Annotated in this window: 56 protein-coding genes, 4 tRNA genes and 1 pseudogene (1 of these 61 only partly in view); 23 read left to right on the top strand and 38 right to left on the bottom strand. The window is 65.7% G+C overall.

The genetic code is table 11. From position 1 onward, the window contains the following. Positions 1-768: the 3' portion of a cutinase family protein gene (locus tag ACFVJ5_RS00305; RefSeq protein ID WP_379217614.1), read on the top strand. 606 nt of this gene lie to the left of the window's left edge; the window shows 768 of its 1374 coding nt (coding positions 607-1374); its start codon lies off the left edge, out of view; its stop codon occupies positions 766-768. 63 nt (positions 769-831) lie between these two features. Here the strand turns inward: ACFVJ5_RS00305 and ACFVJ5_RS00300 are convergent, their stop codons facing one another. From ACFVJ5_RS00300 to ACFVJ5_RS00260, 9 genes and pseudogenes are all read right to left on the bottom strand, one after another. Beyond that, complete coding sequence (locus ACFVJ5_RS00300; protein ID WP_378988841.1) at positions 832-1044, bottom strand: helix-turn-helix domain-containing protein; 213 nt, start codon at positions 1042-1044, stop codon at positions 832-834. A 200-nt stretch (positions 1045-1244) separates the two neighbouring features. Beyond that, a complete protein-coding gene (locus ACFVJ5_RS00295; RefSeq protein WP_379217612.1) occupies positions 1245-2219 on the bottom strand; it encodes a helix-turn-helix domain-containing protein in 975 nt (324 codons plus the stop codon). A 159-nt stretch (positions 2220-2378) separates the two neighbouring features. Further along, positions 2379-3011 carry a GNAT family N-acetyltransferase gene (locus tag ACFVJ5_RS00290; RefSeq protein ID WP_379217610.1) on the bottom strand — a complete coding sequence of 211 codons (633 nt, stop codon included), beginning with the start codon at positions 3009-3011 and terminating at the stop codon, positions 2379-2381. Further along, a complete protein-coding gene (locus ACFVJ5_RS00285) occupies positions 3008-4186 on the bottom strand; it encodes a ThiF family adenylyltransferase (protein WP_379217608.1) in 1179 nt (392 codons plus the stop codon). The genes ACFVJ5_RS00290 and ACFVJ5_RS00285 overlap by 4 nt, the downstream gene beginning before the upstream one ends. A gap of 261 nt (positions 4187-4447) precedes the next feature. Then, a complete protein-coding gene (locus ACFVJ5_RS00280) occupies positions 4448-4801 on the bottom strand; it encodes a MerR family transcriptional regulator (protein ID WP_379217606.1) in 354 nt (117 codons plus the stop codon). Between the two features lie 1279 nt (positions 4802-6080). Next, on the bottom strand, positions 6081-6434 hold the full coding sequence (locus tag ACFVJ5_RS00275; RefSeq protein ID WP_379219733.1) for a RidA family protein: 354 nt from the start codon (positions 6432-6434) through the stop codon (positions 6081-6083). A 253-nt stretch (positions 6435-6687) separates the two neighbouring features. Continuing rightward, complete coding sequence (locus ACFVJ5_RS00270; RefSeq protein WP_379217604.1) at positions 6688-7125, bottom strand: DUF2871 domain-containing protein; 438 nt, start codon at positions 7123-7125, stop codon at positions 6688-6690. Positions 7126-7168: 43 nt separating this feature from the next. Next, positions 7169-7423, bottom strand: a complete 255-nt coding sequence (locus tag ACFVJ5_RS00265) for a DUF4267 domain-containing protein (RefSeq protein WP_379217602.1) — start codon at positions 7421-7423, stop codon at positions 7169-7171. A 761-nt stretch (positions 7424-8184) separates the two neighbouring features. Continuing rightward, positions 8185-8582, bottom strand: a pseudogene (locus ACFVJ5_RS00260) (4-hydroxyacetophenone monooxygenase); the annotation flags it as partial. Positions 8583-8749: 167 nt separating this feature from the next. On the opposite strand from ACFVJ5_RS00260, the gene ACFVJ5_RS00255 reads away from it, so the two are divergent. Both ACFVJ5_RS00255 and ACFVJ5_RS00250 read left to right on the top strand, forming a co-directional pair. After that, positions 8750-10954, top strand: coding sequence for a serine/threonine-protein kinase (locus ACFVJ5_RS00255; protein WP_379217601.1), 2205 nt, complete (start codon positions 8750-8752; stop codon positions 10952-10954). Between the two features lie 642 nt (positions 10955-11596). Beyond that, complete coding sequence (locus ACFVJ5_RS00250; protein ID WP_379217599.1) at positions 11597-12061, top strand: hypothetical protein; 465 nt, start codon at positions 11597-11599, stop codon at positions 12059-12061. 645 nt (positions 12062-12706) lie between these two features. On the opposite strand, the gene xerC is transcribed toward ACFVJ5_RS00250, so the two are convergent. From xerC to ACFVJ5_RS00190, 12 genes are all read right to left on the bottom strand, one after another. Further along, positions 12707-13540 carry a tyrosine recombinase XerC gene (xerC, locus tag ACFVJ5_RS00245; RefSeq protein WP_379217597.1) on the bottom strand — a complete coding sequence of 278 codons (834 nt, stop codon included), beginning with the start codon at positions 13538-13540 and terminating at the stop codon, positions 12707-12709. A 287-nt stretch (positions 13541-13827) separates the two neighbouring features. Next, the gene (locus ACFVJ5_RS00240; protein ID WP_379217595.1) at positions 13828-14052 is read right to left on the bottom strand and encodes a helix-turn-helix domain-containing protein; all 225 of its coding nucleotides are present in this window, start codon (positions 14050-14052) and stop codon (positions 13828-13830) included. A gap of 13 nt (positions 14053-14065) precedes the next feature. Continuing rightward, complete coding sequence (locus ACFVJ5_RS00235) at positions 14066-15733, bottom strand: replication initiator (RefSeq protein ID WP_379217593.1); 1668 nt, start codon at positions 15731-15733, stop codon at positions 14066-14068. 144 nt (positions 15734-15877) lie between these two features. Continuing rightward, the gene (locus ACFVJ5_RS00230) at positions 15878-16525 is read right to left on the bottom strand and encodes a hypothetical protein (RefSeq protein WP_379217591.1); all 648 of its coding nucleotides are present in this window, start codon (positions 16523-16525) and stop codon (positions 15878-15880) included. A 169-nt stretch (positions 16526-16694) separates the two neighbouring features. Further along, positions 16695-17372: a DNA methylase gene (locus tag ACFVJ5_RS00225; protein ID WP_301906256.1), complete on the bottom strand. Its 678-nt coding sequence runs from the start codon at positions 17370-17372 to the stop codon at positions 16695-16697. Continuing rightward, positions 17369-17563 (bottom strand): hypothetical protein, encoded by a 195-nt coding sequence (locus ACFVJ5_RS00220; protein WP_379217589.1) that lies wholly within the window; start codon positions 17561-17563, stop codon positions 17369-17371. The genes ACFVJ5_RS00225 and ACFVJ5_RS00220 overlap by 4 nt, the downstream gene beginning before the upstream one ends. A gap of 1 nt (position 17564) precedes the next feature. Continuing rightward, positions 17565-17885 carry a hypothetical protein gene (locus tag ACFVJ5_RS00215; RefSeq protein WP_379217587.1) on the bottom strand — a complete coding sequence of 107 codons (321 nt, stop codon included), beginning with the start codon at positions 17883-17885 and terminating at the stop codon, positions 17565-17567. Continuing rightward, a complete protein-coding gene (locus ACFVJ5_RS00210; protein ID WP_379217585.1) occupies positions 17882-19189 on the bottom strand; it encodes an FtsK/SpoIIIE domain-containing protein in 1308 nt (435 codons plus the stop codon). The genes ACFVJ5_RS00215 and ACFVJ5_RS00210 overlap by 4 nt, the downstream gene beginning before the upstream one ends. Continuing rightward, positions 19189-19365, bottom strand: coding sequence for a hypothetical protein (locus tag ACFVJ5_RS00205; RefSeq protein ID WP_379217583.1), 177 nt, complete (start codon positions 19363-19365; stop codon positions 19189-19191). Before ACFVJ5_RS00205 ends, ACFVJ5_RS00210 begins: the two co-directional genes overlap by 1 nt. 28 nt (positions 19366-19393) lie before the next feature. Beyond that, positions 19394-19999, bottom strand: a complete 606-nt coding sequence (locus ACFVJ5_RS00200) for a DUF2637 domain-containing protein (protein WP_379217581.1) — start codon at positions 19997-19999, stop codon at positions 19394-19396. A gap of 2 nt (positions 20000-20001) precedes the next feature. Further along, entirely contained in the window at positions 20002-20277 is a 276-nt protein-coding gene (locus ACFVJ5_RS00195; RefSeq protein ID WP_379217579.1) for a hypothetical protein, read from the bottom strand. Beyond that, the gene (locus ACFVJ5_RS00190) at positions 20274-20714 is read right to left on the bottom strand and encodes a hypothetical protein (RefSeq protein WP_379217577.1); all 441 of its coding nucleotides are present in this window, start codon (positions 20712-20714) and stop codon (positions 20274-20276) included. Before ACFVJ5_RS00190 ends, ACFVJ5_RS00195 begins: the two co-directional genes overlap by 4 nt. A 209-nt stretch (positions 20715-20923) precedes the next feature. On the opposite strand from ACFVJ5_RS00190, the gene ACFVJ5_RS00185 reads away from it, so the two are divergent. The 3 genes from ACFVJ5_RS00185 (at position 20924) to ACFVJ5_RS00175 (ending at position 23206) form a co-directional block, all read left to right on the top strand. Then, entirely contained in the window at positions 20924-21694 is a 771-nt protein-coding gene (locus ACFVJ5_RS00185; protein WP_379217575.1) for a GntR family transcriptional regulator, read from the top strand. Positions 21695-21706: 12 nt separating this feature from the next. Next, positions 21707-22375 carry a YdcF family protein gene (locus ACFVJ5_RS00180; protein WP_379217573.1) on the top strand — a complete coding sequence of 223 codons (669 nt, stop codon included), beginning with the start codon at positions 21707-21709 and terminating at the stop codon, positions 22373-22375. Positions 22376-22444: 69 nt separating this feature from the next. Continuing rightward, entirely contained in the window at positions 22445-23206 is a 762-nt protein-coding gene (locus ACFVJ5_RS00175; RefSeq protein ID WP_379217571.1) for a GntR family transcriptional regulator, read from the top strand. Between the two features lie 345 nt (positions 23207-23551). Here the strand turns inward: ACFVJ5_RS00175 and ACFVJ5_RS00170 are convergent, their stop codons facing one another. Further along, positions 23552-23731 (bottom strand): hypothetical protein, encoded by a 180-nt coding sequence (locus tag ACFVJ5_RS00170; protein ID WP_379217569.1) that lies wholly within the window; start codon positions 23729-23731, stop codon positions 23552-23554. A gap of 298 nt (positions 23732-24029) precedes the next feature. On the opposite strand from ACFVJ5_RS00170, the gene ACFVJ5_RS00165 reads away from it, so the two are divergent. Further along, positions 24030-24197 carry a hypothetical protein gene (locus ACFVJ5_RS00165; RefSeq protein WP_379217567.1) on the top strand — a complete coding sequence of 56 codons (168 nt, stop codon included), beginning with the start codon at positions 24030-24032 and terminating at the stop codon, positions 24195-24197. Positions 24198-24566: 369 nt separating this feature from the next. Continuing rightward, complete coding sequence (locus ACFVJ5_RS00160) at positions 24567-26042, top strand: Fic family protein (RefSeq protein ID WP_379217565.1); 1476 nt, start codon at positions 24567-24569, stop codon at positions 26040-26042. A gap of 549 nt (positions 26043-26591) precedes the next feature. Here ACFVJ5_RS00160 and ACFVJ5_RS00155 read toward each other — a convergent pair. Further along, positions 26592-26663: transfer RNA gene (locus ACFVJ5_RS00155), tRNA-Val, on the bottom strand. Between the two features lie 415 nt (positions 26664-27078). On the opposite strand from ACFVJ5_RS00155, the gene ACFVJ5_RS00150 reads away from it, so the two are divergent. From ACFVJ5_RS00150 to ACFVJ5_RS00130, 5 genes are all read left to right on the top strand, one after another. Further along, a tRNA-Gly gene (locus tag ACFVJ5_RS00150) sits at positions 27079-27150 on the top strand. A 40-nt stretch (positions 27151-27190) separates the two neighbouring features. Beyond that, a tRNA-Cys gene (locus tag ACFVJ5_RS00145) sits at positions 27191-27261 on the top strand. Between the two features lies 1 nt (position 27262). Then, positions 27263-27337 (top strand) — tRNA-Val (locus ACFVJ5_RS00140). 179 nt (positions 27338-27516) lie between these two features. Beyond that, on the top strand, positions 27517-28590 hold the full coding sequence (mraY, locus tag ACFVJ5_RS00135) for a phospho-N-acetylmuramoyl-pentapeptide-transferase (RefSeq protein ID WP_378658313.1): 1074 nt from the start codon (positions 27517-27519) through the stop codon (positions 28588-28590). A 52-nt stretch (positions 28591-28642) separates the two neighbouring features. Beyond that, positions 28643-29836, top strand: a complete 1194-nt coding sequence (locus ACFVJ5_RS00130; RefSeq protein ID WP_379217564.1) for a hypothetical protein — start codon at positions 28643-28645, stop codon at positions 29834-29836. Here the strand turns inward: ACFVJ5_RS00130 and ACFVJ5_RS00125 are convergent. Further along, positions 29802-30755 (bottom strand): hypothetical protein, encoded by a 954-nt coding sequence (locus ACFVJ5_RS00125; RefSeq protein ID WP_379217563.1) that lies wholly within the window; start codon positions 30753-30755, stop codon positions 29802-29804. The two genes, ACFVJ5_RS00130 and ACFVJ5_RS00125, sit on opposite strands and share 35 nt — an antisense overlap. A 374-nt stretch (positions 30756-31129) precedes the next feature. Between ACFVJ5_RS00125 and ACFVJ5_RS00120 the strand changes: the two genes are divergently transcribed. Then, positions 31130-33172 carry a hypothetical protein gene (locus ACFVJ5_RS00120; RefSeq protein ID WP_379217561.1) on the top strand — a complete coding sequence of 681 codons (2043 nt, stop codon included), beginning with the start codon at positions 31130-31132 and terminating at the stop codon, positions 33170-33172. Between the two features lie 18 nt (positions 33173-33190). On the opposite strand, the gene ACFVJ5_RS00115 is transcribed toward ACFVJ5_RS00120, so the two are convergent. Then, positions 33191-34135 carry a LysR family transcriptional regulator gene (locus ACFVJ5_RS00115; RefSeq protein ID WP_379217559.1) on the bottom strand — a complete coding sequence of 315 codons (945 nt, stop codon included), beginning with the start codon at positions 34133-34135 and terminating at the stop codon, positions 33191-33193. Positions 34136-34198: 63 nt separating this feature from the next. Continuing rightward, positions 34199-35707, bottom strand: a complete 1509-nt coding sequence (locus tag ACFVJ5_RS00110; protein WP_379217557.1) for a flavin-containing monooxygenase — start codon at positions 35705-35707, stop codon at positions 34199-34201. A gap of 152 nt (positions 35708-35859) precedes the next feature. Between ACFVJ5_RS00110 and ACFVJ5_RS00105 the strand changes: the two genes are divergently transcribed. Continuing rightward, the gene (locus ACFVJ5_RS00105) at positions 35860-36399 is read left to right on the top strand and encodes a GNAT family N-acetyltransferase (RefSeq protein WP_379217555.1); all 540 of its coding nucleotides are present in this window, start codon (positions 35860-35862) and stop codon (positions 36397-36399) included. 12 nt (positions 36400-36411) lie between these two features. Here the strand turns inward: ACFVJ5_RS00105 and zapE are convergent, their stop codons facing one another. Next, positions 36412-37431, bottom strand: a complete 1020-nt coding sequence (gene zapE, locus ACFVJ5_RS00100) for a cell division protein ZapE (RefSeq protein ID WP_379217554.1) — start codon at positions 37429-37431, stop codon at positions 36412-36414. 35 nt (positions 37432-37466) lie between these two features. On the opposite strand from zapE, the gene ACFVJ5_RS00095 reads away from it, so the two are divergent. The 4 genes from ACFVJ5_RS00095 to msrB all read left to right on the top strand — a co-directional run bounded on the left by ACFVJ5_RS00095 (position 37467) and on the right by msrB (position 41719). Then, positions 37467-38228: a pyrimidine reductase family protein gene (locus tag ACFVJ5_RS00095; protein WP_379217552.1), complete on the top strand. Its 762-nt coding sequence runs from the start codon at positions 37467-37469 to the stop codon at positions 38226-38228. 32 nt (positions 38229-38260) lie between these two features. Continuing rightward, positions 38261-39814 carry an alpha/beta hydrolase gene (locus ACFVJ5_RS00090; protein ID WP_379217551.1) on the top strand — a complete coding sequence of 518 codons (1554 nt, stop codon included), beginning with the start codon at positions 38261-38263 and terminating at the stop codon, positions 39812-39814. Positions 39815-39898: 84 nt separating this feature from the next. Beyond that, the gene (locus tag ACFVJ5_RS00085; protein ID WP_379217549.1) at positions 39899-41230 is read left to right on the top strand and encodes a glycosyltransferase family 87 protein; all 1332 of its coding nucleotides are present in this window, start codon (positions 39899-39901) and stop codon (positions 41228-41230) included. A gap of 60 nt (positions 41231-41290) precedes the next feature. Beyond that, complete coding sequence (gene msrB / locus ACFVJ5_RS00080) at positions 41291-41719, top strand: peptide-methionine (R)-S-oxide reductase MsrB (RefSeq protein WP_379217547.1); 429 nt, start codon at positions 41291-41293, stop codon at positions 41717-41719. A 3-nt stretch (positions 41720-41722) separates the two neighbouring features. On the opposite strand, the gene ACFVJ5_RS00075 is transcribed toward msrB, so the two are convergent. The 4 genes from ACFVJ5_RS00075 to ACFVJ5_RS00060 form a co-directional block, all read right to left on the bottom strand. After that, positions 41723-43540 carry a glycosyl transferase gene (locus tag ACFVJ5_RS00075; RefSeq protein ID WP_379217545.1) on the bottom strand — a complete coding sequence of 606 codons (1818 nt, stop codon included), beginning with the start codon at positions 43538-43540 and terminating at the stop codon, positions 41723-41725. Positions 43541-43720: 180 nt separating this feature from the next. Next, positions 43721-44416, bottom strand: coding sequence for a hydrogen peroxide-dependent heme synthase (gene hemQ, locus ACFVJ5_RS00070; RefSeq protein WP_379217543.1), 696 nt, complete (start codon positions 44414-44416; stop codon positions 43721-43723). A gap of 43 nt (positions 44417-44459) precedes the next feature. Next, on the bottom strand, positions 44460-44618 hold the full coding sequence (locus tag ACFVJ5_RS00065; RefSeq protein WP_379217542.1) for a hypothetical protein: 159 nt from the start codon (positions 44616-44618) through the stop codon (positions 44460-44462). A 53-nt stretch (positions 44619-44671) separates the two neighbouring features. After that, a complete protein-coding gene (locus ACFVJ5_RS00060; RefSeq protein WP_379217540.1) occupies positions 44672-45634 on the bottom strand; it encodes an oxidoreductase in 963 nt (320 codons plus the stop codon). A 55-nt stretch (positions 45635-45689) separates the two neighbouring features. Between ACFVJ5_RS00060 and ACFVJ5_RS00055 the strand changes: the two genes are divergently transcribed. Continuing rightward, positions 45690-46097, top strand: a complete 408-nt coding sequence (locus ACFVJ5_RS00055) for a MerR family transcriptional regulator (protein ID WP_379217538.1) — start codon at positions 45690-45692, stop codon at positions 46095-46097. A 9-nt stretch (positions 46098-46106) separates the two neighbouring features. Here ACFVJ5_RS00055 and ACFVJ5_RS00050 read toward each other — a convergent pair whose 3' ends face one another. The 3 genes from ACFVJ5_RS00050 to hemE all read right to left on the bottom strand — a co-directional run bounded on the left by ACFVJ5_RS00050 (position 46107) and on the right by hemE (position 48897). Beyond that, complete coding sequence (locus ACFVJ5_RS00050) at positions 46107-46280, bottom strand: HAD-IA family hydrolase (RefSeq protein WP_379217536.1); 174 nt, start codon at positions 46278-46280, stop codon at positions 46107-46109. A gap of 176 nt (positions 46281-46456) precedes the next feature. After that, a complete protein-coding gene (locus tag ACFVJ5_RS00045; protein WP_379217535.1) occupies positions 46457-47818 on the bottom strand; it encodes a protoporphyrinogen oxidase in 1362 nt (453 codons plus the stop codon). 23 nt (positions 47819-47841) lie between these two features. Further along, the gene (gene hemE, locus ACFVJ5_RS00040; protein WP_379217533.1) at positions 47842-48897 is read right to left on the bottom strand and encodes a uroporphyrinogen decarboxylase; all 1056 of its coding nucleotides are present in this window, start codon (positions 48895-48897) and stop codon (positions 47842-47844) included. Positions 48898-49214: 317 nt separating this feature from the next. Between hemE and ACFVJ5_RS00035 the strand changes: the two genes are divergently transcribed. Both ACFVJ5_RS00035 and ACFVJ5_RS00030 read left to right on the top strand, forming a co-directional pair. Continuing rightward, positions 49215-49766 carry a DUF3000 domain-containing protein gene (locus tag ACFVJ5_RS00035; protein ID WP_379219732.1) on the top strand — a complete coding sequence of 184 codons (552 nt, stop codon included), beginning with the start codon at positions 49215-49217 and terminating at the stop codon, positions 49764-49766. Between the two features lie 22 nt (positions 49767-49788). After that, on the top strand, positions 49789-51039 hold the full coding sequence (locus tag ACFVJ5_RS00030; RefSeq protein ID WP_379217531.1) for an HRDC domain-containing protein: 1251 nt from the start codon (positions 49789-49791) through the stop codon (positions 51037-51039). Positions 51040-51196: 157 nt separating this feature from the next. Here the strand turns inward: ACFVJ5_RS00030 and ACFVJ5_RS00025 are convergent, their stop codons facing one another. The 4 genes from ACFVJ5_RS00025 to ACFVJ5_RS00010 are packed head-to-tail and all read right to left on the bottom strand — an operon-like array spanning position 51197 to position 55932. Then, positions 51197-51613 (bottom strand): hypothetical protein, encoded by a 417-nt coding sequence (locus ACFVJ5_RS00025; RefSeq protein ID WP_379217529.1) that lies wholly within the window; start codon positions 51611-51613, stop codon positions 51197-51199. Between the two features lie 29 nt (positions 51614-51642). After that, complete coding sequence (locus ACFVJ5_RS00020; protein ID WP_379217527.1) at positions 51643-52113, bottom strand: hypothetical protein; 471 nt, start codon at positions 52111-52113, stop codon at positions 51643-51645. Positions 52114-52165: 52 nt separating this feature from the next. After that, positions 52166-52510, bottom strand: coding sequence for a hypothetical protein (locus ACFVJ5_RS00015; RefSeq protein WP_379217525.1), 345 nt, complete (start codon positions 52508-52510; stop codon positions 52166-52168). Beyond that, complete coding sequence (locus tag ACFVJ5_RS00010; protein WP_379219731.1) at positions 52504-55932, bottom strand: RHS repeat-associated core domain-containing protein; 3429 nt, start codon at positions 55930-55932, stop codon at positions 52504-52506. The genes ACFVJ5_RS00015 and ACFVJ5_RS00010 overlap by 7 nt, the downstream gene beginning before the upstream one ends. Between ACFVJ5_RS00010 and ACFVJ5_RS00005 the strand changes: the two genes are divergently transcribed. Further along, positions 55898-56328, top strand: a 431-nt coding sequence (locus ACFVJ5_RS00005) for a hypothetical protein (protein WP_379219815.1), incomplete at its 3' end; no start/stop codon positions are given. The two genes, ACFVJ5_RS00010 and ACFVJ5_RS00005, sit on opposite strands and share 35 nt — an antisense overlap.

Here is a 56328-nt window from a genome sequence, read left to right as displayed (position 1 = left end):
GACCTGTACTGCTCCCTCGATGCCGCCACCTCCCCGTTCCTCGCCGTGTTGGGCCGGGTCCTGAGCGGTGATCCCGAACCGATCGCGAACGTCCTGCCCGCCACGGTCGATCCCAGCAGCCTGATCGCCCAAGCCGTCACCATGGGCGCCGGCTGGACCGCCACCGCGGCGAACCTGCCCACTATTCTCGACAACCTCACCCGCCTCTCGGAGTCCATCGCGGCGGGTGACATTCGCGGTGCGCACCGGACCGCGAATGCCCTGAATGTTGCCCTGTCCCCGTTGGTCCAGGCCGCCGCGGGGGTAGACCGAGTCCTGGTCGCCCAGGTCATCCGCGCGGCTGCCGCCGTCGACCCCTCTGGTTGGACCGCAGCCGTCAGCGTCATCGCCGACGCCCTCGCCCCCATCGATTTTCTGAGCATCGCCGACAAGGTCGGCCGAATTCAGGAGATCCTGTGGCGTGCGGTCGAATCCCTCGATCGCAACGACCCCCTCGCCGCCGCCACCGACCTGGCGACCTTGGCCGCCACCGGCGCCGACCTCACCGGTTCCGTGCTCGGCCCCGTCGCCGCCGGCATCCGAGCAGACCTCACCGCGACCACCCGAACCCTGCTCAGCATCGCCGACCCGGCCACCCTCGACGAGCTCGCCCAACTGGCCCGCCAAGGCGTGGACATGGCCAACTTCTACGCCTCCGAAGCCCACATCGACTACGGCGACGACGTCCAGATCCTCCTGAGTTACCTGAGTTCCCAGGTCGTTTCGTAGCTTCGGAAACACTCGCTGTTGCGTCGGCTCGATCAGGATCGAGCCGACGCAACGGCATTCAGATCAGCACGTCACCGCATCTCCGACGGAGTTGTCGAGACGCACCCCCAGAACTCTCGACAACTCGCCGACATTGTCGGCACTGGGTGTCACCACATCGCGTTCCCACCGGCTGATCTGGTTTCCGTCCGCGATTCCGATCCAGTCGGCCAACTCCGCCTGGGTGAATCCGGAGGCCATCCTTGCCGCCCGAATCGCTTTGCCGATCGTGGACATGGTCTCCCCTTTCTCTCGATGCCCTCGGCGCGGACCGCATCGACGCGGGTGCCCGTCGGCGAACCCACGTACTCCTGATGCCGTCTCGCGCAGCCACATTCGAAAGATATCGGCGAATCGGCCTCGGAAGGAGGCTGTGACTGCACGGCAACTGACTGTGCACGCACAAACGTGCGTGCATCCGGGGCGCGGAACCCCGGCTACTTCGGTGGGTTGCCCACATCGGTGGCGCTGCGGCGCCAGTCACGTGGCGTCATGCCGAACGCTTCGCGGAATCGCCGGGCGAAGTGGGCGGCGTCGCGGAAGCCCACGGCACCGGCCACCGACGCGATGGACCGGTGCGCGTAGCCTCTGTCGATCAGCATGTCGCGGGCCCGGACCAGGCGTTGTTCGATGATCCACTGCTCGAGGCTGATACCCGACTGTGCGCATACCTTGTACAGGTGCCGCACGGAGATGTTGTTGCCGGCGGCGATATCGGGGATCTTCAAATCCGAATCGGACAGGTTGGTCCGCACATACCCGAGGATCTGCTCGATCAGCAGTTGCTCCGGGATGGCGGCGCCGTCACCCGGCCCGCGCCCGGCCGCCGAGATCAGTAGCGCCCGAACCATTTCCAGGCACGACTCACCCACGGAGGCAGCGGCCGGGTCGGCTTCGAGCTGGTCGGCGATCCCGACGAGATGCTGGATCTGCGCCGTGACCATCGGGTACAACGGCGACGCCGCCAGTCGCCCGTGCGCCGCGACGACCGTTTCCGCGGAAATGCCGAGGCGCTCCCTGGACAGCTGCAGGCACAGTGTTCCGCCGAGACCGTGCCAGCCGGAGGCGAACGTCGTGGCCAGGTCGATCACTTCGCAGGCGCCGGGCTCGATCAGGGTTTGCGCACCGAACTGTTCGTGTCTGCGGACCTGTCCGTTCTGCACGGTCACCGTCAAGGTGTCGCTGGGCGTGGTTCGCTCATGCCGACTGGTTCGACAGACCTGGTGACCGGATACCTCCGAGCGGGTGAGCGCGATCGGACCCAGCATCCAGGCCTGGTGACGGCTGACCACTTCGGCAGGCGAATCCCACATCTGCAGGGTGGCCCCGATATCGGCTTCCTGCAGGATTGCGGTGACCGCCTCCCGCCGGTCCGCCGGCGTGAAGTAGTCGGAGTCGATCAGCACTGCCATTTTGTGATCTCTACTTCGGATTCTCGTCGGCGGTGGTGTCCCTCCCATCGCCGACCGCTGCGCGTATTCGGGTGGTGGCGATTCGGGGTCCTGTAGTCGGCGATGCTATCGCGCCGTGGCGCGCCCGGAGCCCGATTCGGCAGGGTTTCCGCACCGACTTCACCGACCCGCGGTGACGTGTTCCCTTGCCGCGGTAGGCCGTAACGCCAGGATTCGACGTTCGGCGGGTGTCGCCGTCGCAGCCCACTCCGGTCGCAGAGCCGCATAGATGCATACGTCGCGCCACCGGCCCTGGGTTCGGTACAGCTGCCGCAGCCGCGCCTCCGGCGTCAAGCCCACTCCCGACATCACCGTGTCCATCACCGGATGATCGTGCCGATGCCCCGCCCATACCCGGTGAATCCCGAGCGGCCCGAAAGCGAATGCCGCCAGCAGCCGCCCCGCCTCGATACCACCCGCACGCAGCGCCCCTTCCGGAACCACGACCAGACCGCCGATCATCGCGTTGCTGCCGAAATCCTCCACCAGCAGACCGATGGTGCCGACCATGGTGTCCTCACCCGGCGCCGTGATCGCCAGTGTGTACTTGCGCCGCGGAGTCTCGCCGCGGGAGCGCAGGGCGGCGTCGAACGACGTCGCGGCCGCCCGGACGCCCATGCTGTCGGTGCCCATGTATCGGGTCAGGTGCGGGTCGGTGAAGATCCGCTGATACACGCCGAGATCACCGGCGCGGAGATCACGCAACCGCAGCCGCGGGCCGACCAGTTCCACGTTGCGCAGGTCGATGGTCAACGGACTACCTCCATCGCCCGCACGAACGCCGGAGCGATCTGCGGACCCACCGCGGGTATGAGCTCGTCGAGGTCGATATAGGTTCGCCCCGACGGGATCAGCTCGCCGAGCAGGATCCGGCGAGCCGTGTCCGCCACCAGGGCGCCGCCGAGCATCACCCCGGAGGCGAGTTGAGGCCAGCTGGACAGACTCCGGCCGACCTCGCCGAGCGCGTCGCGCATCGCCGGACTCAGCCGCGGCTCATCGACCACTGCCAGCAGAAACGACAGCAGCTCGCTCCGGTTCATCCTCGCGATATCGGACGAGGTCGATCCGTCGGTGCGGCCGTGGAACAGCGGGCGATGGGGTTCGAGATCGAAACGCTCCACATCCAGCAAGCCGCGATCGTTGGCGTCCATCAGTACCGGGATCCCTCGGTCACGCGCGTACTCACGGGCAGCGACCTTCGCCCACACTGTGTCGCATTCCTCCACCAGCAGATCCAGCGGCCGGGTGCCGTCCACTCCGTCGAAGAACGGCCCGATCGACTCCTCGGTCAACCCGCCCTGGAACACCTCGATGTCGAGATAGGGGTCGATCTCGAACATCTGACGGGCCGACAGCACAGCTTTGGAGACCCCGAGATCGCCCACCCCGGCCCGCAGCCGGTTCAGATTCGACAGCCCGACGGTGTCGAAGTCGGCCAATCGGAACGATCCGCCGACCCCTTCCATCGCCAGCGTCACAGCCGCGCTGTTGCCCACCGACAGCCCGATCACACCGATCCGCCGCTCGCGCAGGGTTCGCTGCTGCACCCGGTCGATCTTGTTGCGATTCCGATCGGACCGCACCCGCTGGAAACCCTCGCGCGGCAGCACATGCACCAAGCGGCCGTTCCACGGATAGAACACCCACGTTCCCCACCGCCACAACGGAGTCCCGTCACAGATCCGACGACGAGACGCTGCCAGCGAGCTCGTCGAATGCGCGACAGCGGGGTCCTCGCAGCGAGTCAGTTCGTCGAGCTGATCGTCGATCGTGTCGTGCACTGCGCTGACAGAGCCCGACGCTGCCAGCGCTTCGAGGTCACGCAGCCCTTCCGGGCTCGATGGATCGAGCAGCTCGGGACGGAAATGCGATGTCGCGGCGCCGGGCGTGAGTACCACCGGACGCGGAACCGAGCGATGCCAAACCATGTGTGCACAAACCTCCGACCCTCATGAGGCGAACGGCCACCCGCTCGTCTCTGTCGACCAGGACGCGCAAAGGATACACACAGCACACTTTCAGCTAACCGACCTTCGGTCCACCGGCATGGCGCTGCCAAACATCGGCCAAACTGGGGCTACAACCAATAGATTCGGCGTGACAGGCGACCGATTCCGTCACCCATTCGCAGCCTCGCAATAATCCCGCAAGCATCGATTCCGGGGCTGTCGATGCCCGCAAACCCGTGGTCAGCCGTCGGCTCGGGTGTCGAGTTCGCGCTGAAGGTCGGCGTTGATGCGCTGCGCCTCGGCGAGCTGGTCTTCGAGGATCACGATCCGGCACGACGACTCGAGTGCGTTGCCCGCATCGACGAGTTCGCGTACGCGCGCGGCGATGCGCAGTTGGTAGCGCGAGTAGCGGCGGTGCCCGCCCGCCGAGCGCTGCGGGGTCAGGAGTCGCGCGGCGTCGAGGCCGCGCAAGAACGCCTGGGTGACGCCGAGAATCTCCGCGGCGCGTCCCATGCTGTAGGCGGGGTAGGTGTCGTCGTCGAGCTTGTCCGCGGCGCTGGGACCGTCGGCGGGATGGGTGTTCGGGTGCTGCACGAGGCCTCTCGGATTCAATGCCGGAAGGCCCCGGCGCGCTGGGCGCCGGGGCCGTGATTTACGACTGGGGGATTGATTTCACTTGCCTTGACCGGCCGGAGGGGCCGATCTGAGACACCGCATCCGACAACTCCCGGAATGCGGGACATCTAAATGGCTGATCAGTGGCCACCACCTCCTGAATCGTCGGTTCTACCTGCGGTACTTCACTTGCCTTGCTTCTTCGCCCCCGGCGGTCCAGCCGACTGCACCGGATTCTCTTCTCCGCCTGAGGGGACGGTCGAACTTGTCGTCCCGGGCAGTTCACCTGCCCGGCCATCTGATTTCTTAGCAGGAACGAGAGCGACTATATACCCCCGAAACCGAGAATGTCTACACCCGACACAACAGATTTTTTTCACCAGGGGGGTTCGTTGCCGAAGGGCGGAGGTAAGCGTCGCGAGCCAAGGTGAGCTGCGCCCGAACGCCACAACGCCAAAGGACGCGCGATCCGAGGAGAGGAGGCCATAGAAGCCGGTGAGCTGGGCAGCGCTTCTACACGAGTGTCTGCGTCCAACAGCGATCCGCTGGTGGACGGGGCGGTAACCGTGCACCAGGTGAGATGAGCCCTTCATGCGCGCCGCTGACGGGCTCGGGTGTCGTCGAGATCATCGCGGCGCGGCGGTGTCAAACCCGCCCTTGGTGCGGCCGGAAAGCCCTTGAACCTGCTGGTGGCCAACACGATTGATGTTATGGCGCCCCGGATTGCCCCGTGAGCTGTCGGCACACCTGGTGAGCAAACCAGCAAGTGTGTGGTTCCAGCGCGCCCGCCGGGCGCAAAACCTTCGGGCGGGCGACGACGACGATCATCGTGACGGCGATGCTGACGCAGGATCTGAAACACCTACTCGGACAAGGTTTACGGTACGGCGAACGCCCCACGATCGGTGGAGCGTGGGGCGTTCGTGAGTGGGTAATCGGCCGTGCAGACAGGCTTGATGCAAGCTGTTCGGTTGGCGGGTCTGAACTTACGGGGCGGTTGCGGTCGGCGGTTGGGTGACGTGCCAGCGTCGCGAAGGATGGGACTACCTCTTCGCCAGCGGACCCGACCTCGCCGAAAACCTGCGCAACACCATCGAATTGCGCGCCATTTTGACCGACCCTTCCGTCGGCTCGGAGGCGCATTGCCACACGGAGAACCCGACCTCGACACCACAGCCCGACGCCTTTCGACAGGAGTCACACGGCAACACTGCAAACCGATCCAATCCGACTGTGACAATATCGAGACGAGGCGATATCACTCGACCGCGGTTGCCTCGAGCTCGACCAGCTGGCCGGGGATCGCGAGCCGGGTGACTCCGAGCATCGTGGTGGCCGGTGCTACCCCAGCGGCACCCAATCGCGAGGCGAGTACGCCGTAGTGTTCGAAGAGCAGGTCGACGTCGGTGGTATAGACGTTGAGCCGGACAAGGTTCGCCAGGGACATGCCGGCTTCTGTGAGGACGGCTTCCACGTTCTCCACGCTCAGCGCCAGTTGTGCGGCCATATCACCGGAGTGCTGAGGCTTGCCGTCGCTGCTCATTGCGGTCTGCCCGGAGCAATACAGGGTCCGGGTGTGCCCGAGGACGAGCTCTCCCTGGTTGAATCCCATCTCCACTGACCAGGTCACCGGGTTGATTGCCGTTCGTTGCGTTACCACATCAGTTCCATTCGATTCGTAGATATGTCTGCTTCCACTGACTACTGGCCACTGGAGTCGGACGGGGGTCGTCAAAGCTGCAACGTCTTTGGACGCCGCTATGGGCGCGCGCACGCACCGGACGAGCTTTCGGGACGAGCGTGTTGGCGCGCCCCAGGTCGAGTACGCCGATGGCGAGTAACGCGCAGGCACGGATCGGCGTCTTTCACGCGGCAAGACTTTCGGATCGGATCGGTGCGGGGGTTTCACGGACGCGTTTGCCCAGTGTGATGAAGAACAGAACCAGACCAACGGTGAGAAAGATGTGGCCGCCTCCTGCGAGATGAGCTGCGATTTCGCTTGTTTCGTGGCCGAGGACCGTGCGGGTGCCACGCACGGTCATCACAATGACGGTCAGTGCTAAGCCTGCGTTGTAGGTCCAGAAGAACGGGTTGAACAGCTTTTCCGCCGTGAGCGTGAACAGCTTCTCCAGCGCCAGGACGATCAGGAAGAACAGCATCCCAAGGGCCAGCAGGTGGGTGTGGACAAGCCCGAGTTGGGAGTCGCCGGTGAAGTCGTTGAGTTTGGTGATTTCGCGGTAGTAGAGGCCGGAGACAAGGCCGACGATCATGTAGATGTGCGCCGCGTTGACGATCTTTTTCACGACATTCCTCGGATTCAGGCGATGAAGAGTAGAGCGGCACTGATCAGTACAACCACTGCGGTGGCGAAATGGATGCCGAACGCGGTGGCCTTTGTTCCCCTGTCAACGCCAGGCCGATGACGCCGGAGGTGAAGTCACGCAATCCTTTGACGGTCAGGTAGGCCGCGTCTCCGTCTGGTTTCGCGGGTACGCCGAAGCCGTCGGCGGCGGATTCCGGGGTCAGCAGGAACCGTGCTCCGATGAAAAGGACGAAGACGATGAGGAAGATGGCGAGGCCATAGGCGAGGGGGGTGAGCATGATCCAACTCTCAGGACGAGACAGTGCGATCTTCGGCCGGTGAATTGCTGGCGGCCGCTACCTCCAGGTCAAAACCGACCTCTTTGAATATTTTCCCGTAGGAAGTTCAATGATCGAGCGTTCGCCGACCGTGATCAACGACAAATCACCCAAGGGTCGTTAACCAGCGGGCAATGATCGCAGGCGCACAGGTAGAGCGGCACGAGATCGAGGCGTTTCCGACGCTGTGCGAGGAGCTGCACTTCGGTCGGACCGCCGAACAACTTCGAGTGTGACGGCACACGTCAGCAAGACGATCGAACGCCAGGTCGGGGTGGCGTTGTTCCACCGGATGAGTCGCAAGGTCGCCCTCACCCCACCCGAAGCAGTCGACCATCGCAGGAATCGCGTTCGGCCTGATCGGTGGCATCGGCAACCTCGCCGGGACCGCATATGCGGCAGGCGCGTTCGGGCTGGCCTTGGCCGGTGGCTTCACGGTCCTACTCGCACGGCTGATCGCGAAGGATCGCGCTGTCGCCGCTGCAGAGGTCGCGGCTCGTGCTGACGCTCAGCACGAGGCGAACATTGCCGATGACGATTTCGGGCTTTACGGGACTCGGGACAGGCCGCAGTTGTCATGACAGCGCTCCCCCGGACGGTGAGCATCGCGAGCAAGTTTCAAATCCCTCAGATGTCAGACGGCATCGACGGTCGCGCTGATCGCCCCGTTTCCAGTCGTGCCGGCGCCACGGACCTTGGCCATGGCCGCGTGAACTTTGTTCGATTTGGTTGGCGTGGAAGCCGGTGGCGTAGCCGATGATGTCGGCGTGGTGTCGGCGGCCGTTTTCGGTGACCACGGCGTCGGGTTCGATGTGGTGGACCCCGTCCCGGATGAGCTCGACGTTGTCTCGGCGCAATGTGCGCAACCAGCTCCCGTTGTTCTGCAGGGTGCGTCGCCGGTGGCTGGATAGTCGGGAAGGACCTTGTCCAGCAGGGCGGTGTCATCGCCGACCTGACTGGTTATCCAGTGCGTGAACATCAGCCGGGCACCGCCGTTGATCTCGCTCACCGCGACGGCGGGGTCGCCGTTGTAATCGGGGTCGACGAGGGCTGCTTCGCGGCCTTTTTCGCAGCCTGGCCAGAACAGCAGGAACCGGTACCAGCGGCCGTAGAACGGCACCACCGAAATCCCCAGTAGCCGCGGCCAGGACGCATCCTCGACCACTACTCGAATCGGAGCGATACCCTTGAGCAAGGGAGTCTTGATGGAAGGAGCTGACGTGGGGCAACTAGGCCGCATCGCGTGTAGCCGCTCTGTGATCGCCCGAGGCTGATCTCGAGCTACCGATGTCCGAGCCGATCGACCTGGTCGATTCAGCCGAACGAACCCGCACCACGCTCGCCAGTGCCGTGGCGCTGCTCTCGCAGGCTTGGACGTCCGGTTCTCCACCCGACCTCTCGGCGTTGCTACCCGCGGAACCGGCGGCGCGGCGCACCGTCCTGATCGAACTGATCAAGATCGACCTCGAATACCGCTGGCTTCGGTATCACTTTCCCAAACGACTGATCGAATACCGCGCGGAATTCGCCGAGCTGCGCGACGGTCCGCTGCCCGCCGAGCTCGTCTACGAAGAATTCCATGCCGTGCGCCGCGGATCGGGGGCAACCGATGCGGCTCCCACCGCCGATGCGATGACCGCGGCGGCGACCGGCCCCGAGCCCACGAGCGACTACCACAGCACGATCATCGCTCGTCCCGGCGCGCAGGTTCTACTCGACGCCATCGATGTGGGCGACCACGTCGACGACTTCGACCTCCTGATGAGGATCGGCGCCGGCGCCTTCGCCCAGGTCTATCTCGCTCGGCAACAATCGATGCAGCGACTCGTCGCGGTCAAGATCTCCCACAACCACGGCATCGAGCCGCAGACTCTCGCCCAGCTGGACCACGAATACATCGTGCGCATCTTCGACCAGCGGCTCATCGCCGATGGCCAGCTGAAGCTGCTCTACATGCAGTACCTGCCGGGCGGGACGCTGCTCGACGTGCTGCGGTTGCTGCGCTCGACGCCGTCGGAACGCCACAGTGGGCAACTGCTGCTCGACGCCGTCGACGAGGTACTCGCCGAGAAGGGTGAGGTCCGGCCTACCGAATCGGCGATCCGGACCAGGACCGCGGCACTGACCTGGCCGGAGACCGTCGCCTGGCTGGGTCGCCGACTCGCGGACGCGCTGCAGCACGCGTCCGATCGAGAGGTGCTGCATCGAGATATCAAGCCCGCGAATGTGCTGCTGAGCGCCGAGGGAGTGCCGAAGTTGGCCGACTTCAACGTCAGCTTCAGCCAACGCGTCAAGGGCACCAGCCCCCTGGCCTACTTCGGCGGATCCCTGGCGTACATGTCGCCCGAACAGCTCGAAGCCTGCCATCCGGACCTGCCCGCGACCGCTTTCGATCTCGATACTCGCAGCGACATCTTCGCGCTGGCCGTGATGCTGTGGGAATTGCTCACGGGGCGGCGGCCCTTCCCCGACGAGACGTCCGCGGGCGAGTCCGAGACGTCGCTGGCCCGCATGCTCGAATTGCGGCGCCGGCCGGTAGAGGCGGCATTCTTGTCGGAGCTTCCGTCGGATTGCCCCATGGCGCTGCGCCGCGTGCTCCTGAAATGCCTGTCGCCCGACCGCGAGGACCGCTATTCGTCCGGTTCGGAATTGGCCCAGCAGTTCGACCTGTGCCTCGAGAAGAGGGCCCGCGACCTCGTCGATCCGCCGCCGGACAGTTGGCGAACGCGACTGTCGCGATGGCCCACCCTCGTCCTCTGGCTGTCGTCGATGGTCGGTGTCGGCCTGGCTACGGTGTACCTGGCTGTGCACGCCCAGGAACTGATCAGGGAGCGCCTCCCCGCTGCCACGAACGCGCAGATCAACAGGGGCGTGATGGTGTGCATCCTCTGTGGCTTTCTGCTGGCCGTCGTCCTGTACGTCTACATTTCACGTGATCAGCTGGCGGTTCTTCGCGGCTTGCGCAAGGGCAGACGCTACGAAGAGGCAAGGCTCGCGCGGGTGCGGTCTCGGACACTACTGTGGGGCGACCTCTGTGCGCTCAACACCCTGCTGTCCGCGCTTCTCGCCACCGTGACGGCCGTGCTGCTGCTGCGCTGGTTCACCGACCTTCCAGTGCGGCTGCAGGTCCATGCGGCGATGACTGTTCTGGTTGCGGGCACCATCTCGGTCGCCTACACCTTCTTCCTTTCCACGTTCTATCTCGTCCGCTGCGTCTACCCCCGCTACCTGCGCCACGGGCGCACGACGGAGCGCGACTCCGCCGACTTGCGCTGGCTGCGCCGGAGAACCACGGTCTACCTCGCGGTGACGGCGTCAGTACCGGTGGTCGGGGTGCTGGCCGGATTCAGCTTTCTCGAACCCGAGGAGCTGTGGCTCGTGCGCGATTCGGTGCTGGGGCTGTGCGCGGCCGCCGGGCTCGCCTTCGTCGCCGTGTATTGGTTGTTCCGGAAGCTGGACGCGGACCTGCGCGCGCTCAGCCGGGTGGTCTAGCGATCAACCCATGGCGACCTGGATCCGTCTGTCCGGCCGGTCCGTCGGTCGACTTCGAGCTTCGAAACACTCCATAGAGGTGTCGCGCACCGTCGAACAGGTAGTCCGCGTCGTTCGGTGCCCGCCGCATGAGGCGGCGGTGCGCGGCAGAGCTCCAGGGCCACACCGTCGGCAGGCCGCGACGTCGCGGTACCAGCTCTGGCAGCCGGTCGCCCAGACGGTCGGGGCGAAGGCGTCGTCGATCCGGTCGTTGAACCGCTCGGCGGCGGCCTCGGTCGGCTCGACCGTGGTGAATTCACCACGACGCCATCGCTGTCATCTGTCGGCTTGCCTAGTGCAGGTCCCGGCTACTGTCGACTATCGGACACGTACCCACGAAATCCCCTGCTCGCGGGCAGTTTTCGTGTCCAAATGAGTGTGGCGACCGGGGGAAACGGTCGGTGCCACCGCTACGCTCGCCGAAACCGCAGCTCAGCCAACCATTCAGGGGAACGACTATGACCGAACCGTACCGGACCAGCCCGCATCGGTGCCGCTGTTCAGCGCCGAACGTCCCAGTGACACCACGACGGCGCACCCGAACCCGTTCGCCGCCAACCAAATCCCGGTTTTCCTGGCCGTCGATCGCGCCGCAGCTCCCGAGTGAGCGAGCGAGAGCTCATGGCCTGCCGCACCACGGCGGTGGAGGGCAAGTACCGCGACCGGCGCGCGATCGCCCGCAGGTGCGAGCTGATCGTGCATTTCCTCGACTTCCTCAGAGTCCCGTTGGACCAGCGGGCCGGACACGGCAGGTGGACCACACTGGCGCCCGCCACCCGCGCCGACCTCGGTACCCACGCGCTGGCCACCCTCGACACCGTGCTGACCGACCTCGCCGCGGTCCGCGCCCACCTGGCCGCCACCGTCACGGTGGCGACCGAGCACATCGGTCCAGGCGCACCCCTCCCGGGTCTCGAGCATGGCGGGGCGGGCTGGGCGGTGGCGCGGGCGTTCGACCGGTTCGTCGTACCTACACGGTTCATCTCGATCCCGCTTACCCGGAGCTCAGAGCCTCCGACCCGCGCGCGCAAGGAAGATTCCGGGGTCGCAGCAACTCAGGTGCCATGACTGCAATCACATACCGTGCGGTTCCATATCTCCTACCAAATTCTGGACACCACGGGTCCGCGGGCAGCGATCCTTCTCGTTTTGCACGAAAACGGTTGCCCGCCACGAAAAACATGCCCGACCAGCCATGATCCGTGGTCCCAGCTGGTTTCAAGCCAACAGACCCCAGGAAGGCCTGCGACCAGCACGTTGAGTCGGCGTGCCGTCGCTCGACGGAGGGTTCCGAGAAGCAGATCCGGATAGAAATCGAAGACATCAACGCAGCGATGTGGCAAATCCGCCGGAATACGTTGGGATACAACGTATTCCGCCACGCGATTGGGCTGATTTGCACCAGTTCGTCGGCTGAAGTTGCCGAGCTTGATCCACCGCGCGGAGCGGGCAGGCGAGAGCGATTGTGACGGGTACCACACCTCGGTGGGTTTATCGACCGCGTTCGGTTACCCTGTCCGTCAGCGTCGAAGCCCCGGACACTGAACGCTATTGCACGTATATTGCACGGCCATCACCGAAAATGCTCTGACCTGCACCTTCTGGTGGTCCCAGCTGGTTTCGAACCAGCGACCTTCCGCGTGTGAGGCGGGCACAGAGTCGCAGGTCAGAGGGCGCGTTCACGGTTTCGCGCCCCCGGCGTGCCCTACGAGCTCAGTGCTTGACGACGATCGTTCGAGGCAATTGCACGGCGTTTCCCCTAGCCGCGAGCCTGCTCAGTTCCGCGGCAACTTCTTCGTCGCGCCCGTCCACGGCGTGCATGTATCTGTTCGCCGCGGCGGTGGAGGCGTGTCCAAGTCGCTTCTTCAGGTCGGCCAGTGTCGCGCCGGTACTGGCCGCCAACGTCTGCCCGGTGTGGCGTAGATCGTGAAAGCTGATCGCCACTCCGACGCGCTTTCTGGCCCGCACGAAAGCCTGATAGATGGCGTTGCCCCGCATCCTTTCCCCGTCCTGGCCGACGAACAACCACTTCTCACCGGCCCACTTGCCGAGGTGCACGACGAGGTACGGCCGCAGATGAGGCGGGATGGATACGGACCGTTTCCCGGCATCGGTCTTGGGGTCCTTGTCGAACGCCTCATTGGACTCCAGCAGCTCTACGCGATTGCGCCGGATCCACACCTTGTTGTCCTCGAGATCCAGATCTTCCACCGCGAGACCGGTAATCTCGCCGCGACGAAGACCGCACCATGCCGCCAGGAGTACCGCCGCCCGATACCGGGGAGTGATGTTGTCCACCAGGTCGGCTACTTGCACCGGCGAGGCGACGCCGCGTTCCTTCGCCCGGTCCGATCCGGCGCCCTTGACCGAGCACGGGTTCACCGCGATAGCTCCGTCCGCTTTCGCGCAGTTCATCACCGTCCGCAGGAACCGGTAGGACTGAGCGATCGAAGTCCGACCACCGTTGCCCGCCAGCGCTTTTGCGTGCCAGCTACGCACCACCGGCGGAGTGATCGCGATCAGCGGTTTTTCCAACAGGTCCGTCATGTGCAGCCGCATATTGCGCCGACAAGTCTCTTCCCACCGCCTACCGACATCCGGGTTGTCTCGCAGGTAATCCGAGGCGTAGTCCTCGAACCGTTGCAGCCCGAGTTGTTCATCGAGCCAAGTCCCCCGGCTGATATCTGCCTCCACCTTGACCAACCAACGATCTGCATCGGTCTTGGTACGAAAGGTGTTCGGCGCGTTGTTCCGCATTCCGTTCGGGCCGATGAACGACGCCTGAAATCGACCCGATGACAACTTGCGCACCTTGCCGAACCGTCTGCGCGACATCAAGCCACCGCCTTTCCGCCACTCCAACGCACCACGACCGGATCGACACGGCCGGCCTGCGCAAAGGCTTCCAGGTCCGAGCGCTTGAATCGCACGTAGTTCCCGACCTTGTAGAACACCACCCGCCGCTCCCCCACGATCCGACGAATGAACCGAACCCCTGTGCCGAGGTATTCGGCGGCCTGTTCGACCGTCAGATACTCCCCGTCACTGTCGGATGTCATCACTATTTCCTCCCTATGCTGCGGATTGCTGAATGGCTGAAAGCTGTTGTTGTTCAACGGGTTCACGTGAACTGCCTGGTGGTCCCTCGTCTTGCGCGAGACGGGCCATCACGTACTGAGCGCGTTCGTTCATCCGGCGCGTGACCAGGTTCATGACCAGTTGCGCGCGAGGAGGCGCGTCCTTGTCACCCGGACGTACCGGAGTGATCCGCAGGTGCGAGGTATCGGCCATGACGATGCCCACGGCCGCGAGGTACTGGCGCACGAATTCGAGCCGTTCGGCCTTGTGGTCAGGCAGGGTCTTGCCCGTCCAGTTCCTCGAGACCAAGCAACGCTGACCAGGCAGACCCAGGGTGTCGCGCCGGTGGGCTTTCTTGTTGCACTTGCCCGGTTGGGTGTTCTCGGTCGCGCCGCGGGGAACGACGCCGTAGATCAGCCACACCCCGCATTTTTCCGAGCACGGAGTCACGCTCAGTTCGGCGTGAAGACGGTCGTAATGCTCGGCCACCCGACGCGAACCAGGGGTGAGCAGTTCGCCCAGGCCCTTGGTCAGGTACTTGGTCAGATACCGGACGCTGTATTCCATGCTGTCGGTATTGGCCAGGATCTGAACAGGCTTGGACTGCGCTCCGAACTTGAGCGTGTGCGCGGGATCGAGGTCGTCCACCTCGTCCATCACCGCCAACGCGTCATCCCAGTACGTCAGCGGTCGACCGGTGCGGGGGTCGGTGAAAGTGCCGGCGTCGTAGTCCCACACCGGCATCCGACCTTCGTCATAGACAGGCTTGTCGAAGTGGGGCCACCAGATGGTGCGGTAGGTCGCCGCTGTGACCTGAGTCAGCAGCTTCTTGGAGAACGAGCCACGCAACGCCACGTGCAGGTGCGGAGCGGCCCGGCGCTGCGGCTCGACCGTGGCGAAGTACTGGACATTCCAGCCGACCGCCCGGCGAAGGTTCTCGATCCACGTGGAGAACAGCTTGGACGTGTGGATGGTGTCGCGGGCTTGGCGGGCGTAGTCGTAGGACTCCGGGTCACGCGGGGAGCCGTCGGAGACCATGGCGCCCTTGCCGTCTTTGCCCGCCTTGGAGTCCCACACCTGGTTGATCCGACCGAACGAGTCCAGGGTGAGCGTGAAGAACGTCGAAGGGCGGTGCTTGCCGTCGGCGTATGCCTGCCCGATCGTGAGGGACTTGTCGACCTTCAGACGCGGCAGGTCCGGCAGATCGTCACGACGGCGGGTGGACTTGGCTTTGCGGCGGGGCCTGGCGTCCAGAGCGGGGAGACGGCCACGTACACCGAGTTCACGCAGCTCGGTGTCGAGGTCGGCCACCAGAGCCCGAATCGAGTCGGCGAGTTCGCCGTCTCCTTCACGGCGAGCGTCTTTGTAGTCGTTGAACAGTGTCGCGCGAGCAGCCAACACGTCCTGCTGCGCTTGGGTGACGACGGGTTGCTCGTCGACGGGTTCGTGTTCAGCGCACCAGCCTTCGCGCAGCTGGGTCACGCGCAGGTACTTGTTCGTCTTGGCACAGGCCGGGCAGGTACTCGCCACGGTCGCCTTGCACGGAGCACCGACGTAGGAGGTCCGCGAGGTGATCGGGTCGAACGCCCGCATCGGCACGACGCGAGCACACACCCCCTCCTTCTCGGCCGCGTGCTGGGCGATGTCGGTGATATCAGGCATCGCACGCCGGTCGGCAGCGGTTTCCCGCTGAGGGGAAAGCCCGACGATCGGGGCTGTGGAGCGCTGTGGACGGCCGAGAGAAGCCGTTCCGGTGGTGTTGTCAGACATGGTGCGGCCTCTCTCGATCGTGGTGGTGGGTGTGGGTCATGCGGCTTTGCGGGTGGACGGGATGGTGTTGAATCCGGCCATCGATTCGAACGGCACCACGACCGGGTCAGCGAGGGAATCGGTGCGGCGGAAGGTGATCTCGACCAGGCCCGGACCGACCAGGGCGACTTTGGCCTTTTGGGCGCCGAAGCCATGGGCGAAGTGGTCGGCGCGGTGAATCCAGGTATCGGGGCAGTGACCGGGCAACATCCGGGCACGGACCCTGTCGAGAGATTCACCGATCTCGACGGAGACAAGCCGCGGGATCAACGTCCGATCGCCGTCACGGGTGGACAGGCCGCAGGCGGTGGTCATGGTGGTCCAGCGGCGGCCGTAGCGGAACCAGGTCAGGAATCGGGATCGGATGCGACCGGTGAGCCAGCGCTCGAAGGTCTGCGGGCTCGATACTCGCCACAGCACCATCCCCGCGACTGCCCCACCGGCCACCCCGACCCCACACGGCCAGCCGTAGAACCAACCAACCGCGGCAGAGAGGCCGGCGGGCACTGAGACCATCGGGAACAGGATTGCCCACCAAGCCAGGGTGAACACCGACAGCAGCAGTCGACCGGCGCCGGTGAGTACAGCGTCGAGAACTTCGCCCGCCGGGTCATGCGTGGTGGTCGTGGTGGTGGTTGTGTTCATCGGTTGGCCTCCGGATCGAGGTCGGATACGGGGAAAAGCGGAAGTTGTCCCGGCGTGGGATCGGTCGGCAAGGTGACGATCCTCTTGCGTCGCTTGCGGGTCCTGGCCGCAGCGGCTCGTACAACCGGGTTCGGTTGTCTACGAACAGGTTTGGGAGTGTCGCCGGTGTTCATGCCGCCTCCAGGCCGGTGGTGTTGTCGAGGTGGTCGAGCAAGTGCAGGCCCAGGTGATGGGTGTAGGCGGGCGGGATCGCTTGGGCCAGTTCGGAACCGGTCATCCAGTCGATGCCCATACACGCCGGACCCAGCCAGGAACCGACATCGCCGGTGATCGAGATATTCATGCCGGCGTCGAAGTCGCGGCGACGCTTCTTGGTCGAAGTGCGGGCGGTATGGGCCGGATGCCACGGCACCGCGGGCAACCACGGGATCCGGGTATCAATGGCGAACTTGCGGTGCCGGTAGGTCCGTAGCCCGAACATCGACCCACACAGCACCGCGTCAGCGCGCATATCCGCACCCATCACGTTCTCCACCACCCACGGCACCGGCTGAGCGGCGAGCAGGTCCAAGGTCGCGCCGAGCAACCACCCCGAACCGTTGACCCCGGCACGAGAAGACAACGGGGTGTGATCGTGGCAGGGCGGAGACGCGGCGATGGCGTCGAACTCGTGGCCGTGAGCGGTCAAGAATTCCAGCGCGTCGCCCTGAACGAAGGTGAACGGATACCGCGGCTGCGGCTCGATATCGACACCGGTCACATCGAAGCCTGCGCGGTGGTAGCCCATGGAAGCGCCACCGGCCTTGCAATACAGGTCCAGCAGGCGGGGACGAGATGAGCTGTTCATGCCGCGTCATCCCAACCGGCGAGATCGTCGTAGTCGTCCCATGCCGGGGCGGTGCCGGTCTCGGCGAGCATCGTCACCGCCACGGCGATTGAGTCGAGGCCGCGGGCTTCCGAGCGGCAACGGCTGCGGGCTTGGAAGTCGATGACGTCGGCGAGACCGTTGTCGGTGCGGGCGGTGTTCTTGCGGGCCATGTCAGTTCTCCAGTTCAGGAATGTCGGATTCGAGGAGCCCGCACATCGAGCAGACGTAGGGGCCGGTGACCAGTTCTGCCCAGGTACCGTCGAGGACCAGTTCGTGTCCGTGGACGCGGCAGTGTTGCGCGGCGGCGCAGTCGTCGCAGCGGACGGTGTCGCCGTCGTAGTCCCACCCGGCAGCGGTATCGGCGGCGATGAACTCGATCGCTTCGTTGGTCGTCATGAAGCAGATCGGGCTACCGGAGGAGGGGTTGAAAACGTCTCCGCAGCAGTCGCAGTAGATGACGACGTGGGATTCGGTGACCAGTCCGCGTTTCATGCCGCCCACCCCTGCCCGTCGTCCTCACCGGGGATGTGGTCGGGGTCGAAAGTGGTCGGGTCGAAATCGTCATCCACGGGAGCCGGAGGGGCCATCGGGACCGGGGAGTAGGCATCGACGATCGCGTCGACCTGCTCGTCGGAGATCCAGAACGCGCGGACCCGGACGAACTCGGTGGTGCCGTCTTCGCCGACGTAGCCGACACCGGGTGTGGTGTCGGGGATCTCGTGGCACAGCGCCCCGCGGTCTTTCGCGCCTTGGCCGTGGACCATCGCGGTCTGTGTCGGCTCGTCCAGACGCAGACCCACCCGAACCGGGAACAGTTGCCGGTTGGGCATCGTCTCTTTCGACGGGTCCTGCAACGCCGCGATCACTGAGACACCGACCGCACGACCCTTCGACAACAACAGGCCGGTGAACTGGCGGAACTGTTCCTGCTGCTCACGAGTCGCGTACGACGACAGCGCCGCGGCCTCATCGATGACGATCAGGATCAGCGGTTCATCGGTGGAGGGATACCACTTGCGGACACCGGCACTACGCAGGCGATCCGAGCGCTCATCCATGACCCGGACGGCTTCGGTGAGCATCGCCAGGATCCCGTCAGCGGACCATTCGAACCGCACCCACATTCGGGCGCCGCGACCGAATTCCATGCCGCCCTTGGGATCTGCCATCCACACATCCACGAACCCGGCTTTGATCGCTGGTCCGACGCCGTTGATGATCGACCAGAGCACCGAGCCCTTACCCGAACCGGTCGCCCCGGCGAGCAGGATGTGGGCGTAGAGCACACGCAACAGCCAGGTTCGCCCGTCCTCACGCACCCCGACCGCGACCGCTTCCAGATCGACACCGGTCGAGGCCACACCGGGCGCGGTGATCGAGGCGGCGAGGGTGTCGAAGGTGCGCAGTTCCACCCGCAGGAAACCCGGCGAAGTCTGGGACACCAGGACTTTCGGGACGCCGAGGTACTGAGCGAGTGCGTCGGTGGTCTCGTCGTTGGTCCAATCGGTGAGCTTCTGCCCGCCGACCATCTGCACGTCGATCACGGCGCCGGACTCGATCAGTTCCGCCGACAACACGTTCGGCCAGTTCCCGTCCGAGCCCAGACCGAGCACCGGCCACATCAACGACAACTGTCGGGCGTCGGTGAGGATCAGCGCGGCGGTACGCAATTCGGCCGGCACCCCGGCGAGGGGATCAGCCTCGCGGCCGGGAAGGATGACGCCGTCGAGGTGACGCCACCACAGCAGCACACCGGCCGCGAGGACCGTCGAGAGCGCGACAATGGTCGTGACCATCACGCCACCGCCCGCAACGTCGAGGCGTACACATCGAGCGCGGCCAGAAGCTTCTCCGCGACGACAGCGGCATCGGCCGGGGTCAAGAACAGCTGGCCCCGACCAATCTCAACGGTGACGAGGCCGATGCACTCCCGGTAGGCCACCTCCACCGTGTTGTCGTAGGTCGAAGCCATGACGGACATGAACGAGTTGTCAGACATTTCAGTTGCCCCCTGTAGGGATCGGGACCGCGACAGGCAGCAACGGAGCAACCGTGCGCGGAGGAGAGTGGAAGGTGCGCACCGGCGCAGAAGCCGGGGCGGGAGTCGAAGCTGCGACCATCGACGCCAGGTTCGACGCGTCGGCGTCAGCGGTGCTGGTGGGTGCCGTCTCGACCACGACCGCGGGCACCGAATCGTGTTGTGCCGCACGTCGAAGCAGGACCAGCCCGTGAGTGTCGATCAGCAGAGCCAGCGGAGGAATCGCTGCCAACAGGGCACCGCCCCAGCTGTGGCCGGTCAGGTAGGCGTGTACCGAGTTGCTCGTAACCGAGACCGCGGCCCCGCCGACCAGAATCCATGAGAACCATGTGTGCTCAGCCGATTTCGGTGGCAGGGCGATCACGGCCATGGTGGCTTGGATGATGGTGCCGTCCACGATCACCGGGAACAGCCACGCCAAACCGCGGGGGGTGCCGCCCATGATCGCGAGGTCTTGCAACGCCGCGAACGACAACACGAACGCGGCAGCACCGATGCCGATGAGGACGAGGACGGCGGACCAGCGAGCCCACCGCATTCCCGAGGACTGCTGATCCGCCGTGTCCATCGCTACGCCGCCTCAGCCTTGGCTTTGGCCTGCGCCTTGGTGAACTGCTCCTCGGCGTCGTGGGTCATGACCAGGTCCGGCAGCGACTCGGCCAGCTGACGAACGAGGTCCATATCGAGGAACACGGTCGCGGTCGGTGACCCGTCACTGTCGCGCAGGCTCAGACGGACACTGGCGGGAACCACGCGGACGACCTCATGCGGTGTCGCCGGAACGTAGTCGGCCTGGACAGTGGCGATCTCGCCGGAGTTCATGTTGATGTAGGACATGGCGATCACGCGGCCTTGTCTGCGGCGCGGTTGTTGACCCTGGCACCGGAGTTGTCGCCCTTGATCCCGGTAGCGCGGATGTAGAAGCCGATCGACTTGAACTGGCCGTTACCGACCACACGGGGCTTGATCAACAGCCCATCCAGCTCGATCGGGCGCAGGCCCTCCATGACCTCGTCCTCCGAAGGGACCGGCATCACGTCAGCGACGAAGGTGATGTCGAAACCGGCCTGGTTCGCCCGGCCGCCGGCCCGATCCATGATCGTGGCCTTCCACAGCCGTTTACCCGAGCCGTTGCCGTCACGGTCGAAGTCCAGGGACTGACGCTTCGGCGCGCTGCGATCCTCACTGAACTCGGTCTGCGCCTCGATGTCGCCGAGCAGCAACACGCCCTTCGGGAAGACGGAACGGAAATCGGTCGGAATCCACATGTCCTTGAGTGCCATTGGAATCAACTCCTGTGTCGGTAGGCCGGGGGCGAGCGGTGCGCCCGGCGGTAGGTGGTCGTATCTGTGATTAGAACCACCTCTATTGGACATCAGCAGACACTAGCTGTCAATAGAACCACTTCTATTGCGTGTCGGACCCTGCCTGCACACTTATGGCTACTCTTAATTGACGAGCCGACTACACAGTCGAGGAGAAGGGACGGCCCATGGGCACGACCGGATATCGGGAGCTCGCGGCGACGCTGCGGGACGCGATCAAGGCAGGCGAGTATCAGCCAGGATCCAACCTGCCGAAGCAGGGCGAACTGGCAGAGCAGTACGGCGTGAACGTGAAGACGGTCCGCCAGGCTGTCGGGCTACTCGAGAGCGAAGGCTTGGTTACACCGATCCGGCGCCGGGGCACCGTGGTCCGTGAGCATCCCCCGATGCGACGTCTCGGTACCGAGCGTTACGCCAAGAGGAAGTGGAAGTTCGGCGACACGGTCGCCTTCGTTGCGGATCGTGAGGCGTCTGGCCGACCGTGGAAACTGACGGACCAGACGAACACCGTCCAGTTGATCGAGGCTGATGCCGACGTCGCCGAGGCATATGGAATCCCGGCGGGTACCAACGTGTACGAACGTGCCCGCACGGTGAGCGATGCAGGCCGACCAACGCACACACTCACCAGCTACTACCTCCCCGAGCATGTCGAGGGAACGCCGCTCGTCGACCCGGCCGCAGGTCCCGCTGGACGGGGCGGCGGGTTCGCGGTCCTCACCCTGCAGGGATACGAGCCCGACCACATGACCGAGACGATCTCTGCGCGCATGCCGACGCCCGAAGAGACCAAAAAGTTGGAATTGCCGTCCGGCGAACCGGTGATGATCCTTGTTCGACAGACCTATACCGCCGAGGATGTTCTGATCGAGTTCGCTCGCGGCGTCCACGCGGCTTCCAGGTTCTCGTGGACGTACGACTTCAAGCTGCCCGACTGAGAGGTGCCGCCGATGCCGACAACCGCCTATCCCGCCGCGGTTCGGCCCGATGTCGAAACGCTGTGGCAGTACAACCAACTCCACCATGACATTCGACCGACCGACGTCGGCATCGGCCTCGGCAGCCATGATTTGGGCGTTGCCACCCACGCAGCAGACCTGTTCCGATCCGGCATGTTCCCGCGCATTGTCTTCACCGGGGCGAACGCGCCTACGACTGTTGCACGGTTTCCGCGAGGGGAAGCCGTGCACTACAGGGAACATGCCATCGAACGGGGTGTGCCCGCCGAGGCAATCATCCTCGAGCCGCGAGCAACGAATACCACCGAGAACATCCAGTTCACCCGAAACGTGCTGGAGAGCCAGGGCTTAGCCGACGCGATCCGATCTGTAACCGTGATCTCTCGGCCCTATCAACAGCGCCGCAGCTACGCGATTCTGCGCAAGCAGTGGCCGGAGGTCGACGTCATCTGTTCGTCGTTGCCCCTCGCCCTGGACGACTACATCGCCTCCATCGGTGACGCAGAACGCGTGATCGACATGCTGGTCGGCGACACGCAGCGAATCTGGAAGTATCCCGAGCAGGGGTGGGCGATCGAGCAAGATATACCCGACGACGTCATGGAGTCGTTCACCCGACTTGTCCACGCCGGGTACACATCTCGGCTACTTCCCGCTTGAGCTCCACACACGCCCGATGCACTTGTAGGCGTGGCACACTCAGCTGACACAGCCATCCGAGGAGGCCGCGTGTCCAACCCTGATTCCCCGCCCGACCTAGCACACACCCGCATTGCTCGGGCGATCAAGGGCGACATCGACAGTGGAACCCTCCGCGATGGACAGCTATTGCCGACCACTCGCGAACTCTCAGCGCATTGGCGAGCTAGCCCACGCACAGTCACCGAGGCCATGCAGGTACTGATCGCCGACGGCTACGTCCATGCACGCAGCCGATCACACCGGATCGTCACAGCTCCGCGCACCGCAACCATTGATCCTGCGCCTGTCGAACAGATCCACGAGGACGGAGCTGCACGCAAGCCTGCCTATGAACGCATCGCTGATGAATACACGCGGCAGATTCACGAAGGCTTACTGAACCCCAGCTCGCCGCTACCCAGTCAGGCTGAAATGGCTCAGCGCCACGACGTTTCCAACATCGTCATCCGCGATGCAGTTCGCCTACTGAAGTCGAGGGGGCTCGTCCGAACCGTGCGAAGGCGGGGAGCCTTTGTTGCCGAACAGCTTCCGGACGACAACCACACAGGCATGCCCGAAGGGGCGATCGGCGAGACCGAACGAATCCGCGCAATCGCCGACCCAATTCGCCGTGCCCAACTCGCAACCGAGCTGAGCACTCAGTATCAGATCCGTCTAGCTGAGCTGTCCAGCATCCGTCAGGCTGCCATCGAAGACGCCTACAGAGCCGGTGTCACCGCCACCGAGATTGCTCAGCGCCTCGGCCTGACCAAGGGCAGGATCAGCCAAATCCGACACCCGAAGGTCTGAACCAGCCACCTTCACGGAGTTGTTGCTGAAATTCGCTATATAGAGTCAAGACGCCTGCGGCGGCGCGTGCGCGCCGCCGCCGCGCTACGACGCGCAACGGGCTTGCTCGTACCTCACCGCCCGGCGCGTCGGCACGTCGGCGACGAGCACACGCTGTCAACAGGCGTTGGAACTCCTGAAGCTCTCCACAGCATCGACCCCGGCAGTGGACGAGGCCGACGAGAGCCAGGTCGCGGATTGCTGAACGGAATTCCCGAGCCGATTCGGCCGGCATATGCCCAGATCGACGGCCACCAGCCTGCCGACTCCCCTACGGTGCTGCCGCACGAGCTTCGCTCGATTGCCTCATAAGACCCAGCCTGCCGAACCTGTGTGGACGGTCATCGAGCCGTCACCAGTCCACCCGAAATCCGCGGCATGGGTCCCGATCACCAAGCCGCTCACCAGGTGCGACGAATTGCTGAACGGAATCCGCGGTAGCAGGTGACCGGTGTAGGTGTAGGTGCGCTTCTGCCACTCGGTCACTTCCGGTGGGTGGCGGGGTCGGTGCACTCGCGACGATGCCGCAGATCGTGCCGGGGGTGATGGTCGAGGTCCTTCCGTGTCGGCAGAATCTGCCGATGGCGTACCAGACCACACCCACCCCGGCAAGGACCAAGCGGTGTCACCGCCCGAGGGGGTCACCCGCGGCGACGTGATTTCAGAGTTTCATCTCACCAGGGCGGTTTGCCGGGTGACCCCCTCGGGCGGTGAGCCCTTGCCGGAGCGGGTGCGGCCTGGTCCGGGCGAGCCCAGATCCCACCGACACGGAAGGCCCCCGACCATGAACATCACCCCCGCCACGATCTGCGACATCCGCGACTGCACCGACCCCGCCACCCACCTCGCCGAGTCCGAGTGGCAGAACCGCACCGACACCTACACCTACTGCCCCGCCCACTACCGCGCCTTCCTCACCACCGAACGTTCCCTCGCCGCCCTCGACTGCTGACCGGGAGGGGGCTTCGGCCCCCTTTTCTCACCGCCTGGCGCCGTCAACGAAGCCGGTAGCGGGTCGCCAACGACGTCGACCCCAGGTCCAGCACTCCTGGCCGGCGAATTGCTGAACGGAATCCGCGGTGAGGTCGGGGGTATCGCGACCGGTGGCCGCGTGGCCCTGTTCTGGGTTGGCCTGCATTGTGATCCCGCGCCCCTCACACCTCAAGGGCGCCGATGGCGTCAGCTGCGCTGATGGACAAGTCCACCCTTGACCTGTGAGCCTCTGCGCGTGACAGGCAGGCCGTATCGGGCAGGCGGTGAGCCAGCCCCTGTGTGTGCAACCCAACCCAGAACAGGGCCAATGCCACCTAGACTGCGCATCATGGTGTCCGATACCGATGCGTACCAGCCGATTGCACCTTTTAGCGATTGGCTGGAGACGAGCTTCAACGATGTCCAGTTGACGATTGCGCATAGGCAGTTCAAAGAACAATTCGATGATGCGACGCCCGAAATCAGAGAGGCTCTGATTCGTCAAGTGCAACGCGAATCTGCTGCCGAGTCGGGTGCGCTGGAGAACCTATATGTGCTTCGGCCGGGCGAGAGTCGCACGGTGGCAATTGAGGCTGACGGCTGGGAAGAAGTCTTCGATGAGCAGGACGGCGGTACGACCGTACGCCAAGCATTTGAAGACGTGGTGGCAGCACTGGAGTACGCGGAGGAAGCGGTTCTGGAAGGGCGCCCAATTACGTTGTCGATAATCCGCGATATCCATAACATCGCGTGCAAGTCGCAAGCCGAATTGGACAGCGTGATTCAAATTGGCGGCCAGGAAAGGCGCGTCAAGAGACCATTTCTGCATGGTGAATTCAAATCAAACGAGAACTACGTCCGAACGCGGTCGGGCAAGGTGCATAGGTATTGCCCACCGGACATGGTTATCGCCGAAATCGTTCGCCTCTGCGAGCAAATCGAGCTAGCCGAATTCAAAGATGCTCCCGCCGTTCTGCAGGCAGCTTATGTGCATTTCTCGCTGGCTCAGATACATCCGTTCGACGATGGCAATGGGAGGGTGTGTCGCGTGCTGGCGTCACTCTTTCTGCTGAGGGGTTACCAGGTTCCCCTCGTCGTCTATGCAGATCGAAAGCATGTCTACCTGCAAGGGTTAGAAGCTGTCCACGACGGGGACTTGGGTCCGTTCGTTCAGGATACTGTCGACAGGGTGTCTGCCACATTGTCCGAGCTGGCTCAGATCATTTCAGCGCGGAGCCGGCCGCAACCTGAGCAGAGGCTCGGAGAGCTTTTGGGACTGATCGGCCGCCACGACGCCGTGGAATTCGCCGATGCGAGCCAAATTTTAGTCTCACTGAAGCGGGCCTTCTTCGAAAAGGTCGACAAGAGCCTGGACAAGCTTGTTTCGGCTAGCGAGGGATCTCTGTCATATCGCACAGCGGGCGGCACGGGCAATTATATTAGCACCGGATATACTTCGAGTGATGTTGAAGGTGGGCTGCCCCATAGTTTCGCCAATACCTCCGAAGGGCGTGAGCTTCTACTCGTTGTCGAAGGTCATCTAATGGACCTGTCTGCGGTTACTATCATTGGTGCGGGCCTGTCCAGCGCTAGCGAAGAGAGGTTTCCGTTCGCGATAGTTGCCACTACTGACATGTATCCATCTACGACGAGCATTATCGGCTCGGTGATTAAGCTTCGATACGAGGATTGCTTTCCGACCATTTCAACGTCGTCGATTTCTCGTATGGAGACCCTTGCTGACGCTGTGTGCTCAGATATGCTGGAGCGCCTTCAGCAATCGGTTAGCGTGCGGCTGCGCGAGACTGGGCGATATCTCGACTAGTCTTCACGGACCCGGAAGGGCTGTTTCGCCGACGCGGATTCGGATTCTGAACAACCATTTCCGGACAGAAGGACCGGAGCAACGTTCGAGAGAAAGAGGCCGGCTACTTGCCGGTCGACTGGCTACCGAGGACTGGGCCGAGGCCGGATCGGATCTGCCGAGAGGTCGGTGGATAATCGAACGTATGTGCGAATCGAGCCGGCTCTACCTGCGCAACGGGCGCTGGACGGAACCGGCTCCCCGCTACTGCCCGAACGGTCACCGGCTCGGTCCAGGCCAGGTGCTCGTCGGTGCGGTGCCTTGCCTCCGGAGCGGTGGTCACCACCGAACACACACGTGCCGAGTCTGCGCCACGACGACCTACACCCCACCTCTGCACACCGACTGCGATCACTACTCGTAACCGTGAAACTTAAAGGGAGCCCGTGCCCCACGCGTGCCCCTAGCCCCGGATCGCGGCGGCCAACAGTGGTCAATCACGGTGACATGCACCCCGGGGGTATCACACGAAAAATCCCCCCGACCAGGTGTTATGTCGAGGGGATTCGGTGGTCCCAGCTGGTTTCGAACCAGCGACCTTCCGCGTGTGAGGCGGACGCTCTCCCGCTGAGCTATGGGACCGAACACTGTGTCGGGCGGGTTTTGAGCCGCTCGAACGAGATGGAACATTAGCACGGGGGGCCGGGATGACACCAAATCGCCTTGTGAAGCGGGGTTTCGGCGAGGGAACCCAGCCGGGGTCGATGCTCGCGCTCGCGCGCGTGTACGCGCGTGCGGGCGATCGATGGTCCACACCCTCGACACCCGAGAGATACCATGGCTGGATGCGCATATCTATGTTTCAAAATGTGGATGATAGGGATCACTGGGCGGCGGATCGGTTCAACTAGATGTGGGCGACATGCGTGTAATTCATATTTAGGGCGGTTTACCAGGCGATTTGTAGTCTGCGTCGAACGTCGGCTAATGTTCTCCTCGCACCGCAGAGAGCAGCAGAGCCGCCAGGCCGAGCCGCTCCCCTAAGTGTGAAGTAAATGCGGATGTGGCGCAGTGGTAGCGCATCACCTTGCCAAGGTGAGGGTCGCGAGTTCGAATCTCGTCATCCGCTCGAGAGGTAGGTAAGGCACTAGCCCCATCCTCCTTTGTACGGTGGAGTGGCCGAGTGGTGAGGCAACGGCCTGCAAAGCCGTGCACACGGGTTCGATTCCCGTCTCCACCTCGCGCGATTAGCTCAGCGGGAGAGCGCTTCCCTGACACGGAAGAGGTCACTGGTTCAATCCCAGTATCGCGCACCACCGTACCAAGTCAGGCCCCCTTTCGAGGGGGCCTGACTTGTTTGCGTGACCGGTTCAGTGAGCCGAGTCTGTAACCCAGATCACTCTCGGCACGGTTTCCCGGTGAGCTCCCCTAGTATCGGCACACGGCATCGCCGGGCGGGTCCGGTGCGGGACCGGCGGCATGGAGGGGCAATCGAGTGAGGCAGATCCTGTTATCGGCGGGGATCGCTCTTGTCGTCACCATCACGCTCACGCCGGGGCTGATCCGGGTTTTCGCGCGGCGAGGGTTCGGGCAGGAGATCCGGATCGACGGGCCCGCCAGTCATCAGGCCAAACGCGGAACGCCCACGATGGGCGGGCTGGCGATCGGGGCCGGGGTGTGGGCCGGGTATCTCGGGTCGCATCTGATCGGGTTGCTGTGGGACGCACCGGGGCCGAGCGCGTCGGGGGTGCTGGTACTGCTGCTGGCGTCGGCGCTGGGTGTGGTGGGTTTCCTCGACGACTCCATCAAGCTGCGCAAGCACCGCAATCTCGGATTGACCGCGGCGGGCAAATACATCGGGCAGATCGGTGCGGCGGTGGTGTTCGCCGTGCTCGTGCTGCGCTTCCCCGGCGCCACCGGGCTCACGCCCGCCGGTCGCAACCTGTCCTATGTCCGTGACATCAACACCATCACCTTCGCGTCGCTGTTCTTCGTGGCATTCATCGTGTTGCTGGTGGTCGCGTGGTCGAACGCGGTGAACATCACCGACGGGCTCGACGGGCTGGCGGCCGGTTCGATGAGCCTCACGCTCGGCGCGTACGTGGTGATCACGCTGTGGCAGTACGACAACTCGTGCGAGATCAGCCCCGGACGCGCCTGCTACACGGTGCGCGATCCGCTCGACCTGGCGATGGTCAGCGCCGCGGGCGCGGCGGCGTGCATCGGTTTCCTGTGGTGGAACGCTGCGCCGGCCAAGATCTTCATGGGCGACACCGGCTCGCTCGGCCTCGGCGGCCTGCTGGCCGGGCTGTCGATCACCAGCCGCACCGAGCTGCTGGCAGTGGTGATCGGGGCGCTGTTCGTCGCCGAGATCATGTCGGTGGTGCTGCAGATCGTGGTGTTCCGCACGACCCATACCCGGCTGTTCCGGATGGCGCCGTTCCATCATCACTTCGAACTCAACAACTGGCCCGAGACCGCGGTGATCATCCGGTTCTGGGTGCTGGCCGGGATCGCGTCGGCGACGGGGCTGTGTCTGTTCTACAGCGAGTATCTGACCTCGCTCTAGTTGTCGGGGCCTGCGGCTACGCTGACTCGACCGAGCGAGGGAGGTCGCCGCTGTGAGTGCCGAGATCGTCAGGCCACCGGGTCACGATATCGCCGCCGACGTCTCGTTCGAGCTCGAGGAGCTCGACGATCTGGTCGGCGAACTGCTCACCGACCATGCCGAACGCGCCGCCCGCGACGCGCGGATCGTCGCGTTGCGCCTCGGGATCGGGGGGCAGCGCCCGGAGACCCTCACCCGGATCGGCGCCCGCTACGACCTGGCCCGCGACAGGGTCCGCCAGCTCTACGCCAAAGCGATCGGGCGGATCGTGCGCGAAGCCGCCCGCGCGGGACACCGGTCGGCGCAAGTTTTCGCGCACCGCTATCCGGTCGAGGCGGGTGATCTGCGTCTGGTGCGCATGCTGCTGGCCGAGACCTATGCGACCGACACCGACCTGGTGGCCATGGAGTGGTCCTACCTCAAGCTCCGGCTGGCCGGACACGAACCGGGCGATGCCAAGCGGGTGGCCGGGTATGTGATGCAGCGAATCCTGGGCTGGCAGAAGAAGACTGCCAGCATCCTGGCCAAGCTGCAGGTGCCGGCGGACGGCGCCGACGATCTGCGGGCGCTGCTGGCCGACGTCGAGTGGGCGACGGGGTCCGCCGCCCCACTGCCCACCGAGTCGGCGCGCGTGGCCGACGGTGACGACGACGGCCGCGGACGGTTCTACTTGGCGAAGGCAGGTCGCGACGTCGCCTACGACTCGGCCATGGCGGCCCGACTGCTGCGAACCCTCGACGCCGACCCGGCGGTGGCGGCGTTCCAGGAAGAACCGGCCGCACTGACCTACCGCTTCGCCGGCGAGGACCAGGTGCACTATCCGGCCGTGGCCGCCCAGCTCACCGACGGCCGCACCGTGCTCGTCGACGTGGTCCCGCTGGGCCGCACAGCCTTCCACCACAACCGGATCCAGAGCGAACTCGGCCGCACCTACGCGCGCGAGCACGGCTGGGGCTGGCTCGTCTGGACCGGCAGCGCGATCGGTACACCCCAGCTCGAAGCCCGACCGGTCGACGCCTCGATCGAGCAACGCGTGGCCACCGACCTGGAACAGGGCCCCTACGATCGACAGGCGCTGGCCACGGTCAGCACGGAAACCGGCCTCGATCTGCTCGACCTGGCCGGTCTCGTGCTCCGCAACGACTGGCAGTGGGACCGGTTGCCGATGCGGCTCAGCGCATCACCATCGCGCCGACCATCACGGTGAGGACCAGCAGCATCGCGCAGCAGGTGAGCCACTGCCACTGATTCAGGGTGCGATCCATCCGCCCGATGCTCGCGCGCAGGCTCGCCGCGACGCGCTGCTGGGCGACGAGTTCGCTGCGCAGTCCAGCCATGGTGATGGCTTCGGCGTCGGCGTTCACCCCGGCTCGATCGATCCGGTTGTGCAGACGGCCGACCAGCCGCTGCTTGTCGCGCACGGCCTGGCGCGAGACCGCCAGCTCCACCCGCTGATCGCGCAACTCGGTGCGCTGGTGCTCGATCATCGCGGCCTGTGCCGCGGTATGCCGTTCCCAGGTGCCCACGTCGGACCACCCTCCTGTCGTGAGATCCGCGTGCCCCCAGTGCATTTCGCCGGACACCCAGCCTTCGAGAAAATCGCGCAACTCGGTGCTGCCGCCGGCGGGGGCGGCGAACCCGGTCTTGCCCGCGGAGAGCATGCCCTGGTCGATGCGGTAGTCGGCGGCCGCGGGCGCGAAATCGGCGATGCCGACCGCGGGAACCAGCGGCACCCAGAAACCCTGCGGGCACACCCACAGCACATCGTCGATTCCGGCCGCCTGCAAGCGTTTCCGGTGTGCGCGGGCCGCGGTGATGTCGAGTGGGCCGCTGCGCACCTCGACCACACAGCGCCGGTCGCCGCGGCGCCAGTAGATATCGACGGGAATATCGCCGATCTGTGCGTCGACCTCGGCCTCGTCGGCGCCCGCCGCCGTGAGCCTGCCGCAGATCCAGTGCTCGAGTCGCTGCGTATTCCACTGGGCCGCAGCACATTCGGGGCAACCACAGCCATATCCGGTGCGTTCGGTGACGGCGCGGCGGCTGCCCTCGGAAATCCCCAGTTCGTCGAGCAGCGCTCGACGTCCACACGCCACCTGGGTCTCGCTCAGCCGCTTCGTCCTCACACCATCACTCCCTCACCAAGGGACCCGTCGTAGGCTCACGCGCACGTCCTGGACATCAGGTTCCCGCAGCCACCGAAAAGGCGCCAGCCCCCTTGACCCGCGTTCGGGTGCGTCATCGCCCGGTGATTGAGGTCACAAATGCGACTCTGCTTGTATATCAAGCCATTTCATTGTGCCAACGTCGCACGAAGACGCCTAGATCTTGATCATTTCGATACACAGACCCGGCCTGTTGCATGTCCGTTTCATCCTGATTGCGAATCAGTTCGGCGCGTCGCGTAGGCGGTCACGACAACACGTGCTGTTGCTCCGGTGGATATGATCGCTGCGGCCGAGGCGGGCACGCTCGGGCGACCACGGGAAGTAGGGTGTGCATGAACCACGCTGAGCACGACGAGTCCATCGGGTCGATGCTGGCGAGTATCGCCACGGCGCTGCGCGAAGTCAGCGACAAGCTCGATATCGTCGCCGCGCGGGTCCAGCTCGATGTGCCCACCTTCCCGGCCGACGAGGATCTGCCCGACCACACCCGGATCAGGCGGCTGGAATCCTGGGCATTTCGTGCGTCACAGGACATTTCACGCCTGAGCTCCCGGCTCGACGCCCTCGACAACGACGGTGAGTCCGATTCCGGCCGGCCGGCGCGGGGCACGCGCAGCCGCCGCGAGGTTCGCGAAGCCGCGGAGGCCGCCGAACGCGCGTCCGACGGACTCGACGACCAGCAATCGGCCCCCGAGTCGTTACCGCCGCACCGGGACCGCGATATCGACGGCTCCCGGCCCCCGCTCGAACGCCGCAGCTCTCCTATCCGGCCGACCACCGATCACCTCGGCGACCCCACCGCGCTGGCCGCGACGCCGATCCCGCGCACGGTGCAGGCGGAGGCGGCGGCCGCGCCCCTGGGTCAACCGGCGTCGTTCGACACCGATTCGATCGTCGCGGTCGGCGGCAACGCCGCCGCCGGCGAACCGCCGAGTCGCAGGCCCGCGCCCGCGCGGCTCAGCAGTACCGGCAACGGGTCCGGCGAGCGGGTCTCGAACGGGACGTCGACGAACGGGACCAACGGCACCACGAAGGGCGTGGCCGGCGACATCGCGTCCACCCGAAACGGCACACCGGTGCCCGCGGTGATCGGCACGGTGCTGACGGCACCTGTTGTCGACCACGCGCCGGGAACGAGTGCGTCGACAGCCACGAGGCCCACCGCGACGGTGCTCTCCGAGGATCGCCCGGCCACGTCCGAGGTCGACAACAGCACGCCGTCGTCCGCTACCGGCGGACCACTGCCCGGGAGCGCGGAGGTGAGCGCTGTCGTGCGGGAGAACGGCTCCAACGGGTTCGGGCTCGGTTCCGGTGCGATGAAGCATGTTCCGAGCTCACCGGACGAAGCCCAGTCGGCGCGGCCCGCGCCCGGCGATCCGCTGACGGCGGAAATCAGCCCCGATGCCGTGATCGAGCGGGCTCGCCCGGTGAAGAAGCCGACGGAGAGCTCGGCGACGGGAGACGGCAGACTGCGCGTTCCGTCGCCGGAGGAGCTGTCCCCCAACGGGAATGGTGTCGCACGGCCCGCGCCGACGGAACCCGTCCATGCCGCCGACGACCAGCTGTCGTCGGGATTCACCGGTGCGCGATCCGCGACTCCCCCGAACGGCAAGCCGGTCAACGGATTCGAGTCCCACTCCCCGCTCGCGGGTGAAATCCGCCCGGACACGTCGGTGGATGCACAACCCGTAGGCAACACCGCCAACGGCATCCACTGGTCCTTCACGGATGATCCGGCGCCCACATCGCCGACCCAGGACCGAAACGGGCACGCCCGCAACGGCTTCACCACCGACTCCGCGCGCCGTGCCGAATCCCTCTTCGACGATTTCACCCCGCGCGACCGCATGACCACCGGTGAATCACCCGAGCCACCGGCCGTCTCCGGGCCGCCCCCACGCCTCACCCCACCGGCAGAACTCACCACGCAGCAGAACCAGGTCCCGGTGGATCCGGCGCGCACCCCCGGTTCATCGCACGTCAACGGCGTCGGCGACAGCACCGCCTTCCCGAGCGCCGACCGACCGGCGAACACCGACGCCCTGCCCGACCAGGCGCCGCGCAACAATCACGCGACGCTCACCAACCACGATCGCCCGTCCGCGGACTTCGATCCACCGACTCTCGGCCTGCCGACCGGTCGCGAGGGGTCGATGAGCGGCCCCGATCCCCTCGAACGCCCTGCCTCCGACCCGGTTCCGCCCACCGCCACCGACTCGGCCGGCATCACCGTCACCGGCACCTACCGCGCCTTCGACATCGAACGCGCCCACGTCGACAAGCTGCAGGCCATGCTCGACGAGCTGAAACGCTCGGCCGGTCTCCCGCCGGGCCGCCGCGACGTGTTCGGCCCACCGACCCCGGACGTCGGTTAGGCGTACTTTCGCCTCCGGTCAGGCAGGCGTCGCCAGCGAGACGAGACCCGGGTCGGCCTCCGGCTTCGGAGGCTCTTGCAGGACGGTGCCGATGAGGTCGCGTAGCGCGCGATGACCGGCGTCGGCGGTGTTGCGCGGGTGCCACGCCATGGCGACGACGGGGGCGGGCAGCGGCAGCGGGATCTCGAACATCGCCAAGCCGAGCGCGGTGCGGGCGGCGCGGGACAACAGTTCCGGTGCGGGGCAGATCAATTCGGTCGACGCGAGGGTGAGCAGCGCGGTGGGCAGGTCGGCGACGGTGGCGACCACGCGGCGGGTGCGGCCGTGCAGGGCGAGGCGGTCGTCGATCGGGCCGTGCGTGCGACCGGTGGGCGACACCTCCAGATGCCGTGCCGAGGCGTAGGCGGCGACGGTGGGGCGGTCGACGGCGAACGGGTGGTCGGGCGCGGCGACGCCGACCCAGCGGTCGGTGAACAGGCGCTTGACCACCGTTTCCGGGTCGGTCTGCCCGATCATGCCCACTTCGACGTCGACCCGGCCGTCACGCAACGCCACCGCACCGTCGGCGGCGTCGGCCGCGAGCAGCCGCACCGTCACCCCTGGCAGCTGCGCGTGGACCGCCGCCAGGAGCGGACCGGACAGGCTCGCGCCGACCGAATCACCCACGCGGACAACGAAATCACGATGCCTGCCGGGCCCGTTCCCGTCGCGGGCGGTGAGCAGCGACCGGCCCTGATCGACCAGGCTCGCCACATCGTGGCGTAGTTCGAGGGCCCGCGGCGTGGGCACCATCTGCCTGCCCGAACGAACGAGCAGCGGATCGCCGAGCACCTCGCGCAGCCGGGTGAGAGTGCGACTCATCGCCGAGGTCGAGGTGTGTAGTCGCCTGGCCGCCTCGGTCACGCTGTTGGTGTCGAGCAGCGCGTCGAGAGCGAGCAGCAGGTTCAGATCCAGCGCGTCCACGCGAGGATTATCACCAACGCACCGATCGCAGTCGGCGTTGCCGACGGCGATCCGGCGTGTCGGCTACCGCTCCGCTACGGGCGCCGGTGTGGGCGCCACGGGGGCAGCCACCGCGCGATTGCGCAGCACCCCGCGATAGGACGAGGGCCGCACGGGTCGCACCCACTGCGCCAACCGCGACGTCAACGGCAGCGGCGTGCCGAGATCGTCGAGCATCTCGTCGATATTGGCCAGCGAGAACGGGACCACCGAGGCACCGTGCGCGTGGTTGCCCTCGCTGCGTTCACGCGACCACTCCAGGCGCGCATCGATCTCGTTGTTCATCAGCTCGGCCATCGGCGGCACGAACCGGCCCGTGAGCAGCCCGGCGATCCAGTGCGCGCCCACCTCGGCGCTGAGGGCGCTCACATTCGAGCTGTTGTAGCCGGCGAAGCTCAGGTTGGGGATCTCCACCGGCAGGATGTGGCGGTAGAGCCGGAAATCGCTCACCTCGTCGGTGAGGGCGCGTCGCACGAACGGGGTGAGGAACGGCACCTCCTGCCGGTAACCGGTGGCGCAGAGGACGATCTCGGCCAGTTTCAGGCTGCCGTCGGCCAGACGCACCGCGGGTCCGTGCGGTCCGCCGATCAGTTCGGTGATCTCGGTGTCGCGGTGCACGCTGATCCGGCCCGCCTCGACCTGCTCGGCGAAGCCCTCGGTGGCCAGGCTCGCGCTGCTGGTGCCGATCTCGGAGATCGGGCTCGTCGGTACCAGATCGAGCTCACGCAGCCGCAGCTTGCGCGTCACCCGCTCCTGCAGCAGGTCCATGTTCGACTGGCGCAGCGCGAGACGGTCGAGCAGCCGTTCGACGCGATGCGGGAAGCGAGAGGGGAAGTGCGCCTCCCCCGCGCGGGTCAGCAGCAGACGCTCGTAGTCGGCGCCGAAACCGAGCTTGCGCGGCATCTTCCAGGTGAGTCTGCGCGCCACCACGGTCGTCTCGTCGGCGATGTGGCTGACGGCCTCGGCCACATCACACGCGGACTTGCCGTAGCCGAGTACGACCACCGAACGATCACGTGCCTGCTCGACATCATGGAATTCCGAGACATGGCACAGTCGCCCACCCGCGGCACGGAACGCCGCGGCACCGGTGAGGGCGGGCATCACCGGGTCGCTGTACACACCGTTGGCGACGATCAGGTGATCGCAGGTGGTGCGGTGCACGCCCATGTGGTCGCGGATCTCGAGCAGCCAGCCGCTGTCGACCGGGTCGGCCGCCACCACCTCGGTGCCGAGGCGCAGGTGCGGGCCGAGGCCGAACTCCTGCACGTATCCGGCCAGGTAGGCCTGCATCTGCTGGCCGTCCGGCCAACGGGGGAAATCCTCGGGCATCGGGTGATCGCTGAACGCGTACGTGGATTTGCTGTTCTGCGCGCGAAGTCCCGGATACCGGCGGGTGGCACTCCACACACCGCCGACGTCGGGGGCCCGGTCGAAGACTTCGACCGGGAACCCCGCCTGACTCAATACCTTCGCGCAGGCCAAACCCGCCACTCCCGCACCGACGATCCCGATGCGGCTACCGCTCGTCATGCGCAGGAGACTACTCGGACCAGTAGGTGAGGTGCCACCGCGCTGGACAGCCCACAGTCTGTGCGACAGTGCCCGACCCAGCCGTCGCGCCGCCGCGCTGTCGCGATCCACAGTCGCGCCGCGGCCGGGGTGACCCGTGCTGTACTGGAAGGATGACCAACAGTTCCGTCGTCGTCGACCGAGCCGGACTCTGGGACGCCGAGGCGCTCAGCGATGTGGCGGCCGCGACATTTCCGCTCGCCTGCCCGCCCGAGGCCACTGCGAGCGATATCGAGATCTTCCTCGAGCAGATGCTGTCGGGCGAACGCTTCGGCGAATACCTGTCCGACCCGACCAGGACCGTGCTCAAGGCTGTCGAGGGGGACGAGATCGTCGGCTACGCCATGCTCATCGCGGGCAGGCCGAGCGACCCCGACGTCGCCGCGCAGGTGAGCGCGGGCGAGGTGGTCGAACTGAGCAAGATGTACGTCCTGCCCGGACACCACGGCAGCGGCGTCGCCGCGGCGCTGATGGAAGCCGTGGTCGACACCGCGCGCGACTCGGAAGCCGAGACGGTGTGGCTAGGGGTCAACCAGGCCAACGAGCGCGCGCAGAAGTTCTACGCCAAGCACGGTTTTCGGCAGGTGGGCACCAAGACGTTCATGGTCGGCAACCAGCTGCACTCCGATTTCGTCTTCGAACGCGCGCTCTGACCGGCTGAGGAGTCAGGCGGCCGCGGCCTCGAAGCGCGAGAGCGCGAGCAGACGTGAGATCGCGCGCAGGTACTTCTTGCGGTAGCCGCCGTCGAGCATCTCCTTCGAGAAGATCTCGTCGAGCTTGACGCCCGACACCGTCACCGGGATGCTCGCGTCGTAGAGGCGGTCGGCCAGCACGACCACGCGCAACGCGACGGCCTGATCGGTCACGGTGTGCACGTCGGAGATGAACACCGAGGCCACGCCCTGGATCAGCGCGCCGAACTTGGACGGGTGCAATGTGCTCAGATGCTTGAGCAGCACGTCGAATTCGTCGAGGGTGGAGCCCGGGGTCGTCGCGGCACGCTCGACGAGCAGCTCGTTCGAGGTGGGTTCCGGGGCGGGCGGCAGGTCGCGGTGCCGGTAGTCGGGCCCGTCGACGCGGACCGGATCGAAGATCGAGCCGAGCTTCTTGATCTCGCGCAGGAAGTCCGATGCCGCGAAACGACCCTCGCCCAGCTGGCCGGGCAGCGTGTTGGATGTCGCCACGATGGAGACGCCACGGGCCGACAGCTCGGTGAGCAGCCGCGAGACCAGCATCGTGTCGCCCGGATCGTCGAGTTCGAACTCGTCGATGCACAGCACGCTGTTGGCCGAGAGCCGCTCGACGGCGTTGTTGAAGCCCAGCGCGCCGACCAGGTTGGTGACCTCGCCGAAGGTGCCGAAGGACTTGGGCGCCGGGGAGCTGTGGAAGATCGAGGCGAGCAGGTGGGTCTTGCCGACACCGAAGCCGCCGTCGAGATACAGGCCCGCGCCCGAGACTGCCTTCTTCTTGCCGAAGAGGCTCTTCTTCGAGGCGGCCTTGTGGATTTTCGCCACCTGACCTGCGAATTGCTCGGCCTTGGCGACCGCGGCCGCTTGGCTCGGTTCGTTGGGGTCGGGGATGTAGGAGGCGAAGCTGACCTCGTCGAACATGGGCGGGGGCACCATCTGCGCGACGAGTTGGTCGGCCGGGACCTCCGGATGGCGATCGACAAGGCGTTCTTGCATGGACAAATCGTACGGACGTGGTTGCATCGATCCCTATGCAGCGTATCCACAATGTGACCCAGCTCGCAGACCTCGACGCCGACGCACTGGCCAGGTGCTATGCCTATCCACGGCATCTGGACGGTCCGTGGGTGCGGGCGAACTTCGTCAGCAGCATCGACGGCGCCTTCACCATCGACGGTGTTTCCGAAGGGTTGGGCACCGAGGCGGACAAGACGGTGTTCACGGTCCTGCGTGAACTGGCCGATGTGATCGTGATCGGCGCGGGCACCCTGCGCGCGGAGAACTACGGCGGCGCGCACCCCGACCCGCAACGGCGCATCGCGCACCATCGGCACGGGATCGGTGGTCACCCCGACGGCACCCCGCCACCGATCGCGGTGGTCACCGCGACCGCCAAGCTCGATCCGGGGTCGAAGTTCTTCACCGACGCCGAGGTGGCGCCGCTGATCATCACCACCAGCCACGCGGACCCGAAGCAGGTCAGCGCGCTCGAGGACGCGGGCGCGCAGGTGGTCGTCGCCGGCGAGGCCGCGATCATGCCCGCCGCGCTGGTCCGGGTGCTGGCCGAGCGCGGTCTGCACCGGGTGCTGTGTGAAGGCGGACCGCATCTTTTCGGGCAGCTGGCCGAGGCGGGCCTGGTCGACGAGCTCTGCCTGACCACCGCCCCGATGCTGGTCGGGGGCGCGGGCGGGCGAATCTCGCTGTCGGCAAGCACTTTCGACCTGCCGATGGCGCGCAAGCAGCTGGTGCTCGCCGAGGACGGCACCGTCCTGGCCCGGTGGGCCCGTCGATGAAACCTGGCGCCGAACCTGGCAGTGTGTAGCGCATGCGTTGGACTCGGGCCGCGGCAACGGCCGCGACACTGTCGATCATGCTCGCGGGCTGTGGGGCCGGACCGTCGGATCGGCCCGTCGTCGCCGTCGAGCGCCCTGGGGCAGGCGGCGTCCAGACCGAAGCGCCCGCACCGCAGGACCTGGCCAAGGCCGAGGTGCCCAAAACCGATCTGGCCTGGCGTGATTGCACCGCGGCCACGCTGAGCTCGCTCGACTTCGGCCCCGCGCCGGCGGGCCTGGTCCTCGACTGCGCCGAGTTCTCGACCCCGATCGATACCGCGGGCACCGTGCTCGGCACGTTCCGTGCCGGCGCCCTGCGTGCCCGCCTGCCGCAGACGCCCACCGACGCGGCCCCGCTGGTGCTCACCTCCGGTTCGGACCGTTCGTCGGCCTCGACGCTGGCCGGTCTGGCGATCGGACCCAACAGCGCGTTGCTGGCGGCGCAGCCGATCGTCGCGGTGGATCGACGTGGCATCGGTGCCTCCCAGCCCATCGACTGCATTCCGGCGCAGCTGCGCGCGGTGATGACCGACCTCGGCCAGACCGGGGTGGGCAACGCCGATCAGGTCGGCGCCGTCGCGGGCTTCAGCCAGGACGCCACCATCGCCTGCCGCGATTTCCTGCAGCCCTACGAGGGCACCTTCGACGCGCCGCACGCCGCCGACGACATCGAACAGCTGCGCAAGCAATGGCAGGTCGAGAAGATCAACGTGCTCGGCGCGGGCAACGGCGCCAAGGTGGCCCTGAGCTACGCCCGCCGCTACGGCGACCACCTGGCCCGCCTCGTGCTCGACGCCCCCGAACCCGTCGGCGCGGATGCCACCACCATGGCCGAGGCGCGTGTCACCGGCGCCGAAGCGGCGCTCACCGCGTTCGCGCAGCGCTGCAAGGCCGCCAACTGCGCGCTCGGGGCCGATCCGCGGGCGGCGATCGCGGCGTTGATGGACAAGGCGAACAGCGGCCGGCTCGGCGAGATCTCGGCCGCCGACCTGTCGACCGCGCTCATCGGTTTCCTGTCCAGTCCCCGCGGTGACCAGGCGAACCGGGTCACCGCCATGGCCGACATCCTGGCCGCCGCCGATCGTGGCGACCGCGGACCGCTGTCGGCCACGGTCGTGCGCGAAGCCGCCGCGATCACCTCCGACGGCGAGTTCGTCAACCGGTGCACCGACAGCCAGCAGCCCCCGACCGCGGACAAGGCCCGTGAACTCAGCGAGACGTGGGCGAGCAAATATCCGGTATTCGGGCGCAATGCCGCCATCGGGCTGATGGTCTGCTCGGCCTGGCCGGTCTCCACCGCGGCGCCGCTGCCGACGAAACTCGACTTGCCGGTGCTGGTGTTCGCCGGTGCCGCCGATCCGATCGTCGGCGGGGCCGCCGCCTCGGTGACCGGCGCGCTCGGCTCGGCGGGCGCCCGGCACGCCACGATGACCTGGCAGGGCTGGGGCCATCCGGTCGTCACGCACTCCGGGTGCGCGCAGAAGGCCGTCAACGACTACCTCGCCGAGGGGAAACTGCCCGCCGACGGCGGTGCCTGCCCGGCCTGATCCGGTCGGGGCAACCACCCGGTTCCGGCGCGTCATACGGGTGCGGCGACACCATCGCAACCCGATTCGGTGTACCGTGCCCCAGTGTTGTTCCGACAGCTCGAGCCCCGTACCGCTCGCACCTCCGCCGAGGTGATCAAGTTCGCACTCTGGCCCTTCGCGGTCATGATGGTGCTGAACCGCGTCTTCATCAAGGCGATCAACGGTTTCGTCACCGACGACTACCGGCCTGTGTACAACGCCTCGTTCGAGTTCCTGAACGGCAGGCCGCTGTACACCGCCGACTTCTCGTCGGTCGACCCGCACTATCTCTACTATCCGAGCGGAACGCTGCTGATCGCGCCGGTCGCGATCATCGACTACGAGCTGTCGCGCTGGCTGTTCATCGGGCTCAACGCTGTCGCGATTCTGCTCGCCTGGTATCTGCTGCTCCGCCTGTTCAAGTTCGGTCTGGGCTCCATCGCCGCGCCCGCGCTGTTGCTGGCGATGTTCGCTTCCGAGACGGTGACCAATACGTTGGTCTTCACCAACGTCAACGGCTGCCTGCTGCTGGCCGAGTTACTGTTCATCACGCTGCTGCTGGCGCGTAAGGACCTCTGGGCCGGTGTGGCGCTCGGTTTGAGCATCGCGGTGAAACCGACGCTCGCGCCGTTGCTACTGGTAGCCGCCGTTCGCGGCCAGTGGAAGGTGTTCATCACCGCGCTCGGTGTGCCGTTGGTACTCACCGCGATCGCCTGGCCGCTGTCGGCGGACCCCGAGAAGTTCTTCACGCACGTGATGCCGTATCTGGCTGAGACCCGCGACTACTTCAACAGTTCGGTCGGTGGCAACGGGCTCTACTACGGATTGCCGGAATGGCTGATCCTGCTGGTCAAGGTCCTGATGGCCGGCGTGGTCGCGGTATCTCTGTGGCTGCTGTGGCGCTACTACCGCCACGACGAACTGTTCTTCGTCACCACGTTCTCCGGTGTGTTGCTCACCGCATGGTTCCTGCTGCCCTCGCTGGGCCAGATGTACTACTCGATGATGGTGTTCCCGTTCCTGATGACCGTGGTGCTGCGCAATTCCGTGCTGCGTAACTGGCCCGCGTGGCTGGCGATCTTCGGGTTCATGACCTACGACAAGTGGCTCTCCGACCGCTGGCAGGGCGTCGGCCGCAATCTCGAATACCTGCGGGTGACCTTCGGCTGGGGCCTGCTGCTCATCGTCGTGTTCTGCGTGCTCGGCGACCGGTATCTGGCGGCACGTCGCGAGGGCAGGCTGCAGTTCGGGATCGACCCGACGTGGATCGAGAGTGCGCCCGATTCGCGGGACGGTACCGATGAGCCCGCGCCCCTCGCGCCGGTCGAGGAAACCCCGCCGCCCCGAGAGGATCCGGTGGCCCCGGTCGAGGATCGAGAGCCCGCGCTCAAGTAGTTATCGGCCGGTGACGCACCGCTCACGGCGCGCACCGGCCGAAACCATTAGCGTGGAGCCATGAGTTCCGATACTTCGTTGCCCACGCCGCGCATCCAGCTGACGCCGCAGCAATGGCGGGCGAAACTGGACCCCGAGGAATACGCGGTCCTGCGCGAGGCCGCCACCGAGCGCCCGTTCATCGGCGAATACACCGACACCAAGACCGAGGGCGTCTACACCTGTCGCGCCTGCGATGCCGAACTGTTCCGCAGCACAGAGAAGTTCGACTCGCACTGCGGGTGGCCGTCGTTCTTCGATCCCGCCGATTCCGACGCGGTGATCCTCAAGCCCGACGACACCCTGGGGATGCGCCGGGTCGAGGTGGTCTGCGCGAACTGCCACAGCCACCTCGGGCACGTCTTCGAAGGCGAGGGCTACCCGACGCCCACCGACCAGCGGTACTGCATCAACTCGATCTCGTTGCGCCTGAAGCCCGCCGCCGATTAACGGTCACACGAGTCCGCGCACGTCCCACACCCACACGCCGTCCACCTGCTCGGCCGGTACGCCGAGCAGGTCATCCACGGTGCGCCGCAGGGCATCATCGCTCTGTGACGGCGGCAGCACCACCACATCGGCGCCCCAGTACCGCAGGTCCGCGATGGCCTGCTCGCGCCGAGCTCGGTCGATGACCGGAACCGTATTGGTCTTGCGGACCAGCATGAGCAGAACGGCGGTGGACCGGGGGTCGGCGCCATAACCGGCCCCGTGGTCCGCGCCGACCGGGCCGACGAAGTAGCCGCCGACGAGCGGGAAGGCGAAGTCGGCGTCGATCTGCCACCGCAGCGCGATGGCATCTCCCGAGGTGGGCGGCGGAACGATCACCACCGAGCCGTCCGAGACGTACTGCCGCACAGTGCCGTCGGCGAAGAACGCGGGCGTCTGGGGGCGTTCGGTGACGGGCAGCACCGTCGGCGCGATGGGCAGCAGCGCGACGGCCAGGGCGCAGAACCAGGCAATGGGTCGCCGCCTCGTGGCAGCGGTGCGCAGCGATTCGATTGCCCGCTGGGTGCCGAGGACCAGGACTATCGCGATGGCCGGAATGGCTATCATGGCCAACCGCGATTCGATCATCCCGTTCAGCGGCGAGATCCATCCGAAGGCCAGCCAGGGCATCGGAATCATGGAATATTCGCCCTCGCGGAAGCGCACGACGCCGTCGAAGGACATCACGATGCCCATCGACAGCGTCGTGAACACCACCCCGACGATCACGGCGGCCCGCACAATGCGCTCACGCCGCAGGTAGAACACGGCCACGGCGACGAGCAGCAGTAGCGGCCAACCGAAGTAGGTGTTGTCCTCGGTCGGATTGATGCTCACATCGGGGCCGAACGAGAACATGCTGCCCGCCGATTCCGGCGAGAACTGCACCAGCGACAGAATGTCGTTGCCGACCCGGCCGATCCCGACGAATCGATACGACTGCGGTCCGGCGAACTGCCACCACAGCCCGAAACCGGTGAGCATCAGCGTGATCAGCGCCGCGAGCAGTATCGACGGGGCCGCCGCGCGCGCCGTGAGCGTGATGGCGCGCGGGGTGCGCAAGTAGGCGAGGGCGAAGACCGCGAAGCCGAGCGCGAAGATCAGCAGCGGCTCCTCACCCAGCGTGAGCTGCAGCGCGACCAGCAGTCCGAGCACGACGGCGGCGCGTGGCTGCCAGACCGGTCGCGCCCCGACGGTGTTCTCCGCATGCCGCGCCATTTTGATGACCTGCACAGCGATGAGCGGAAGCAACACGAGAAAGACGAAATTCGCGTGCCCATTGGTGTGCGCAATCATCGCGGGAGCGAAGCCGCAGAACAATCCGCCGATGGCTGCGGCGAATTTCGAGCTCACCAGCTCGCGCGAGAATGCCCAGTACCAGGCGAATGCTGTGCTGAACAGGCCGAATGTCAGCGCCGACACGAAGGTGACGGTGGGCCCGAACTGCAGGGTGATCGGCGTGAACGGTACCCCCCAGCCGTACATGAGGGTATTGGCCATCATGTTGATGCCGTCGGGATAGTTCTGCAACTGGGTGCTGAACGGACTGTCCAGGTGGGTCAGGTTTCGCGCGGTGATGGCGTAGAACCACTCGTACAGCGTCTGGTCCTGATCACTCTTGCTCAGGTAGCCACTGCTCGGGTTCGACCACAGCCCGGCGAGGACGAAGACCGCGAGCGACAGGTAGCAACCGGCGACGATCAGGTCGGTGCGCGCCGAGCGCAGCCACTGCGCCGGAGTTCGCCGCGACTCGACCGTTTCCGGTGCGGTTCGATCGGTCACTGCTATGTCGGATCGACCCTCTTCGGTTCGATCCGTTCCCCACCCTGATACCACGCGCGAATCTCTCTCACCCTCATAGCCACAATCGGCCCGCTCACGATACTCGAGTGCGAAACCGCGGCGATACCAGGCCGAGAAGAAAGGCCCTCTCCACGAGAGGGCCTTCGGTGTTCGCGCCGCTTACGGCAGTGCGGTGAGCAACTGTTCGACCTCGACGCGAGGACCGGTGAAGAACGGCACCTCTTCGCGCACGTGCAACCGCGCCTCGGTGGCGCGCAGGTCACGCATCAGATCGACGATCCGGTGCAGTTCAGGGGCCTCGAAGGCGAGGATCCACTCGTAGTCGCCCAACGCCATCGAACTCACGGTGTTGGCCCGCACGTCCGGGTATCCGCGCGCGGCCTTGCCGTGATCGGCGAGCATCTTGCGCCGCTCCTCGTCGGGGAGCAGGTACCACTCGTAGGACCGCACGAACGGGTAGACGCAGATGTAGTTTCCCGCGTCCTCGCCTGCCAGGAACGCCGGAATGTGGCTCTTGTTGAACTCCGCGGGCCGGTGCACGGCCACGTTGCTCCAGACCGGAGCGCTCGCGCGGCCGAGTTCGGTCGTGCGGCGGAAATCCGCGTAGGCGGCTTGCAGGTCCTCGATCCGTTCGGCATGGGTCCACAGCATGAAATCGGCGTCGGCCCGCAGCCCCGCCACGTCGTAGATCCCGCGCAGCACCACACCCTTGTCGGCGAGTCCGTCGAAGAACTCCTGCGCTTCCTTGATCGCCCCGGCCCGGTCCTCACCGAGCACGCCCGGCTGAACCTGGAACACCGAGAACATCAGGTAGCGAATGGTGGAGTTGAGAGCCTGGTAGTCGAGTCGCGCCATGGATCTATGGTGCCACTGCGGCGTTTTCGCCCGCCGCTGGGGCTCAGTCCCCCACCGGCCTGCTCGCCCGCCACGGCGACGACTCGTCGGTGCCGAACACCGAGGTCACCGTCGTCGCCTCACCGTCGTGGAGTTCGACCGGCCCGAGATCGGGATCGAGGATCAGGCTTCGCGCGTTGCGCTGCTCACCGGCAATGGTCACAGCGGGCGATCATGCAGTACCGCTATCGCCGATGCCCGCTGACACGCCGCTGGTCAGCCGGAGAAGCTGTCAAGTCCGGTGAGCTCACTGGACAGAGTCCAGAGACGGGCGGCGGCAGCGGAGTCGACGGCCCACGGCTTCACCCCGCCGACGAGCATGTCGTCGTCGGTGGCGACTTCGGCGACATCGCAATCCTGGCAATAGGCACCGCCGTACCCCGCGAGCGGTGCGGCGGTGGCCGCCCAGACTGCGGTCGCCGCCCCCTGCGCCGGGGTTTTGAAGCCCTCGGCCTGACTACCGTCACTGCCGATCCAGCCCTGCGCGAGCTGTTCGGCACGGGCGATATGGCGTTGCAGTGGCGTGAGGATGCTGCCCGGGTGCACGGAGTACGCGTTGATCCCCGCCCCCGCCCCGATCGCGTCGAGGTGCGTGGCGAACAGCGCGTTGGCGGTTTTGGACTGACCGTAGGCTCTCCAGGGGTCGTAGTCGCGGCTGAAATGCAGGTCGTTCCAGCGGATATCGGACAGGAAGTGGCCCGACGATGCCACCGCAACCACCCGAGCCCCGCTCCGAGCCAGCGCCGGACGCAAGCGGTTGACCAGTGCGAAGTGCCCGAGATGATTGATCGCGAAGTGCGCTTCCCAGCCCGGCCCGACATGCCGGCGCGGGTAGGCCATGACCCCGGCGTTCGCGATGATGACGTCGAGGGTCCGGCCGGTATCGAGAAAGCGTTCACTGAACACCCGCACACTGTCGAGGTCGGCCAAGTCGAGTTCGGCCACCTCCGCGTTATCGATGTCGCACAGCGCTTTTCGCGCCGCTTCGACCCGGCGGGCAGGCACGACCACCTGCGCACCGGCACGCGCCAACGCCACGGTGGCCTCCTTGCCGAGACCTGAGTAACCACCGGTGACGAGGACCGTCTTCCCTGTCAGGTCGACGCCGTCGACGACCTCGTCGACCGTGCTGCGCGCTCCGAACCCGCTACCGATTCTGTGCTGCTCTGTGATCGCCATGCGCTGACGGTAAAATCTAGAGTGCGATCTAGGTCAAGCTGTGAGGACGCACGAGATGAACGGATTGTCCATCGGTGACGTCGGGCGAGCCACCGGCCTCGGGGTGCACGCCTTGCGCTACTTCGAACGAGAAGAACTTCTGCTGCGCCCGATCCCCCGGTCGGCCGGTGGACAGCGCGTCTACGCGCAGGCCGACGTCGAATGGCTCCTGCTCTGTAACCGCCTCCGCGAGTCCGGGATGCCCATCGCGACCTTGCGGACCTTCGCGGGGCTCGTGCGCTCAGGGCCGGGAAACGAGCGAGAAAGACTGGCCTTGCTCGAGGCTCACGAACAGTCTGTTCGCGACCGGCTGGCCGAACTGACGGCCGATCTCGACGTCATCCACCACAAGGTCGTCACGTATCGCAAGCACGTCGACGAGGGAACCGCGGTCGGAATCTGGTCCCCCGAGCCACCGACCTGACGACAGGTTTCAGGCCTTCGCGCCGAGTACCGCCAGATCGTCGATCCCGCGGTAGTGAATGCCGGTCATGCCGAGCGACTGCGCCGCGGTCACGTTCTCGGGCCGGTCGTCGATGAACACACACCGGTCCGGCGCGACACCGGCCGCTTCGGCGGCGATCTCGTAGATGCGCAGGTTGTCCATCGCAGTGGTGACCGAGGCAGCGGCACCCGCGTGCGGACCTCTGCCAGCAGGTCGTGGTCGAACTGACGGAGCACGCCGTCCAGATCACAGAGCACCGCATCGAATTTCTGCATCGTCCCAGTCTGCCTGTGCCACTGGGTGACTCCCCGAGCACATCCAGCTGACGCGCCTCGGGATCAGCTCTGCGTGCTCGCGATGTACGCGGTAGCCACGCGTTCCGCGGCGGCGGTTCCCGAGGCAACGCAGGCGGGGACACCGACGCCGTGGAGGTAGGCGCCCGCTACCGCGATGCCGTCGAGGGGGGCGACAGCCGATTCGAGAGCCGCGATCCGCTCGGTATGGCCGGGGGCGTACTGCGGAAGGCCGCCGGGCCAGCGTTGGACGACCGCTTCGATCGGAGCGATCGGGATGCCGGTGACGGTGGACAGGTCGGCGACAGCCGCTGCGATGAGGTCGTCGTCGGTCCAGGACAGCGGCTTGTCGTCGCCGAGGCGGCCGAAGGAGGCGCGGACCAGCGCGACGTCACGCTCGGCCAGATGGGGCCATTTGCGGCTGGACAGAGTGAACGCCTTGGCGCGCAAGGGTTCTCCGGTGGCGACGAGGATGCCGGAGTTGTCCGGCAGTGCGGTGTCGCGTGGCAGGGCCATCGCGACCAGCGCCGACGAGGACAGTTCGATGCCCGCGGCGGCTCGGGCGGCCTCGGGCGCCACGTAGTGCAGCAGGCGGGCGGCCACCGGGGCGGGCGTCGCGATGACGACAGCCTCGACGGCTCCGATCGGGTCGATCACCCAGCCATGGGGTCCGCGGGCGATGCGGGTCGCGGCCGTGGTCGTGACGAAACGGGCGCCCGAAGCCTCGGTCAGGGCGGCCAGCAGGGCGCCGTAGCCGTCGCGCAGCCCACCGAATACCGGCTCCGAGCTGGGCGCGGGCATCGCCGCACGGACGGCCTCCGTGAGGCTCGACGCCCCGTCGTCGAGGGCTTCGGCCAGGGTGGGTAGCGCGGCGCGGACACCGATGGAAGCACTGATCCCCGCATACACCCCGCCCAGCAACGGATCGACGCTCCGCTCGACGACCTGTCTGCCGAAACGGTCACCCACCAGGGTCTGCACGTCGACGTCAGAGCCTGGCTCCCAGTCCAGCGGACGCTGCGCCTCGGTGGCAACGCGTTCCAGCGTCGCGTCGTCGACCAGCCCCCGCAGCGACTCGGCATCGGACGGAATTCCCATCAGGGTGCGCCCCGGCAGCGGATGCGCCGACCCCTGCGCCCAGATCAGCGGCCGCTTCCCTGCCGGTCGCACCAACTGGTCGGCCAGGCCGAGTTCGCTCATCAACTCGATCACCTCGGGCATGCGCCCCACGAACGCCTCGGCGCCGAGATCGACTGGCTCCCCGGCTAATTCGCGGGTGTGCAGCACCCCGCCGACCCGTCCACTCTGCTCGAGCACGACGATATCGACGCTGTCCCCCAGCCGCTGCCGCAACCGATAGGCCGCGACGAGCCCGCTGATTCCGCCACCGACGACCGCGATCCTCATGCCACGACCGTAGCGGGGCGTGTTTACAGCGAGTGCACCAACTCGACCAGCGCTGTCAGCACGCCGGGATCGGTGTCGGGCAGCACGCCGTGGCCGAGATTGAAGATGTGTCCGGTGGCACCGAGTGTGATCGCCTCGTCGGCTTCGCGCAGGATCCGTCGCGTCTCGGCCTCGACCGCGTCGAAACCGGCGAACAGGATCGCGGGATCCAGGTTGCCCTGCAAGCCTTTTCCGGCACCGACCCGACGCACCGCGTCGGTGAGCGGCACCCGCCAGTCGACACCGACCACGTCGGCACCGGCCTCACCCATGGCACCCAGCAGTTCGCCCGTGCCGACGCCGAAGTGGATACGCGGCACCCCGGCCGAAGCCACCTCGGCGAACACCCGCTCCGAGTGCGGCAGCACGTACTCGCGGTAATCGGCCAGCGAGAGCGCGCCTGCCCACGAATCGAACAGCTGCACCGCGTCGACCCCGGCCGACAACTGGGCCTGCAGGAACGCAATGGTGATATCGGTGAGGGCGCCGAGCAGGGCGTGCCAGGTCTTCGGGTCGGCGTGCATCATCGCCTTGGTGCGCTCGTGCTGCTTGCTCGGCCCACCTTCCACCAGGTAGGAGGCGAGGGTGAACGGAGCGCCCGCGAAACCGATGAGTGGGGTGTCGCCGAGCGCGCCGGTAAGCAGTCGCACGCCCTCGGTGACCGCGCCGACCTCTTCGGGACGCAGCCGCGGCAGCGCGCGCACGTCGGCTTCGGTGCGCACCGGCGAGGCGATGACCGGGCCGACACCGGGCACGATGTCGAGGTCGATCCCCGCGGCCTTGAGCGGAACGACGATGTCGGAGAACAGGATTGCCGCGTCGACGCCGTGGCGGCGGATCGGCTGCATGGTGATCTCACACACCAGCTCCGGGTCGAAGCACGACTCGAGCATGCCGATGCCCTTGCGCAGTTCCCGGTACTCCGGCAGCGACCGGCCGGCCTGACGCATGAACCACACCGGGCGCCTGCTGGGCGTCGCGCCGGTGGCGGCGGCCAGGAAGGGGGCATCGGTCAACCGGCGGCGGGTGTAAGTGCTCATCGCCGTTCATCCTAAGCGTCGCGCCCGCGGAAACCTCACGCCCAGGCGGGTGTGGGACCGACCACACGGTCGACAGGTCGACCAGCCGATACCCGCCAACCCCGTTCGCGTCGCACATCGCGCATCGCACAGACGCCGAGAATGCACCCTACGCAACGCGACCCGCGCGCAACGCGCACGGCGGCGCGCCTCCGACGGCGCCGGGCACCCACGGTCTACCGTTCCTCCTCGTGACACCGCTCGACATCCGCGACGGCGCCGCACCGACCGGGGGAACGCCCCGCGAGCCTGCTTCTTTTCGGGCGGCGGTCGATGCGATGGGCACCGCAACAGTGCACCCCCGAATCGAGCTGGCGCCTATCCGTCCCCCGCAACGGTTGGCGCCGTTCTCCTACGCGCTCGGAGCGGAGGTCACCCATCCCGACAGTCCGGTGGTGCCCATCGACTCCGAGGGCGACGCGTTCGGCAGGCTGATCCTGCTCCACGACCCCGACGGCGACGAGGCCTGGAACGGTGTGTTCCGGCTCGTCGCCTACATCCAGGCCGACATCGACGCCGCACTGGCCGCCGACCCCCTCTTACCCGAGGTGGCGTGGAGCTGGCTGGTCGACTCCCTCGAATCGCGCGGTGAACCGTTCACCGCCCTCGGCGGCACGGTCACCGCGACCAGTTCGGTCCGCTACGGCGATATCGCGGGCCCACCCCGCGCGCACCAGCTCGAACTGCGCGCGTCATGGACGGCCACCACCACCGAGATGCGACGACACGTCGAGGCGTTCTGCGAAGTGCTGGCCTTCGCCGCCGGGTTACCACCCGCGGGGGTCACTCATTTACGACCGGAGTCCTATACCCGCACCGATCGCCCTTGATCGCCACGTAGAGTTCACGTTTATGTCGGTCGCCGAGGAACCCACCGCAGCAGAGCCCCTGCTCGTCCCTGCCGAGGGGGTTCCACCTGTGCTGGCGACCGCCGACGAGGTCGCCGCGGCCGCCAAAACTCTCGCCGCGGGCACCGGCCCCCTGGCCGTCGACGCCGAACGCGCGTCCGGTTTCCGCTATTCGGCACGGGCGTACCTGATCCAGCTCCGCCGTGAGGGCGCGGGCTCGTTCCTCATCGACCCGATTCCCGTCACCGACGCGTTGACCCCGCTGGCCGAGGCGATCAACGACCTCGAATGGGTCCTGCACTCCGCCGACCAGGACCTGCCCGGCCTCGCCGAACTGGGTTTGCGCCCCGCCCGCCTGTTCGACACCGAACTCGGCGGCCGCATCGCCGGCTACGAACGCGTCGGCCTGGCCGCCATGGTCGAAAACCTCCTCGGCCGCTCCCTGCGCAAGGGCCACGGCGCCGCCGACTGGTCGAGCCGCCCGCTGCCCGACGAATGGCTCAACTACGCCGCCCTCGACGTCGAACTGCTCCTCGAACTCCGCGACACCGTCGCCGCCGACCTCACCGACCAGGGCAAACTCGGCTGGGCCGCCGAGGAATTCGAGCACGTCCGCACCATGGACCCACCCACCCCGAAAGCCGACCGCTGGCGCCGGACCTCCGGCATCCACACCCTGCGCCGCACCCGCCAACTGGCGATCGTGCGCGAACTGTGGACCACCCGCGACGAACTCGCCCGCGCCCGCGACGTCGCCCCCGCCCGCATCCTGCCCGACTCGGCCATCGTCACCGCCGCCACCAGCGAACCCCGCTCGATCGCCCAACTGCGCACTCTCCCGGTCTTCGGCGGCCCCCGCCAACGCCGCTACTCCCGCGACTGGCTGGCCGCCGTCGAACGAGGCCGCACACTCCCCGACAAACAACTCCCCCCACTCACCCTCCCCTTCGACGGCCCACCCCCGGTCAACCGCTGGGAACGCCGCGACCCCATCGCCGCCGCCCGCCTCACCACCGCCCGCGGCGCCATGGGCGAGCTCTCCACCGAACACTCCATCCCGGTAGAGAACCTCCTCTCCCCCGACCTGGTCCGCCGTCTCTGCTGGGACGGACTCCCCGACTACAAGAACGTCGGCACCCCTGAGGAATTGTCCGCGAAGATCGAGGCCTTCCTCCTCGCCGGCGGTGCGCGCCCATGGCAACGCACCCTCGCGGTCCCCGCGCTCACCAGCGCACTGACTCCGGCATCCGACTAGCCCGGCACTGGCCGAGGGTGGTCGGCAAGCGGGCATCACCGCCGCGCTGCTTGCCAGGGGTATGCGCGCACACGGTGTGGTCCATCTCGCCTTTAGAGCAAGCCCCCTCGAACATGAATCGGTCTGCACACCGAACAGATTCGGCATTACGCTCGAATCACACCTGATGTTCCACCGTGGTCCATCCGACGAAGCGGTCCATAACGTCCATGACAGCGTCTTCGGCCTTATCGCAATCGGCCTCCCGCAGCGCAAGGTGCAGGCGGACAAGGTGTGCGAACACCGCTTCACGATCGATGCCGTCTGCCAGCAGATTGGCGACTGCTGTCGACAGCGCCGCAACCGGATTCGCCTCAGCGAGAGCTGCGGCCAATAAGCCTCGGTCCGTACGCATATGATCAAACCTCACATATTCACGTTCGTGTGGGTCGCAAGATTGATCTCCCAAACGTAGTCCGGCGAGAATCCCCACCTCTTCCTTCGCTGCGACCGCCACCGCGAGGTTCGGTCGCGGTGGCAACATCTCGACACCGGAGGCGGCGGAATTCGCGACAGTGCGCTCGAGATCCGTCAACCGCCTCAATCTATAACTCAACGGTTTCATCAATCATTTGATTTCACATGTTTGACGTCAAGGGATGTTCGCCACACTTCAAATGAATCCATCTCCTTCTCCAACATATTCAATACCTTGCGATTCTCTTCGACGGCGCTGACGCCGTGGTCGTGCAGAGATTTTGCGCCATCGTAGATAGCGCAAAGAAACTCTGACAACGGAGTGGAATCAATCACCATCTTCCCGTGTCGGGTAGCTACACGATCCTTCTGTAGTGAAAACTCGACCACAAACATGGAACCAAATCCTTCGAACCTCCCATTGCCTTTTCCGTGACTGGCCATTAAGCGAGCCTCGGAGAGGAGAGCAGCAGCGGAGGGATACACCATCATACGTTGATCAGGGTGCTCGAGACCACGAGTGGTAACCGATCCTGAGTTACCCAGTACTTCCAAGTCGCCTAGCGAATATCCATCCTCTGAAGGGTCGTCGCGGACAGTGAAAATGAACTCGACCATTGCTTCACTTCCCAAGTATTGGAGACATCCGCGCCGTGCCCACGTCGCGCACCTACAGTTTATCGAGGTGAACCAGAGCATCACAGACTGCGGCGCGAAGTTGATCCTCGGTGATATCCCCGTCTTCCCGATCCGATGGATCGATCGGGTAATCTTCGAGCGCAAAGAAGACTCGATCCAGCAGGAATTCGAAAGGCGGTCGCACCCGCTCCTTTGCTTCCAGAGATCTACTCCGTGCGGCGTACCAGCTGCGCGCAAACTCTGCACCACCAATTTCACAGCAGGCAAGCCTTCTCATCAGTGCCAATTGCTCGCCGATGCCCGAATTCGGTGACACATCCCGGGGGCGCTGCCAAGTGCGCTTGGAAAAATTGAATTCACCATTTCCAGCTACCATAGAAAACCCTTCTGAACGATACCCTCGAATTGCTGGTCTCCCAGCTTCCAAGCCGACCAGAACTTGCCGTCAGATCGCAACATTACCATCTTGTTCGTATTGGGGTCGATGAATCCGATGGCTGTTCCTTGGTTTCTGTAATTGAATCGGTAAATCTTCGTATCCGGGGCCGTCATGTGTTGCTTCATCGCTTCGACAAACGCCGCCTTATTGGCATTGTTCTTGTTGCCGGTGAGGCCAAAAACTGAAGCATGCGCGTCATACTTCTTATCCAGAACCTTTTGACTACTGAAGTCCGCACGGTCTGCCCACGCACGCTTTGCGCAACCAACCGGCGCCAGCCCGAGCGGGTCGCACCAAGAAATTGGATTACTGGGGTAAGAATTTGGGTTTTCAGCGGGTGGCAACCCCAGTGGATCCTGAGTCAGGAATCTGCCGACTTCTGGATCATAGAACCGGTGCAGATTGTAGTGGAGGCCGGATTCGGGATCGTATTGTTGGCCTTGGAATCGGTGGGGTGTGTCGGGACCTGCCCAGGTGGTCTGGCCCCAGAGAGCAGTGTTGGCTGTTGAGGTAATTTTGCCGGTGGTGGGGTCGGCGAGGTGGGTCGGGCTGCCTTCGAGGTTGGTGACTATTGCCCAGAATCGGTCGTCGACGGATTGAGCGAGAGGGATGTGGGTTGTTGGGTGGTTGGTCCATGTGTGGGTTCGGGTACCGGCATGGTTGGTGGTCGACTGTTCGGTGAGATGGACTCCATCCCAGGTGAATTCAGTGAGAGTGTTGCTGGTGTCGTTTCGTTTGCTGGTTCGGCGACCGAACGGGTCGTAGGTGTAGGACCAGGTGTTCTTGTCCGGGGTGGTGACTTCGATCAGTTGGTCGAAGGCGTTGTACCGGTAGTGCCAGATGGCGGGTTTACGGGAGATCCGGGTCTTCTCTTTGCGGGTGAGGCGACCGGCGGTGTCATAGTGGTAGCGGGTGGCTCCGGCACGGACGAGGAGGTTGTTGCGGTACTCGAAGCGCTGGCCGGGAGGGGGTTCAGGTGTGTTCTGGTTGGTTGCGATGGGATCGGATGGTGCCGGTGATGCGGGGATCTCGGCGGTAGTGAGGTTCGACAGGGCGTCGTAGGTGTACTGCTCGGTGGCACCGGGGCTCGGGGTTGCGATGTGGGTGATGCGGCCGATCGCATCGAGGGTGTAGTCGCGGCGCCGGTTTGCGGTGGGTGTCGTGGTGGTGTGGCTCGTGACGTACCCATCCGGACGCCAGGTGTAATCGTCGCGTTCGAGCAGTTGGATGGGCGCACTGGTGTGCGGATCGAGCTGCACGAGTTCGCGGCTGAGGGTGTATCCACCAGCGCTATAGGTATTGTGCTGTCCGATACCAGCACTGTGCCAACTGTTTTCGCGTCCGATGCGGTCGTGGGTGAAGTCGAATCGGTGCCCGTTGGTAGTGAGGGTGGCGACCAGTCCAGTCGAGGTGTGTTCGTAGGTGGTCGACGCCTCACTCGGCGTTGTGTACCCGGTGCGACGACCGTGACGGTCGTAGTCGTAGGTGGTGGCGCGCCCGTCGACGCGCTGGGTCAGTATCCGCCCGGCTGGCGAGTGGACAAAGTTGACCGAATGAATCGGGTCGTCGTGCACGCCATTTCTAGCGGTGATGAGCAGCCCGGTTGGAGTGTAGGTGTTGACAACCCATTCGCCCGTGTCTGTGCTGACGCCGATGAATCGGCCGAGAATATCGTAGGTGAGGCGACGTTGGACGCCGGTCGGCGTCGTGATGGTGGTGGGCCGGTTGAGCAGGTCGTGCTCGGTGTGGGTGACCGATCCGTTGTAGTCGGTTTCGGTGCAGACGTTGCCGGTCGGGTCGTATTCGTAGGTCCAGGTGTCCCCGAGGGGGTTGGTAACCGAGGTGAGACGGCGCTCTGTGTCGTGGGTGTAGGCGGTCACGGTGCCATCGGCGGATTCGCGCGTGCTGACCACATCGAAAGTGCCGTAGGTGTAGCGGGTGATGGCACCGATCTGGTTGGTGTGGGCCAGTAGGTTCGCTTCGCCGTCATATGTCCACGACTGGGTGCTGCCGTCGGCATCGGTGCGCGAGAGCAGCTTTCCCTCGGCCGAGTAGTGGTTGGTGCTGGTGTTGCCGAGAGGGTCGGTGATGGTCACGGGTCGGCCGAACGTGTCACGTTCGACGATGGTGACCGCGTTGTTGGGCTCGATGATCCGGATAGGTAGGCCGGCGGCATCGACGTCGATGCTGGTGGTGGCGCCTGTTGAGAGACTGATCGTGGCCGGCGCACCACCTCGATGGTGGGTGTAGGCCGTGGTGACTCCGTCCGCATCCGTGACGCTGGTGAGGTCGCCATGGTCGTCGTAGGTGCGGGTGGTGGTCGTGCCATCGACATCGGTGATCGTGGCGGGGCAGTGGGGCGCGGCGTAGCTGATAGTGATGGTTGCCTGGTCGGGGCGTCGGAGTAGGACCAGGTCACCGTCGGGGTTGTAGAGGTAGACCGTGGTGTTGGCGTAGGCGTCGACGTGGCGGACCGGTTGGCGGTACTCGTTGTAGTCGGTCATCGATGTCGCGCCGCGTGGGTCGATCAGGTTGCGCAGGCAGAGGTCTTCGTCGAACTCGAAGGTGGTGGTGGCGCCGAGGGAGTTCGTGTGATGAGTGCGCGAGCGGCGGAAGTCAGGAATCGCCTCATACGTGAAAGTCGCGGACAGGATGCCGTCGGTGCCGACCTGTTTGATGACCCGCCCGGATCGGTCGTAGGTGTTGTGCATTTCTGTGCCGCGGGAGTCGCGCCACGACAGCATCCGGTGTTCGTTGTCGTAGCGGAAAGTCGTGGTCGCGCCGACACCATTGGTGACAGAGGCGAGATCACCTGCCGTGTAGCCGAACTCGCGAACCGTGGTTTCCAGCGGCTCGCCGGTGGGGGTGGTACCGAGCACTGTCAAGGCGGTGACGCGGTCGTCGGCGGTGTCGATCCGGACGCGATACCCACCGGAGTGAGTCACTTCGACCGGATGGCCGGTGTTGCTGTAGTGGAAAGTAATTCGGTTGTGGTGGCGGTCGGTGATCTGGGTGATCGGATAGTTGCCGAGCGGGTTTTCCGACCCGGCTGACGCGGCGTTGGGCTGGAAGCTCCAGGTGAGTTCGCGTTCTGGGTCGTGGACTGAGTATCCGCCTGATTCGGTGCGGGTCATGGTTGCGCGGATGCCCTGGTGGACCGGATGAACGGGAACGTCGGGGGCGGTGTGGGGGAACTGCCACAGCTCACCGTCGGGTCCGACGAAGCGGACTCCGACCTGGTCGACTTCGACGCGCATGTCCAGTGTCGCGGCCCAGGAAGGCCCGAACCATCGGCCGAAGCGATACGACGAGCGGTGCCGGCGGGTGAGGACCAGTGCCAGGACGCCGGGGAGTTCGATATCGGTTGCGGGGAGCAGGAATTCGCCGGTCGCGACGTCGACCGGGTCACCGCAGTCGGTGGTTTGTTTCGCGGTCTTGTTGAGGTCGGGTTTCTGCGAATCGGTCTGGTCGGGAAGCTTGCTGGTATCGCTCGGAGTGTTCGCGGGTTTCGTGCTACCCGGGGTGTCGGAACTGTCGGTTGTCTTGGACGGTGTATCAGGTGTGCCGGCCGGATTCGTGGGCGTGTCAGGCTGTTTGGTAGTCGCCGGGGTTGTCGAGGTGTCGGTGTTCTTCGTCGCCGCAGGACTCGTGGTGGTGTCAGCGTTCTTCGAGGTCTTGGACGGGGTCTTCTTGAACGCTTTCGCGATATCACCGAACGCCGACTTCAACTGCTTGAGCAACGGCTTCAGCTTCGA

Origin of the sequence: Nocardia sp. NPDC127606 (assembly GCF_042671725.1) — a bacterium.
Taxonomy (GTDB): domain Bacteria; phylum Actinomycetota; class Actinomycetes; order Mycobacteriales; family Mycobacteriaceae; genus Nocardia.
Note: the sequence above shows the minus strand (reverse complement) of the source record. Positions and strands in the feature narration are given on the sequence as shown.

Excerpts from the sequence above, each read along its gene's own strand:
- ACFVJ5_RS00300 (WP_378988841.1), bottom strand. The coding sequence starts at position 1,044 with ATGTCCACGATCGGCAAAGCGATTCGGGCGGCAAGGATGGCCTCCGGA.
- ACFVJ5_RS00295 (WP_379217612.1), bottom strand. The coding sequence starts at position 2,219 with ATGGCAGTGCTGATCGACTCCGACTACTTCACGCCGGCGGACCGGCGG.
- ACFVJ5_RS00285 (WP_379217608.1), bottom strand. The coding sequence starts at position 4,186 with ATGGTTTGGCATCGCTCGGTTCCGCGTCCGGTGGTACTCACGCCCGGC.
- ACFVJ5_RS00275 (WP_379219733.1), bottom strand. The coding sequence starts at position 6,434 with ATGGGATTCAACCAGGGAGAGCTCGTCCTCGGGCACACCCGGACCCTG.
- ACFVJ5_RS00265 (WP_379217602.1), bottom strand. The coding sequence starts at position 7,423 with ATGCTCACCCCCCTCGCCTATGGCCTCGCCATCTTCCTCATCGTCTTC.
- ACFVJ5_RS00255 (WP_379217601.1), top strand. The coding sequence starts at position 8,750 with ATGTCCGAGCCGATCGACCTGGTCGATTCAGCCGAACGAACCCGCACC.
- xerC (WP_379217597.1), bottom strand. The coding sequence starts at position 13,540 with ATGACGGACCTGTTGGAAAAACCGCTGATCGCGATCACTCCGCCGGTG.
- ACFVJ5_RS00240 (WP_379217595.1), bottom strand. The coding sequence starts at position 14,052 with ATGACATCCGACAGTGACGGGGAGTATCTGACGGTCGAACAGGCCGCC.
- ACFVJ5_RS00235 (WP_379217593.1), bottom strand. The coding sequence starts at position 15,733 with ATGCCTGATATCACCGACATCGCCCAGCACGCGGCCGAGAAGGAGGGG.
- ACFVJ5_RS00230 (WP_379217591.1), bottom strand. The coding sequence starts at position 16,525 with ATGAACACAACCACCACCACGACCACCACGCATGACCCGGCGGGCGAA.
- ACFVJ5_RS00225 (WP_301906256.1), bottom strand. The coding sequence starts at position 17,372 with ATGAACAGCTCATCTCGTCCCCGCCTGCTGGACCTGTATTGCAAGGCC.
- ACFVJ5_RS00220 (WP_379217589.1), bottom strand. The coding sequence starts at position 17,563 with ATGGCCCGCAAGAACACCGCCCGCACCGACAACGGTCTCGCCGACGTC.
- ACFVJ5_RS00215 (WP_379217587.1), bottom strand. The coding sequence starts at position 17,885 with ATGAAACGCGGACTGGTCACCGAATCCCACGTCGTCATCTACTGCGAC.
- ACFVJ5_RS00210 (WP_379217585.1), bottom strand. The coding sequence starts at position 19,189 with ATGGTCACGACCATTGTCGCGCTCTCGACGGTCCTCGCGGCCGGTGTG.
- ACFVJ5_RS00205 (WP_379217583.1), bottom strand. The coding sequence starts at position 19,365 with ATGGCTTCGACCTACGACAACACGGTGGAGGTGGCCTACCGGGAGTGC.
- ACFVJ5_RS00200 (WP_379217581.1), bottom strand. The coding sequence starts at position 19,999 with ATGGACACGGCGGATCAGCAGTCCTCGGGAATGCGGTGGGCTCGCTGG.
- ACFVJ5_RS00190 (WP_379217577.1), bottom strand. The coding sequence starts at position 20,714 with ATGGCACTCAAGGACATGTGGATTCCGACCGATTTCCGTTCCGTCTTC.
- ACFVJ5_RS00185 (WP_379217575.1), top strand. The coding sequence starts at position 20,924 with ATGGGCACGACCGGATATCGGGAGCTCGCGGCGACGCTGCGGGACGCG.
- ACFVJ5_RS00180 (WP_379217573.1), top strand. The coding sequence starts at position 21,707 with ATGCCGACAACCGCCTATCCCGCCGCGGTTCGGCCCGATGTCGAAACG.
- ACFVJ5_RS00165 (WP_379217567.1), top strand. The coding sequence starts at position 24,030 with ATGAACATCACCCCCGCCACGATCTGCGACATCCGCGACTGCACCGAC.
- ACFVJ5_RS00160 (WP_379217565.1), top strand. The coding sequence starts at position 24,567 with ATGGTGTCCGATACCGATGCGTACCAGCCGATTGCACCTTTTAGCGAT.
- ACFVJ5_RS00120 (WP_379217561.1), top strand. The coding sequence starts at position 31,130 with ATGAACCACGCTGAGCACGACGAGTCCATCGGGTCGATGCTGGCGAGT.
- ACFVJ5_RS00110 (WP_379217557.1), bottom strand. The coding sequence starts at position 35,707 with ATGACGAGCGGTAGCCGCATCGGGATCGTCGGTGCGGGAGTGGCGGGT.
- ACFVJ5_RS00105 (WP_379217555.1), top strand. The coding sequence starts at position 35,860 with ATGACCAACAGTTCCGTCGTCGTCGACCGAGCCGGACTCTGGGACGCC.
- zapE (WP_379217554.1), bottom strand. The coding sequence starts at position 37,431 with ATGCAAGAACGCCTTGTCGATCGCCATCCGGAGGTCCCGGCCGACCAA.
- ACFVJ5_RS00095 (WP_379217552.1), top strand. The coding sequence starts at position 37,467 with ATGCAGCGTATCCACAATGTGACCCAGCTCGCAGACCTCGACGCCGAC.
- ACFVJ5_RS00090 (WP_379217551.1), top strand. The coding sequence starts at position 38,261 with ATGCGTTGGACTCGGGCCGCGGCAACGGCCGCGACACTGTCGATCATG.
- msrB (WP_379217547.1), top strand. The coding sequence starts at position 41,291 with ATGAGTTCCGATACTTCGTTGCCCACGCCGCGCATCCAGCTGACGCCG.
- hemQ (WP_379217543.1), bottom strand. The coding sequence starts at position 44,416 with ATGGCGCGACTCGACTACCAGGCTCTCAACTCCACCATTCGCTACCTG.
- ACFVJ5_RS00060 (WP_379217540.1), bottom strand. The coding sequence starts at position 45,634 with ATGGCGATCACAGAGCAGCACAGAATCGGTAGCGGGTTCGGAGCGCGC.
- ACFVJ5_RS00055 (WP_379217538.1), top strand. The coding sequence starts at position 45,690 with ATGAACGGATTGTCCATCGGTGACGTCGGGCGAGCCACCGGCCTCGGG.
- ACFVJ5_RS00050 (WP_379217536.1), bottom strand. The coding sequence starts at position 46,280 with ATGGACAACCTGCGCATCTACGAGATCGCCGCCGAAGCGGCCGGTGTC.
- ACFVJ5_RS00045 (WP_379217535.1), bottom strand. The coding sequence starts at position 47,818 with ATGAGGATCGCGGTCGTCGGTGGCGGAATCAGCGGGCTCGTCGCGGCC.
- hemE (WP_379217533.1), bottom strand. The coding sequence starts at position 48,897 with ATGAGCACTTACACCCGCCGCCGGTTGACCGATGCCCCCTTCCTGGCC.
- ACFVJ5_RS00035 (WP_379219732.1), top strand. The coding sequence starts at position 49,215 with ATGGGCACCGCAACAGTGCACCCCCGAATCGAGCTGGCGCCTATCCGT.
- ACFVJ5_RS00030 (WP_379217531.1), top strand. The coding sequence starts at position 49,789 with ATGTCGGTCGCCGAGGAACCCACCGCAGCAGAGCCCCTGCTCGTCCCT.
- ACFVJ5_RS00020 (WP_379217527.1), bottom strand. The coding sequence starts at position 52,113 with ATGGTCGAGTTCATTTTCACTGTCCGCGACGACCCTTCAGAGGATGGA.
- ACFVJ5_RS00015 (WP_379217525.1), bottom strand. The coding sequence starts at position 52,510 with ATGGTAGCTGGAAATGGTGAATTCAATTTTTCCAAGCGCACTTGGCAG.